49 protein-coding genes and 1 pseudogene are annotated in these 57,671 nt (G+C 35.1%); 25 read left to right on the plus strand and 25 right to left on the minus strand.

The features are described from left to right. Window positions 1-7,071, plus strand: a 7,071-nt coding sequence (locus DB895_RS12255; RefSeq protein WP_116725658.1) for a choice-of-anchor D domain-containing protein, incomplete at its 5' end; no start/stop codon positions are given. A gap of 81 nt (window positions 7,072-7,152) precedes the next feature. On the opposite strand, the gene hisS is transcribed toward DB895_RS12255, so the two are convergent. Then, the gene (gene hisS, locus DB895_RS12260; RefSeq protein ID WP_116725659.1) at window positions 7,153-8,529 is read right to left on the minus strand and encodes a histidine--tRNA ligase; all 1,377 of its coding nucleotides are present in this window, start codon (window positions 8,527-8,529) and stop codon (window positions 7,153-7,155) included. 181 nt (window positions 8,530-8,710) lie between these two features. Here hisS and DB895_RS12265 point away from each other — a divergent pair, with 181 nt between their 5' ends. Next, window positions 8,711-9,955 (plus strand): ABC transporter permease, encoded by a 1,245-nt coding sequence (locus DB895_RS12265; protein WP_166426973.1) that lies wholly within the window; start codon window positions 8,711-8,713, stop codon window positions 9,953-9,955. 133 nt (window positions 9,956-10,088) lie between these two features. Here DB895_RS12265 and prmC read toward each other — a convergent pair whose 3' ends face one another. Both prmC and DB895_RS12275 read right to left on the minus strand, forming a co-directional pair. Beyond that, a complete protein-coding gene (gene prmC / locus DB895_RS12270) occupies window positions 10,089-10,943 on the minus strand; it encodes a peptide chain release factor N(5)-glutamine methyltransferase (RefSeq protein ID WP_116725703.1) in 855 nt (284 codons plus the stop codon). Between the two features lie 11 nt (window positions 10,944-10,954). Continuing rightward, on the minus strand, window positions 10,955-11,446 hold the full coding sequence (locus DB895_RS12275) for a GNAT family N-acetyltransferase (RefSeq protein ID WP_116725704.1): 492 nt from the start codon (window positions 11,444-11,446) through the stop codon (window positions 10,955-10,957). A 28-nt stretch (window positions 11,447-11,474) separates the two neighbouring features. Between DB895_RS12275 and ribD the strand changes: the two genes are divergently transcribed. The 3 genes from ribD to DB895_RS12290 are packed head-to-tail and all read left to right on the plus strand — an operon-like array spanning window position 11,475 to window position 13,707. Then, the gene (gene ribD / locus DB895_RS12280; RefSeq protein WP_116725661.1) at window positions 11,475-12,482 is read left to right on the plus strand and encodes a bifunctional diaminohydroxyphosphoribosylaminopyrimidine deaminase/5-amino-6-(5-phosphoribosylamino)uracil reductase RibD; all 1,008 of its coding nucleotides are present in this window, start codon (window positions 11,475-11,477) and stop codon (window positions 12,480-12,482) included. After that, on the plus strand, window positions 12,475-13,077 hold the full coding sequence (locus DB895_RS12285; protein WP_116725662.1) for an HAD family hydrolase: 603 nt from the start codon (window positions 12,475-12,477) through the stop codon (window positions 13,075-13,077). The genes ribD and DB895_RS12285 overlap by 8 nt, the downstream gene beginning before the upstream one ends. 6 nt (window positions 13,078-13,083) lie before the next feature. Continuing rightward, window positions 13,084-13,707 carry an IMPACT family protein gene (locus DB895_RS12290; protein WP_116725663.1) on the plus strand — a complete coding sequence of 208 codons (624 nt, stop codon included), beginning with the start codon at window positions 13,084-13,086 and terminating at the stop codon, window positions 13,705-13,707. Here DB895_RS12290 and DB895_RS12295 read toward each other — a convergent pair. Next, window positions 13,704-14,111 (minus strand): acyl-CoA thioesterase, encoded by a 408-nt coding sequence (locus tag DB895_RS12295; protein WP_116725664.1) that lies wholly within the window; start codon window positions 14,109-14,111, stop codon window positions 13,704-13,706. The genes DB895_RS12290 and DB895_RS12295 overlap by 4 nt on opposite strands. A gap of 200 nt (window positions 14,112-14,311) precedes the next feature. On the opposite strand from DB895_RS12295, the gene dnaA reads away from it, so the two are divergent. The 9 genes and pseudogenes from dnaA to DB895_RS12335 all read left to right on the plus strand — a co-directional run bounded on the left by dnaA (window position 14,312) and on the right by DB895_RS12335 (window position 20,587). Next, on the plus strand, window positions 14,312-15,739 hold the full coding sequence (dnaA, locus tag DB895_RS12300; RefSeq protein WP_116725665.1) for a chromosomal replication initiator protein DnaA: 1,428 nt from the start codon (window positions 14,312-14,314) through the stop codon (window positions 15,737-15,739). An 18-nt stretch (window positions 15,740-15,757) separates the two neighbouring features. Next, window positions 15,758-16,159: pseudogene (locus DB895_RS14485) on the plus strand (low molecular weight protein-tyrosine-phosphatase); the annotation flags it as partial. Between the two features lie 123 nt (window positions 16,160-16,282). Next, window positions 16,283-16,939 carry an SAM-dependent methyltransferase gene (locus DB895_RS14490; RefSeq protein WP_394336336.1) on the plus strand — a complete coding sequence of 219 codons (657 nt, stop codon included), beginning with the start codon at window positions 16,283-16,285 and terminating at the stop codon, window positions 16,937-16,939. A 437-nt stretch (window positions 16,940-17,376) separates the two neighbouring features. Continuing rightward, window positions 17,377-17,697 carry a hypothetical protein gene (locus DB895_RS12310; RefSeq protein ID WP_116725667.1) on the plus strand — a complete coding sequence of 107 codons (321 nt, stop codon included), beginning with the start codon at window positions 17,377-17,379 and terminating at the stop codon, window positions 17,695-17,697. 65 nt (window positions 17,698-17,762) lie between these two features. Next, the gene (locus DB895_RS14385; protein ID WP_208012177.1) at window positions 17,763-17,924 is read left to right on the plus strand and encodes a hypothetical protein; all 162 of its coding nucleotides are present in this window, start codon (window positions 17,763-17,765) and stop codon (window positions 17,922-17,924) included. A 65-nt stretch (window positions 17,925-17,989) separates the two neighbouring features. After that, on the plus strand, window positions 17,990-18,346 hold the full coding sequence (locus DB895_RS12320) for a hypothetical protein (protein ID WP_116725668.1): 357 nt from the start codon (window positions 17,990-17,992) through the stop codon (window positions 18,344-18,346). A gap of 95 nt (window positions 18,347-18,441) precedes the next feature. Continuing rightward, entirely contained in the window at window positions 18,442-19,071 is a 630-nt protein-coding gene (locus DB895_RS12325; protein WP_133242675.1) for a hypothetical protein, read from the plus strand. After that, entirely contained in the window at window positions 19,071-19,898 is an 828-nt protein-coding gene (locus DB895_RS12330) for a hypothetical protein (protein WP_116725670.1), read from the plus strand. The genes DB895_RS12325 and DB895_RS12330 overlap by 1 nt, the downstream gene beginning before the upstream one ends. A gap of 167 nt (window positions 19,899-20,065) precedes the next feature. Next, window positions 20,066-20,587: an ATP-binding cassette domain-containing protein gene (locus DB895_RS12335; RefSeq protein ID WP_262497406.1), complete on the plus strand. Its 522-nt coding sequence runs from the start codon at window positions 20,066-20,068 to the stop codon at window positions 20,585-20,587. A gap of 96 nt (window positions 20,588-20,683) precedes the next feature. Here the strand turns inward: DB895_RS12335 and DB895_RS12340 are convergent, their stop codons facing one another. The 7 genes from DB895_RS12340 to dapF all read right to left on the minus strand — a co-directional run bounded on the left by DB895_RS12340 (window position 20,684) and on the right by dapF (window position 27,243). Beyond that, the gene (locus DB895_RS12340; protein WP_116725671.1) at window positions 20,684-21,319 is read right to left on the minus strand and encodes a peptidoglycan-binding protein LysM; all 636 of its coding nucleotides are present in this window, start codon (window positions 21,317-21,319) and stop codon (window positions 20,684-20,686) included. Window positions 21,320-21,416: 97 nt separating this feature from the next. Then, window positions 21,417-22,310, minus strand: a complete 894-nt coding sequence (locus DB895_RS12345) for a DUF2279 domain-containing protein (protein WP_116725672.1) — start codon at window positions 22,308-22,310, stop codon at window positions 21,417-21,419. Between the two features lie 1,238 nt (window positions 22,311-23,548). Next, window positions 23,549-24,472 carry a DUF2279 domain-containing protein gene (locus DB895_RS12350; RefSeq protein ID WP_116725673.1) on the minus strand — a complete coding sequence of 308 codons (924 nt, stop codon included), beginning with the start codon at window positions 24,470-24,472 and terminating at the stop codon, window positions 23,549-23,551. Further along, window positions 24,473-25,516 (minus strand): endolytic transglycosylase MltG, encoded by a 1,044-nt coding sequence (gene mltG / locus DB895_RS12355; RefSeq protein WP_116725674.1) that lies wholly within the window; start codon window positions 25,514-25,516, stop codon window positions 24,473-24,475. It abuts the gene before it with no gap. An 11-nt stretch (window positions 25,517-25,527) separates the two neighbouring features. Further along, the gene (locus tag DB895_RS12360) at window positions 25,528-26,061 is read right to left on the minus strand and encodes a GNAT family N-acetyltransferase (RefSeq protein WP_116725675.1); all 534 of its coding nucleotides are present in this window, start codon (window positions 26,059-26,061) and stop codon (window positions 25,528-25,530) included. A 24-nt stretch (window positions 26,062-26,085) separates the two neighbouring features. Further along, entirely contained in the window at window positions 26,086-26,439 is a 354-nt protein-coding gene (locus DB895_RS12365; protein WP_116725676.1) for a four helix bundle protein, read from the minus strand. A gap of 12 nt (window positions 26,440-26,451) precedes the next feature. Continuing rightward, window positions 26,452-27,243 (minus strand): diaminopimelate epimerase, encoded by a 792-nt coding sequence (dapF, locus tag DB895_RS12370; protein ID WP_116725677.1) that lies wholly within the window; start codon window positions 27,241-27,243, stop codon window positions 26,452-26,454. 203 nt (window positions 27,244-27,446) lie between these two features. Here dapF and DB895_RS12375 point away from each other — a divergent pair, with 203 nt between their 5' ends. Then, a complete protein-coding gene (locus DB895_RS12375; protein WP_116725678.1) occupies window positions 27,447-27,728 on the plus strand; it encodes a type II toxin-antitoxin system RelE/ParE family toxin in 282 nt (93 codons plus the stop codon). Between the two features lie 11 nt (window positions 27,729-27,739). Further along, on the plus strand, window positions 27,740-28,039 hold the full coding sequence (locus DB895_RS12380) for a HigA family addiction module antitoxin (protein WP_116725679.1): 300 nt from the start codon (window positions 27,740-27,742) through the stop codon (window positions 28,037-28,039). Between the two features lie 72 nt (window positions 28,040-28,111). Here DB895_RS12380 and DB895_RS12385 read toward each other — a convergent pair whose 3' ends face one another. Beyond that, window positions 28,112-29,047 carry a T9SS type A sorting domain-containing protein gene (locus tag DB895_RS12385; RefSeq protein ID WP_116725680.1) on the minus strand — a complete coding sequence of 312 codons (936 nt, stop codon included), beginning with the start codon at window positions 29,045-29,047 and terminating at the stop codon, window positions 28,112-28,114. A gap of 539 nt (window positions 29,048-29,586) precedes the next feature. On the opposite strand from DB895_RS12385, the gene DB895_RS12390 reads away from it, so the two are divergent. Next, window positions 29,587-30,978, plus strand: a complete 1,392-nt coding sequence (locus DB895_RS12390; protein ID WP_116725681.1) for a trypsin-like peptidase domain-containing protein — start codon at window positions 29,587-29,589, stop codon at window positions 30,976-30,978. 65 nt (window positions 30,979-31,043) lie between these two features. Here DB895_RS12390 and DB895_RS12395 read toward each other — a convergent pair whose 3' ends face one another. After that, entirely contained in the window at window positions 31,044-31,502 is a 459-nt protein-coding gene (locus DB895_RS12395; protein ID WP_116725682.1) for an Lrp/AsnC family transcriptional regulator, read from the minus strand. A 210-nt stretch (window positions 31,503-31,712) separates the two neighbouring features. On the opposite strand from DB895_RS12395, the gene ald reads away from it, so the two are divergent. Further along, on the plus strand, window positions 31,713-32,846 hold the full coding sequence (ald, locus tag DB895_RS12400; protein ID WP_116725683.1) for an alanine dehydrogenase: 1,134 nt from the start codon (window positions 31,713-31,715) through the stop codon (window positions 32,844-32,846). Between the two features lie 92 nt (window positions 32,847-32,938). Here the strand turns inward: ald and DB895_RS12405 are convergent, their stop codons facing one another. Continuing rightward, on the minus strand, window positions 32,939-33,568 hold the full coding sequence (locus DB895_RS12405) for a hypothetical protein (RefSeq protein ID WP_116725684.1): 630 nt from the start codon (window positions 33,566-33,568) through the stop codon (window positions 32,939-32,941). 123 nt (window positions 33,569-33,691) lie between these two features. After that, window positions 33,692-35,101 (minus strand): APC family permease, encoded by a 1,410-nt coding sequence (locus DB895_RS12410; protein WP_116725685.1) that lies wholly within the window; start codon window positions 35,099-35,101, stop codon window positions 33,692-33,694. Between the two features lie 165 nt (window positions 35,102-35,266). On the opposite strand from DB895_RS12410, the gene DB895_RS12415 reads away from it, so the two are divergent. The 3 genes from DB895_RS12415 to DB895_RS12425 all read left to right on the plus strand — a co-directional run bounded on the left by DB895_RS12415 (window position 35,267) and on the right by DB895_RS12425 (window position 38,017). Next, window positions 35,267-36,778, plus strand: coding sequence for a T9SS type A sorting domain-containing protein (locus DB895_RS12415; RefSeq protein ID WP_116725686.1), 1,512 nt, complete (start codon window positions 35,267-35,269; stop codon window positions 36,776-36,778). Window positions 36,779-36,908: 130 nt separating this feature from the next. Then, window positions 36,909-37,463 carry an REP-associated tyrosine transposase gene (locus DB895_RS12420; protein ID WP_116725705.1) on the plus strand — a complete coding sequence of 185 codons (555 nt, stop codon included), beginning with the start codon at window positions 36,909-36,911 and terminating at the stop codon, window positions 37,461-37,463. Between the two features lie 140 nt (window positions 37,464-37,603). Beyond that, entirely contained in the window at window positions 37,604-38,017 is a 414-nt protein-coding gene (locus DB895_RS12425; RefSeq protein WP_116725687.1) for a hypothetical protein, read from the plus strand. 264 nt (window positions 38,018-38,281) lie between these two features. Here the strand turns inward: DB895_RS12425 and DB895_RS12430 are convergent, their stop codons facing one another. Together DB895_RS12430 and DB895_RS12435 are read right to left on the minus strand one after the other, a co-directional pair. Then, window positions 38,282-38,905, minus strand: coding sequence for a DDE-type integrase/transposase/recombinase (locus DB895_RS12430; RefSeq protein WP_166426974.1), 624 nt, complete (start codon window positions 38,903-38,905; stop codon window positions 38,282-38,284). A 279-nt stretch (window positions 38,906-39,184) separates the two neighbouring features. Beyond that, complete coding sequence (locus DB895_RS12435) at window positions 39,185-40,378, minus strand: T9SS type A sorting domain-containing protein (protein ID WP_133242676.1); 1,194 nt, start codon at window positions 40,376-40,378, stop codon at window positions 39,185-39,187. Between the two features lie 368 nt (window positions 40,379-40,746). Here DB895_RS12435 and DB895_RS12440 point away from each other — a divergent pair, with 368 nt between their 5' ends. Beyond that, window positions 40,747-41,979 (plus strand): TMEM143 family protein, encoded by a 1,233-nt coding sequence (locus tag DB895_RS12440; protein WP_116725690.1) that lies wholly within the window; start codon window positions 40,747-40,749, stop codon window positions 41,977-41,979. A 47-nt stretch (window positions 41,980-42,026) separates the two neighbouring features. On the opposite strand, the gene DB895_RS12445 is transcribed toward DB895_RS12440, so the two are convergent. The 4 genes from DB895_RS12445 to DB895_RS12460 all read right to left on the minus strand — a co-directional run bounded on the left by DB895_RS12445 (window position 42,027) and on the right by DB895_RS12460 (window position 48,766). Then, the gene (locus DB895_RS12445) at window positions 42,027-43,520 is read right to left on the minus strand and encodes a peptidoglycan endopeptidase (RefSeq protein ID WP_116725691.1); all 1,494 of its coding nucleotides are present in this window, start codon (window positions 43,518-43,520) and stop codon (window positions 42,027-42,029) included. A gap of 485 nt (window positions 43,521-44,005) precedes the next feature. Continuing rightward, the gene (locus DB895_RS12450) at window positions 44,006-46,273 is read right to left on the minus strand and encodes an aconitate hydratase (protein WP_116725692.1); all 2,268 of its coding nucleotides are present in this window, start codon (window positions 46,271-46,273) and stop codon (window positions 44,006-44,008) included. Between the two features lie 239 nt (window positions 46,274-46,512). Further along, complete coding sequence (locus DB895_RS12455; RefSeq protein WP_116725693.1) at window positions 46,513-47,655, minus strand: acyltransferase family protein; 1,143 nt, start codon at window positions 47,653-47,655, stop codon at window positions 46,513-46,515. Next, on the minus strand, window positions 47,642-48,766 hold the full coding sequence (locus tag DB895_RS12460) for an acyltransferase family protein (protein ID WP_116725694.1): 1,125 nt from the start codon (window positions 48,764-48,766) through the stop codon (window positions 47,642-47,644). The genes DB895_RS12455 and DB895_RS12460 overlap by 14 nt, the downstream gene beginning before the upstream one ends. Window positions 48,767-48,803: 37 nt before the next feature. Between DB895_RS12460 and DB895_RS12465 the strand changes: the two genes are divergently transcribed. Next, entirely contained in the window at window positions 48,804-49,946 is a 1,143-nt protein-coding gene (locus DB895_RS12465) for a hypothetical protein (RefSeq protein WP_116725695.1), read from the plus strand. A gap of 70 nt (window positions 49,947-50,016) precedes the next feature. Here DB895_RS12465 and DB895_RS12470 read toward each other — a convergent pair whose 3' ends face one another. The 4 genes from DB895_RS12470 to DB895_RS12485 form a co-directional block, all read right to left on the minus strand. Then, window positions 50,017-50,970 (minus strand): AAA family ATPase, encoded by a 954-nt coding sequence (locus tag DB895_RS12470; RefSeq protein ID WP_116725696.1) that lies wholly within the window; start codon window positions 50,968-50,970, stop codon window positions 50,017-50,019. A gap of 67 nt (window positions 50,971-51,037) precedes the next feature. Next, window positions 51,038-52,468: a peptidylprolyl isomerase gene (locus DB895_RS12475; RefSeq protein ID WP_116725697.1), complete on the minus strand. Its 1,431-nt coding sequence runs from the start codon at window positions 52,466-52,468 to the stop codon at window positions 51,038-51,040. Beyond that, the gene (locus DB895_RS12480; RefSeq protein WP_116725698.1) at window positions 52,431-53,282 is read right to left on the minus strand and encodes a hypothetical protein; all 852 of its coding nucleotides are present in this window, start codon (window positions 53,280-53,282) and stop codon (window positions 52,431-52,433) included. The genes DB895_RS12475 and DB895_RS12480 overlap by 38 nt, the downstream gene beginning before the upstream one ends. Beyond that, window positions 53,282-55,246 (minus strand): peptidylprolyl isomerase, encoded by a 1,965-nt coding sequence (locus DB895_RS12485; protein ID WP_243694673.1) that lies wholly within the window; start codon window positions 55,244-55,246, stop codon window positions 53,282-53,284. Before DB895_RS12485 ends, DB895_RS12480 begins: the two co-directional genes overlap by 1 nt. Window positions 55,247-55,507: 261 nt before the next feature. On the opposite strand from DB895_RS12485, the gene DB895_RS12490 reads away from it, so the two are divergent. Together DB895_RS12490 and DB895_RS12495 are read left to right on the plus strand one after the other, a co-directional pair. Then, on the plus strand, window positions 55,508-57,097 hold the full coding sequence (locus DB895_RS12490) for a peptide chain release factor 3 (protein WP_116725700.1): 1,590 nt from the start codon (window positions 55,508-55,510) through the stop codon (window positions 57,095-57,097). A 122-nt stretch (window positions 57,098-57,219) separates the two neighbouring features. Then, complete coding sequence (locus DB895_RS12495; RefSeq protein ID WP_116725701.1) at window positions 57,220-57,435, plus strand: signal peptidase; 216 nt, start codon at window positions 57,220-57,222, stop codon at window positions 57,433-57,435. Window positions 57,436-57,671 lie beyond the last annotated feature (236 nt).

Below are 57,671 nucleotides of genomic sequence, written 5' to 3' on the forward strand. Positions count from 1 at the left end.
ACCTATGCCCCGAGTGCCGCAGACATTACTGCAGGAAGTAGAACACTTACCCTTACTGCTGTAGCCAATACAGGTTGTACCGATGTTATTTCTACCAAAACAATTACCATAACGACTGCACCTACGGCAGTAGCAGGAACCGCAATAACAACTTGCAACAGTTCACCTGCAGTAAACATAACTGCAGGTTCAAGTGCAACCAATAACGCCAGCATTACTTGGACTTCAAACGGTACAGGAACATTTACCAATGCAACTTCATTAACAACGTGTACCTATTTGCCTAGTGCTGCAGACAATGCCGCAGGAAGCAGAACGCTGACCTTAACTGCCATAGGAAATGGAACTTGCGGTAATATAACCTCTACAAAAACAATTACAATAGTCCCAACTCCAACCATTACGAGCACTACCCCTGGTTCTACTTCGGGTCCTGGAACTGTTACCTTGGGTGCTACGGCATCAGCGGGAACTATCTCTTGGTATGCTGCATCAATTGGCGGTGCTGCTTTAGGAACCGGAACAAGTTTTATCACTCCAGTAATTGCAGTTTCAACAACATATTATGTAGATACAGACAACGGTAGTTGTACCTCTTCTCCTAGAACAGCAGTTCTGGCAACGGTATTATTACCCGAAATAAATGTGGTAGGAAATGGCGCATCCATCCCAGACGACATTGTACCTGCTCCTGCTGTTGCTAATTTTACGGATTTCAGTACCGTGACGACCACAAGAACATTTACCATTCAAAATACTGGAACGGCAAATTTAACACTTGGTGCCATCACATTCACAGGAGCGAATAATACAGAATTCACAGTACTCACCGCACCAATATCCCCAGTAGCTCCTGGGGGTAGCACCACCTTTGTGGTACGATTCACGCCGACTGCCGCAACTGTAAATAGAACGGCTACCATCTCTATCGTGAATAATGACAGCAACGAAGGCCCATATGATTTTAGATTGTTTGGAACTGGTGTTGCACAGGAAATTAACGTTCAGGGATTTGGTGCCACAAACATTGCAGATGGTGATGTAACCCCAACAGTGGCTAAAGGAACCGACTTTGGGTCTGTAGATGTAAACAGTGGAACAGCCACAACAACATTTACCATCCAAAATACAGGTACAATGGACTTGACTGGAGGTGTTATTACATTTACTGGAGGAACTCCAGGGGATTTCAGTGTAACTACATTACCCACTTTTCCTGTTGCCGGAGTTACAAGCACCACGTTTGTAGTTACCTTTAACCCTAGCGCTTCTGGATTAATATCCACTACCTTAAATATTGCCAACAATGACGCTGGTGAAAACCCATACAACTTCACTATTCAGGGAACTGGTGTACAACCGGAAATTGCATTAAGTGGAAATGCTGTTCCTATTCCTGACAATTCGTTATCAGTACCTACGGCTGCTGATTGGACTGATTTTGGCCCAACCAATGTAGTTATTGGAAATATTACCAGAACATTTACCATTTCAAATAGTCCGGGTACATCCGCATTAACAATAGGAGCCATTACAATAAGCGGAGCTAATGCAAGTGATTTTACGGTAACCGCTTTCCCTAGTGCTTCTGTTGCAATAGGTGGTAGCACAACCTTTGTAATTACTTTCGTTCCAAGTGCAAATGGAACACGATCAGCATCCATATCAATTGCTAATAATGATGGAAATGAAAACCCTTATGATTTTAACATCCAAGGTACCGGAACAAGTCAAGAAATAGACATACAAGGAAATGCAACTTCTATCGCCGACAACCCCGCAACTGCACCATCCGTTGCGAATTGGACTGATTTTAGTACCGTGGCAACCACAAGAACTTTTACCATTTTTAATACCGGATCTTCTCAACTTACGTTGGGAGCAATAACCTTTTCGGGAGCCAATGCAAGTGATTTTGCAGTAACCACGGCACCCCCTGCTTCCGTAAATCCAGGGGCAAGCACTACTTTTACCGTTACCTTTACTCCTACTGGACTTGGGGTTAGGGCAGCGTTAATTTCTATTGCAAGTAATGACGTTGACGAAAACCCTTATGATTTTAGAATTCAAGGAAACGGGTCGGATCGGGAAATAAACGTTGTTGGAAACGGAGTTTCAATTGTTGACGGAGGTGGTTTGCTAACAACAGCAGACTGGACCGACTTTAGTACTGTGGCTACAACCAGAAATTTCACCATTCAAAACACGGGCAGCACGCCATTAAATATTGGAGCCATTACTTTCTCCGGAGCCGATGCCAGTATGTTCACGGTGATTACCGCTCCAAGCGCTACTATTGCCGGATATGGTAGCACGACTCTTGGTATTCGATTTACGCCTACTTCAGTTGGAGTAAAAAATGCGAGCGTTTCTATAGTAAATGATGACAGTAATGAAAATCCTTATGATTTTAATCTCAAAGGAACAGGGGTCGCTCAAGAAATAGCCATGCTAGGAAGTAATGCCGTAAATATCGTTGATAACGGTGCTGCAGCAGCAGGTAACTTAACTGACTTTAGTAATGTGGCTGTAACCCGAACCTTTACGATACAAAATCTAGGCACAATGGATTTAACAATTGGAGCCATCACTGCTACGGGAAATACCGCTGATTTCACAATAACAACTCCCCCTAGTACTATAATTGCAGGAATGACTAGCACTACTTTTGTGGTAACATTTGCGCCTACCGTTACCGGTAATAGAGCCGTAACCTTCACATTTGTAAACAATGACTCCAATGGTGATGAAGCCCCATTTGACCTTAAGCTTGCAGCAACGTCCGCCAGCGAAATTGACATTAGTGGTACTGCCGTATCCATTGTTGACGGAACAATGACTCCTTCCACAACAAATCAAACTAATTTCGGTACTGTTTCTATTGAAAATGGATCTGTAATTGTTATTTATACCATTAAAAATACAGGCACTGGTCCTTTAGTAATGGGTGCCATTACTATAGATGGCGCCAATGCCACTGATTTCACAGTAAGCACTGCTCCTGCCGCTTCGGTTGCCGCTGGTGGCTCAACATTATGCTATGTCACTTTTAAACCTTTCGTTTTAGGAACTAAAAATGCGGTAATCCACTTTGCAAATAATGACATTAATGAAAACCCTTATGATTTTGCCATAATGGGTACAGCAATTAGAACCTACGTGGATACCGATGGCGATGGTATTACGGATAATTTTGACCTTGATGATGATAATGACGGTATAGTGGACACTTTAGAGCAATCTACTTGTTCCGCATCACCATATGCTTCCACTTTTCAACATATCTTTCTAAATGAAACTTTTGGATATGGTACTACTAGAGGCCAGATAAATGTCAATACTCCTGATGCCACCAGTAACATGTGCTATGAAGATGGGGTTTCAACTGGTAAGGTTAATACTGGGGGATGCCCATATCGAACAGACTATAGTATAAACGATGGGGAATATGCCGTTAACTATATGATAAGTACAGGTAATGCTACCGCTGGCCCTCCTAACGTTGCATCATGGGCAAATACCAACTGGACACCTCAAATGGATCATACCCCTGGAGATACTGATGGAAGAATGGCCATTTTTAATGCCGATATTAATCCAGGTATATTTTATGAATTAACGATTAATGGTATAATTCCAAATCTACCTATCAATTTTGACTTTTGGGTATTAAACATTATGAGTAAGGCTCTTTATGCGGGCTCTAATTTACCCCAAATCAAGGTTGATTTTAAAAATTTGTCGGGGGCAGTAATCGCCACCTATAGTACTCCAACAATAAATAGATGTACAGATAACACTAATAATTGTGCAGTCTCTGAATGGAAGAATTTTCCAACAACCGTTAATTTAGGAAATATTACTGCTTTTACAGTGACCCTTTCCAATTTGGGACCAGGGGGAAGTGGGAATGACCTTGCCATAGATGACATTGTTATTTCACAAAGCTACTGTGATTGGGATAGTGATGGCATCGGAAATTTATATGATTTGGATTCTGATAATGATGGAATTCCAGATATCGAAGAAGGAGGTTTTAAACAATACAGTAACGGTTTATCTAAAATGGACATCACCAACCCAGCACTTTGGGCAGACGCTAATGGAAACGGGATGAATGACGCTATCGATCCTTTGTTTACAGGATTAAACAATTCTATTCCAGATACCGATGGAGATGGTCAAAGTAACTATTTAGATTTAGACAGTGACAATGATGCCCTATTTGATGTAGATGAAGCTATTGCCAATATGGGGGACGGTGATATTAACGGTGATGGAAAAGGAGACGGAGTAGATACTGATTTAGATGGTATTTTAGACATCTATGACACCTATGCTGGTTTTGGTACACTTACAAAACCCTACACCCAGAATACAGACGGATTAGGAAATCCTGATTATTTGCAAGTAGATTCTAATAATGACGGGATAAAAGATATTGCGGAAACTTTATACAGTGCCCTTGATGCAAACAATGACGGGGTCATTGATGGCGCAGCTGATATTGACAAAGATGGTATATCTGACGCTTTTGACACCAAAACTACTGGTCTTGGATCCCCTAGAGACTTGAACCGAAAATTACAATTGGAGTTTGACGGACGAAATGATTATGGTCAAGGAACGGGAGTATTAGGAGGTTTAGCCAATGCTTCACTGATGGCATGGGTAGATTTAAATAGTGCATTCTCTACCGATGGAATTGTTGTTGGTCAAACAAATTTTCAATTGCGAATTACTAGTGCCAAAAGACTAGAGGCTGTAGTAAACGGCACAACAGTAACCTATGCAACGGCATTAAGTGTATCACAATGGACACATGTGGGAGTAGTTTATGATGGATCCAATATCTATTTATATTTGAATGGGGCATTAGTAGCCACTCAATCTAAATCCGGAAATATAGCCGCTGACGCTTCTCTACTTACGATAGGTAAAGATCCTACTACAAATACAAAATACTTTAAAGGTAAAATAGATGAAGTTCGTGTATTTAATGTAGCCTTGACTGCTTCCCAATTACAACGAATGGTGTATCAAGAAATTCAAAATACGGCTACTCAGGTAAGAGGAGCGATTGTCCCTAAAGATGTAGGTGGCTTGCCTTTCGCAAACGTATTGAGATACTACAGAATGGATGCCTATAAAGATGACATTATTGATGATTTAACCACTGTGGCTATTGATGTTGCCGGAATGAAAATCTACAACAATAAAAACATTTATGTGCAACAAGCACCTATGCCCTTCCTTACTGAGCGTACTGGAAGTTTTGCCACTGCTGTGAACAGTCCAACAAAAGAAATTAGAGGACTTGACATTATGGATCAAGACTGGTCTATTGTTCAAGTGTCACACAACATCACTGAAAGTTCAAATAATGTTGATTTGGGTATGTTTGTTGATTCGGGAATCAATATCATAATGAATAACGACAATAAAATACAAAACGATTGGTACTTAAAATTAGATGGAAAAATAGACTTGCAAGGAAAATCACAATTAGTGCAAACTACAAATAGTGATTTAGAAGTAACAAGCGCAGGTTCTATAGAACGGGATCAACAAGGTCAATCCAATAAATTCAATTACAATTATTGGTCTTCACCAGTAGGCGCGTTAAGTATAACCAGCAATAATAATCCGTTTACGGTAGATGGAGTAATGAAAGACGGTACTGATCCTGCAAATATTCAAAACATCACATGGACAAATGGACTTAACGGTGCCGCAACAAGCCCTATTACATTAAGTACCTATTGGATTTTTAAATTCCAAAACGTAAGTGCTATATACGCTAATTGGGCGAGAATAGCACAAACTGGATCTTTACTAGCAGGGCAAGGATTCACATTAAAGGGAAGTGATGCGGCTACAGCAACGCAAAACTACACTTTTGTGGGCAAACCAAATAGTGGTACCATTTCAACCCCTATTGCGGCAAACAATTCCAATTTGAGTGGTAATCCTTATCCATCCGCTCTAGATGCTAATGCGTTTATCAATGCAAACCTAGCTTCCACCTCAGGAACCTTGTATTTTTGGGAACATTTTAGCACCAATCCATCCCATGTCTTGGCAGCTTATCAAGGAGGTTATGCCACAAGAAATCTTGTAGGTGGGGTTGCTCCAGTATCTCCCGCAGGTATTAGTGGCTTAGGATCAAGCCTTAGACAACCTGGACGATACATACCAGTAGGGCAAGGATTCTTTGTAGACGGAAGCGCAACAGGTGGAAATATTGTTTTTGACAATAGCCAAAGAGCCTTTTTTAAAGAAGATAACGCTGCATCTAATATTATGTTCCGACAAAATTTAAATGGAAGCCCTTTGGCTACAACCCCATTTAACAATAGCGATGACATTATACCTATTGAAAGTGCATTTGCCTCTGTCAGATTGGGTTTCAATTCGGCTAATAATTTTCACAGACAAATACTTCTGGGTTTCATGAATGAACGTGCGACAAGCGGTATTGATCCTGGTTATGATGCGATACAAAATGACAACCAGCCCAATGACATGTATTTCATGAACCATGGCAAACAATTAGTAATTCAAGGTGACGGCTATTTTAATCCATCTAACATTTATCCTCTTGGAGTAAAAACAGCTCTTGATGGAAATGTAAAATTTAATGTAGATGCAAGAGATAGATTTGATATCAGCCAAAAGCTTTACATTTATGATAACACCACCAGTTTGTATCATGACATAAGTAATGAAGCATTTGAAATTTATTTGCCTGTTGGAACTGTAAATGATCGTTTCTCTTTGAGATTCAAAAACGCAGCTTTGGATGTTAACAATTTTGACTTGAACGACAATGTCAAAGTAGCATTCACAAATAGTGATAACATGATTATTGTAAAAAACAATTTGTTAGATACAACAGTAAAATCGGTTACTTTATTCAACATGTTGGGACAATCCTTAAGCACCTGGAAAATTAAGGATGAAGATCAAACCAAAATTCAAATTCCAGTTTACAATCTAAGCACCGGAACATATATAGTAAAAGTGTTTACAACAAAAGGTGAAATCAGTAAAAAGATTATCATCAAATAACCCCCCCTTTCTTCCCCAAGAAAGTAAAAAAGCTTCTCGTTTGAGAAGCTTTTTTTTATGGTAATATATAAATATAAAAGACTAAGCCAATAATAACCTGTTTTTTAAACCTTCAAAATCAACCGTGATTTGTTCTCCTGAGATTAAATTTTTCAATCCAAATTTGCCTTCATTCATCTCAGTCTCCCCAACTATAATAGCAAATGGAATTTGACGCTTATCGGCATGCGTAAATTGTTTACCCACCTTTATGGCATCGGGATACAATTCTACTTTAATATTGGAAGACCTTAACTTCTGGATGGCCTGCATGGCATAAAAAGCTTCCTGCTCACCATAATTAATAAACAAAGCTTTTGTAACAGAGGCTACCGTTTCAGGAAATAAATTTAATTCTTCAATGACCAAATAAATTCTGTCTAATCCAAAGGAAATCCCAACACCGCTCATGTCCTTCAATCCGAAAATCCCGGTCAAATCATCATATCTTCCTCCTCCTCCTATAGAACCCATGGTAACTTGTTTTGGCGAACCCACTTCAAAAATGGCTCCCGTATAATAATTTAAACCGCGAGCCAGTGTCACATCCAAATCCAAAACAGCATCATTTAATCCTAAATTCATCACGTTATCACAAATGAATCGCAGTTCCTCTACCCCCTTCATTCCTTCTTCCGAGGAAGCCAGTAGAACGGAAAGTTGATTCAATTTTTCAACATTACTTCCGGTAAAATAAAAAAGTGGTTGTACTTTCTCAATGGCACTTTCAGAAATTCCTTTTTCAACCATTTCCTTTTTAACGCCATCCTCTCCTATTTTATCAAGTTTATCTAAGGCTACCGTAAAATCAATCAATTTATCTTTAGCCCCTATGACTTCTGCAATTCCAGATAATATTTTACGATTATTAATTTTTATGGTTACCCCTTTTAAGCCCAATTCTGTAAAAACGGAGTCGTATAATTTCACCAACTCCACTTCCTGCCATAATGATTTTGAACCCACCACATCGGCATCACATTGATAAAACTCTCTAAAACGTCCTTTTTGTGGACGATCGGCACGCCAAACCGGCTGGATTTGGTATCTTTTAAAAGGAAACTCAATTTCGTTTTGATGTTGTACCACATATCGAGCAAAAGGAACCGTTAAGTCGTAACGAAGGGCCTTTTCAGAAATACTGGAAGTCAATTTATTGCTCTCCTTATTTTGCAATAACACCGCATCGGCCTTTGCTAAATAATCCCCAGAATTCAAAATCTTAAAAATCAATCGATCCCCTTCTTCGCCATATTTCCCCATTAAGGTTTCTGAATTTTCGAACGAAGGGGTTTCTATGGGTTGGAAACAAAATTTCTCAAAATTGCTTTTTATAATTGATATGATATAGTGCCGTTTTGCCACCTCAGCCGGTGAAAAATCTCTGGTTCCTTTAGGAATACTTGGTTTTGATGCCATTGCTAATTTGCGCTATTTAATTTATATTTTACGAAAAATAGAATACTCCTGATTTTGGTAAAAATCCCAAATCACATGTGTCTAAACGTAAATTCTCTGTGCAAATATCTTATTTTTAAAATAAATAAACGGCTTCTAAAACAAACTTGTAACAAAAATTGTAATTTCGTGTCAAATTGATATGATGCTAAATTTATTTAAGGAAAATGTCCATATTGCCGTTGGCTCCATAAAAACGCAACTGATGCGCACCATTCTTACAGTATTGATTATTGCAATTGGAATTACGGCATTAGTCTGTATTTTGACTGTTGTTGCTGCTCTGGAAAACACATTGTCAAGTAACTTTGCTTCTATGGGCGCCAACACTTTTAATATTGAGCAATATGATATTTCGGAAAGAATGGGCCGTAATAATGAGCATAAAGTAGATAATCCTATTATCACGTATCCCGAAGCGAAAGCTTTTAAACAAAAATATGACTATCCGTTAACACATACTTCCCTTTCATTTACTGCAACTTCTAATGCCGAAGTAAGGTTTGAATCAAAAAAGACCGATCCTGAAATTTCAGTTTTGGGAGTAGACGAGTATTTTTTAATAAATTCCGGTTTAGAAACGACCAAGGGAAGAAATTTTACTGGTTTTGACATTGATAACAACACGTATTCCTGTATTTTGGGTTCCGATTTTGAAAAAGAATTATTTAAAGACGTGAATCCAATTGACAAGATACTTTCCATTCGTGGGGCAAAATTTAAAGTCATCGGCGTATTAAAAGAGAAAGGTTCAACATTTGGCAACAGCCAGGATTTGAGAGTATTGATTCCGATTCAGGTGGCACGTTCCTTATTTACGGCACCCGATATTAACTATACGGTAAGTGTCATGGTGGATAAAAAGGAATTATTAAATCAAGCCACTGATGAAGCCAATAACATGATGAGAAGAGTCCGGAAATTAAGCCCCATAAAAGACAACAATTTCGGGATTTCACGGAGCGACGATTTGATAAACAAAATTTTAAGCATTACACAGTATCTTGGCATTTCTGCTTGGGTCATTGGCATCATAACTATTTTTGGTTCCTCGATTGCCTTAATGAATATCATGTTGGTTTCCGTAACCGAAAGAACACGTGAAATTGGAGTCCGAAAAGCACTGGGAGCCAAAAGAAGCACCATTGCATTTCAGTTTTTTATTGAAACCTTAATTATTGGACAATTGGGTGGATTACTAGGCATATTCATAGGAATATCTGGTGGTTATGGAATTGCAGCTGCCATGAGTTTTATTTTTGTGATTCCGTGGGGAGCGATCACTGCCGCATTTATCACCACCTTTATTGTGGCTATCGTTTCTGGCTCATATCCCGCTTTAAAAGCTTCAAAATTAGATCCGATTGAGGCCTTGCGATATGAATAGAAGCCCCCTAACCCACGAAGGGGAATTTATAAAATCGAACTGTCTTATGTTAACTAAAATCTGCTTTCTAAAATTTGAAATCAAAAATCGTTAATCAAAACCCGAGCCTAAAAGGCGAACTAACGAAGCAATCTTAAACCCTACAACTAACCATACGGTCATTCCCATAAATATCTTTTCGAAGTTCAATGTTTTTGAAATTCATTCTTTCTAACAAATCAACGGTTTCTATTCCTAAATACTGGTTAATTTCAAAATACAACTGACCATTTTCCACAAGACTTTTATGAGCTAATTCAGCTATTTTTCTATAAAAAATCAAAGCATCATGATCTTCTACAAACAATGCCAAATGCGGTTCGTTTTCTAAAACATTTTTCTTAATTTCTGCCTTTTCTAAATTTCGAACATACGGTGGGTTAGATACAATAATGTCATATTGCCTTCTTAAATCAGCTATTTCGAGGATATTTTGTTGAAGAAAAATAATATTTACATTATTTGCTTCCGCATTTTTTTGAGCAATGGCCAATGCTTTTTCAGAAACATCAATGGCGAAAATTTGGGCATTTGAAATGTTTTTGGCTAATGAAATTGCAATGCAACCGCTTCCGGTTCCAACATCTAAAATCTTTACATCTTCAGAACCATGAATCTTTGAATTTTCTTTAATGATCCAATCGACCAATTCCTCTGTTTCAGGTCGCGGAATAAGAACCGATGCATTGACTTGAAAATCCAGACCAAAAAAACTAGTGCTCCCTAATAGGTACTGAATCGGTATTTCTTTTTTTAATTGTTCTAATATTGAATTCCAATTTTGAATCTCTGTATCAGAAAATTCTAAATCAGCATTTAATGCTAAATCAATTCTTCTAATTTTATGTTTATTTTCTAAAATTAAGTAGAAAAAACTTTCTGATTCTTCAGAACCGTATAAGGCAGAAAGCTCTTCAATAAAATGGCTTCTGTATTCTTTGATTCGCATTTGTTTTAATTTTATAGTCCCAATTCCTTGATCATCCAAACGGGACAAGAAGTATGGCCAGTGTTACCTAATGGAGCACAAAGATACTCAAAACCTACTTTTTTATACAACTTTTGGGCATCAACCATATAAGGCATCGTTTCGAGATAACATTTGCTAAAGCCAAAATCCAAAGCGTTTTGCAAACATTTTTCTATCATTTTTGCTCCAACTCCATGTCCACGCGCTTCGGGAAGAAAATACATTTTTTGCAATTCACAAATCGTTTCGGCTTCATTTTCAAGTTGACTTATTCCTGCTCCGCCAATAATTTTCCCGTTAGTTTCAACAACAAAATAAACAGATTTGGGTGCTACATACGTTTCATACATGAAATCCAATTGCGGATCTGCATAAGCAGTACCTACTTTTGGGGCTCCCATTTCCATTAAAACTGTTCTTACAATTGCTGCAATTTCAGGATTGTCGCGTTTTTGGATTTCTCTGATAATTATTCCGTTCATTCTAAAAGTAAAATCATATTTTTGTGATGTGAAGATACATGAAAAATATATTAAACGATGCATCGAATTGGCCAAAAATGGCCTAGGAACAACCTACCCAAATCCATTGGTAGGCAGTGTAATTGTTTATGAAAATAAAATTATCGGGGAAGGTTGGCACAAAAAATCTGGCGAACCACATGCCGAAGTTAATGCCGTAAATTCAGTAAAAGACAAATCGTTATTAAAAAAGGCTACCATTTATGTGAGTTTAGAACCCTGCAGTCATTTTGGAAAAACACCACCTTGCTGCGATTTAATCATCGAAAACCAAATTCCAAATGTGGTGATTGGTACTGTTGACCCAAATATTGAAGTTGCAGGAAAGGGCATAAAAAAATTGATTGAAGCTGGTAAAAATGTTACTGTAGGTATTCTCGAAGAGGAATGTAACGAATTGAACAAGCGTTTTTTTACCTTTCATAAAACGAAAAGACCCTATATAATTTTAAAATGGGCAGAAAGCCAAGATGGTTATATTTCTCCAATATCCAAAAAAGAGAAAAAACCCATTTGGATTACTAATGAATTTTCCCGTCAATTGGTGCATAAATGGCGGACCGAGGAACAATCTATTTTCGTTGGTACCCAAACCGTTATTGACGACAATCCAAAACTAAATGTTCGGGACTGGACGGGAGAAAATCCCATCAGAATAGTTTTGGATCAAAACAATCGAATTCCAAAAGAATGTCATATCTTTGATAATCAATCAAAAACTATAGTTCTTTCTTCTCCCGAAATTGATTTCAGCAAAAATATAGCCGCTCAGATTGCGCATATCTTATTTAAAAAAAACATTCAATCTGTGATTATAGAAGGTGGGAGACAAACGATACAAACCTTTATCGATGCCAGTCTTTGGGATGAAGCCAGAATTTTTAGAGGACAATTATTTTTAGAAAAAGGAACAGATGCACCTGCTTTAAAATCAGGATGGGAAGAAAAAAAATTCATTTTAGATGATGAACTCTTAATTTTTAGAAACTATGATTAACGCTATTATTTTCGATTTTGGAGATATTTTTATCAATTTAGATAAAGAAGGCACTATAAATGAATTCAAAAAATTAGGTTTGAAAGAACTTAATGAAGAATTATCGGAAGCGAATAATTTATTCGAAAAAGGAAAAATTTCAGAATTACAATTTATTGAAACTTTTCAAAAACACCTTCCCGATGCAAGTATTGACGATGTTAGAAAAGCATGGAATAAAGTTATTGGAGAATTCCCATTGTATCGATTGGAGTTTTTGCAAATGCTGGTTGGTAAATACCGGTTATTTCTGTTAACAAATACTGATGCTATCCATATTTCTCATTTTGAACATAAAGTGGGACAAACTTTTTCTAGAGATTTTTACCAATGTTTCGAGAAAGTATATTTTTCCTTTGAAATTGGAATGAGAAAACCCGAAGAAGCGATATTTAATCATCTAATACAATCCCACGATTTATCCCCTAAGCGCACCTTGTTTATTGATGATAAAAAGGAAAACACCGATGCAGCAGCAAATCTTGGCATACAAGTTTGGAACTTGCAAGTAGGTCAAGAAGACGTGGTTGATTTATTTGAAAAAGAAATATTTTAAATACTTTTGGATTTAGTAGATACCTTCAAGACCATAGCATGTGCTTCTCCAGAGACTCTTTTCAAAGAAAAAAATAGCAAGTTTTTTGGCTATGCTTTTCCAATACTATCTGAAAATGAAGTCAAACCATTAATTGAACCCTTACGGAAAAAACATTTTAACGCTGTTCATTTCTGTTATGGTTTCCAAACAGGAATTGACCCTATCTCTTTTCGAACCAATGATGACGGAGAACCAAGCAATAGTGCAGGAATGCCCATTTATGGACAAATACAATCTTTCGACGTGACCAATGTTCTGATTGTTGTGGTTCGTTATTTTGGAGGAACAAAATTGGGTATTGGCGGATTAATTTCCGCCTACAAAACTACTGCACAGTTAACTCTAGAGGCTTCTACAATAATTGAAAAAACGATAGACGTTCACTACTGTATTGCCTTTGATTATAAAAACATGAACAAAGTGATGCGGGTAATCAAAGAAAAAAACATAACCATCATTGCACAAAAAATGGAAATGAATTGTGAAATGGAAATCGCTACACGAAAAAAAAATGCCGAAATGATATTCGACATTTTTAATTCCATGTTTGAAATTGAAATTAAGAAAAAAATAATGCCAATAAATTAGCCTTGCATTTCCTCTAATAGCACTTTAATATGGTCAGGTGGAGTAATTGGCCTTCCTGTTTTTAGGTCAACAAATACCAAAATAAACGCTGCCGTTGTTAATAACTCCTTTTCTTTACTCCATATTTCACAGTCAAATTCGATCTTAACAGAACTGTGTTTTTTAAATTTGGTTTTTACTGTCAAAAGGTCGTCATATCGCGCCGGTTTCTTGTAGTTTATGGTCATTGAAACAATTGGTAAAGCAATCCCACTTTCCTCAAGACTTTTATATGAAATCCCTTTGTTTCTAAGCCACTCTACCCTGCCGATCTCAAAATACGGTATGTAACTTCCATGGTAAACTACACCCATTTGGTCTGTTTCTGAATAACGGACCCGTACCTCAATTTGATGATTTTTCATATTGTTTTAAATAATTTTATAGTATCTTTACGGCTCTGAAAAAGAGTTGACTTACAATATTTTTTTTTAAAAAACACCCTGCATTTTGTTTTTTTTTAACGATTTTTGTTCACATATTTGCTAACCAAAAATGGGGGTAAATATCAGTCATTAATCATTGTAAGATAACCTTTAATAAAAATACAAATTTAATAAAAATTATGAGCAAAACTGCGCAATCAGTATGGGAAAATTGTCTGTCTTTCATAAAAGACAATATCCAAGACCAAGCTTACAAAACTTGGTTTGAACCGATTAAGTCTGTTGAGCTAACTGATAACGCTTTATACATTCAAGTTCCAAGTAAATTTTTCTACGAATGGCTTGAAGAGCACTATGTGAAATTATTAAAAGTAGCATTAACTAAAGAGCTAGGTAAAAACGCAAAATTGCTTTACAAAATTAAGATGGAAAACACCTATGGCAACAAACAACCTTACATGGAACAATTGCCAAGTGCCCATCGAAGTCCTATGAAACCGCAGGAAGTAGATGCTCCGTTTAAAAATTTGAATCCTGAATTAAAAAATCCTTTTGTTATTCCAGGAATTAGAAATTTAAAAATAGAGTCCCAACTGAATGCAAATTATAGTTTTGATAATTTCCTTGAAGGCGATTCAAATAGATTGGCACGTTCTGCAGGAATGGCCGTTGCCAATAAACCAGGAGGCACTTCATTTAATCCACTGTTGATTTTTGGAGGTGTTGGTTTGGGAAAAACACATTTAGCGCATGCTATTGGAGTTGAAATTAAAGATAAATATCCTGAAAAAACGGTTTTATATATTTCCGCAGAAATTTTCACCCAACAATATATTGATTCTGTTAAGAAAAACAATAGAAATGATTTCATCCATTTCTACCAATTAATTGATGTATTAATTATAGATGATGTCCAGTTTTTATCAGGAAAATCAGGAACCCAAGATGTCTTTTTCCATATTTTTAACTATTTGCACCAAAATGGCAAACAGGTGATCTTAACTTCGGATAAGGCTCCTGTGGATATGCAAGATATTGAGCAACGTTTGCTTTCTCGTTTCAAATGGGGACTTTCAGCAGAATTGCATCAACCCGATTATGAAACCCGAATTTCAATATTAAAAAACATTCTATATCGCGACGGGGTAGAAATGCCCGAAGAAATCATTGAATATGTTGCCCGAAATATAAAATCGAATGTTAGAGAATTAGAGGGCGCCATTATTTCTTTGATTGCACAATCGTCTTTCAACAAAAAAGAAGTTACGCTAGAATTAGCAAAACATGTCGTTGAGAAGTTTGTAAAAAATGTAAAACGTGAAATTTCAATCGATTATATCCAAAAAATTGTTTCTGAATATTTTCAATTGGATTTAGAAACTTTACAATCTAAAACCAGAAAACGTCATGTGGTGCAAGCGAGACAATTAGCTATGTTTTTTGCTAAAAAATTCACTAAATCCTCTTTAGCAAATATTGGATCTCAAATTGGGGATCGCGATCATGCAACGGTTTTGCATGCTTGCAAGACAGTTGACAATTTAGTTTCTACAGACAAACAATTTAAAAAATTTGTAGATGACATCCACAAAAAATTAACCTTATAAATGTCTGTTAAAATTTTAATGGTTTGTCTTGGCAATATTTGTCGTTCTCCTTTGGCAGAAGGAATATTGGCTTCCAAACTCCCCAAAGAAACGTTTATTGTTGATTCCGCCGGGACTGGTAACTGGCATATAGGAAAACAGCCCGACGACCGATCTATTGCCGTGGCCAAAAAAAACAATCTCGACATTTCCTTCAAAAAAGGGAAGCATTTTAAAGCAAGTGATTTAGATACTTTTGATTATATCTATGTAATGGATAATTCCAATTACAATGACGTGATTGCTTTGGCTCAAAATGACGATCAAAAAAATAAAGTACAACTCATTCTAAACGAGCTTTTCCCAGGCGAAAACGTAGACGTTCCCGATCCTTATTATGGTTTGCAAAATGGCTTTGATGCCGTATACAGCATGCTCGATGAATCATGCGATATTATTGCCGAGAAATTAATTGCTAAATATGTGAAGAGCGATCCAATAAAACCTATTTCTACACGGGGAAAACTGTATTTAATCCCAACAACATTGGGAGAATGCGACCCAATGGATGTCTTGCCACAAACGGTAAAAAGAGCCATCGACTTATTGGACGATTATATAGTGGAAAACGAAAAAACAGCACGGAAATTCATTAAAACCATCCATCCTGAAAAAGTACAAGCTACATTGCGATTGAGCGCTTTGAACAAACACACCGAAGTTTCCGAACACAATAAAATGATTCAACCGTGTCTGGAAGGAAAAAACATTGGATTAATGAGTGAAGCAGGATGTCCTGGCGTGGCCGATCCCGGTGCTGTCATAGTTAAATTAGCGCACGAGAAAAACATTCAGGTTATTCCATTGGTAGGCCCCTCCTCTATTCTTTTGGCTTTGATGGGCTCTGGAATGAACGGACAAAGTTTTGCCTTTAATGGCTACCTCCCTATTGACAAAACGGAGAAAAAAGCAGCATTGAAAAATTTAGAGAAATTGTCGCAAGACAAAAACCAATCGCAAATATTTATAGAGACGCCCTATAGAAACAACAAAATGTTGGAGGATATTTTGCAAGCATTGCAACCCAACACCCACCTTTGCGTTGCCACCGATATTACTTTACCTACGGAATACATAAAAACCATGAGGGCTTCTGATTGGAAAAAAGCAAGTGTCGATTTGCATAATAGACCTACTATTTTTATTATTCATAAGATGTAGCTTTAGTGCTACATCTTATGAATACAAGTAGACACCGTTCTATAAATTTTTCTCTTCTCAAATAACACCTTGTTTGTCAGTATCCTTATACTTTACATTCAAACTATTTAATTAAGAATCAATAATACCTTATTATTTGATAACTTATCAACACGCAAACGTTGTCAGGCTGATTATGAATATCTTGACATCAAGAAACCCATTAATTTAGATTACATTTAACAAAAAGTGGCATTGTATAATATGATGTCAATCAAAACTGGAATGAAAATACAGTAGCCAATGTTTTAAAATTAAGCTAAAGTACTGAAGTAAAATACTCAAGAACACTGTCAAAAAAAATAATAATCCTGTCAAACTGAAATATAAAATACTGTAAATCTATATAAACGAGAGCTGTAAAGGGGAATAGCACAAAAAAAACTCTTAGCATAAATATGAATTTTATCAAAAAAGTAGAGCGAATCAACAAGACACATCATTTAGTTTGTCAAGAAAAAACAGGGAGCCCATTTGAATTAGCTTGCATATTAGGCATTAGCAGGAGCCAATTGTATAATATTATTGATATGCTCAAAGAAAACGATGCCCCAATAAAATACTCCAAAAAAAGGACTACTTTTTATTACGAGCAACCCTTTGACCTGGAACTGAAATACTCCCTAAAAATAATTACTGATGAAGAAACTAAAGAAATTTTTGGCGGTTTAGACTTCCGTCCAATTATATTAGACGGAAGTCTGTTTCCTTTGCAGTAACAAAAGAAGTTCTCGAGAAAACAAATTTGTACAACACAAAAATGTTTAATTTTAAAATCAAAAAAATGAATTTAGAAAATTTAGGGTTAGTTGAGCTTGATGCTCAGGAAATACAAGTAGTTGAAGGGGGATTTACTTTTTTTAAACTTACAATTACTGGAGTTTTAGATGGTATTGCAAAGAATACACAATCAGACTTTGTCCTTTTAGGGTTTAAATTGTGGTAATTTAATTAAAATTTAAAACAGCAAGATGGTAAATAAATTTCTTGCTGTTTTTTTTATGAGATATTATGAAAAAATATTTTACAATTTTTCTTATTTTACAATTTAAAATTTTTGTTTATTCTCAACATGCCTTTAACGATTCTTCTACTGATAAAAATTCAGCATATATAGAAATATATTCTGACAAAGGAGAATTATTTGGTTTATCAGATTGCAATGGGATTGTCTCTAGAGAACTTGACAATAAAATACTTTCATCAAATGCGAAAAAAATAACTTTTGTTAATCCATCTTTTGAAAATCAAGAAATGAGTCTTACTGATTTTAAAATCACACCAATTATTACTTTAAACCGAAAAACTATTGAATTAGATGAAGTAATTATTTCAAAAAAACACAAAATTTTAAATATATTAAGTTGAAAGGTTATTTTAGAAGTATTCAGATAAACGAGGATAAACCACAGTATTTTATTGATGGAATAGTAGAATATTATGTTTCGTTAAAAAAAAACAAAATGGAAATATTATCTAACCGATCATTTGAGAATAAATCTATTAAACAATTAAGTTCTTCTTATAAGTTTCTAGTGGCAGGAGTTCCTGATTTTAATCATTATTTTATTTATAAAAATTTATCTAAAGGTTATAGGTTCGATGATTCAAAACCAGAAAGCATTTTAATAATTAATAAACAAAATGATACTAATAAAGGAATTATAACCAAAACGAATGATGGTTTTGAAATACAATTGTCAATTTATTCAAATGACAATCCAAAAATAATGAGATTTTTCGGGATGGAATCTATTTTAAAAAATTATAATATAAATGCTATTTATAGTGCAAATAAAGTTTCAAGTTGCAATCTAAACAATCTTATTTACTTTAAAGAAATAAGAACCTACACTATTAAAAAGAAGAAAAATGACGACTACACAAAAATTGATGCTATTCATGAATTTTTCCTGCTTGAAAAAGAATATGTTAATGAAATCTCAACTAAAAATTTAAGTAATTTCTATACCTTCATTACTCCAAGTAATTATAACGATAATTATTGGCAGGAGGTAGAAAATAAAATATTTCAACCTCTGCCTAAATCATTAGAATTATATATAAAAGAAAAATTGACTGAAATTAAATAATGTCTAATATTTATATTTTCATAACTTTCCTAAAGAACAAGGGACTTTGGGATATTAAATACGATAAAATTATTACTTATAAAAAATCACAACTCAAAATGTTTAAAAATATTTTATTTTATTTTTTCTATTTTGTTATCATTCAAAATTCATTTTCGCAAACTGATAAATTAATTTCAGGAACTATTTTAGCTAATAATATTGCCCTTAAAGGAATTAATATAATAAATATTGTTAACAAAAGTGAAACTAAATCTGATGAAAACGGCAAAATTAAAATACTATGTAAACCTAATGATTTACTTGTTACTACTTCTTCAAATTTCGAATTGATTCGAAAAACTATTGACGTTAGTGAATATAATTCAGGAGAAATCATCATCGAAATGACCCCTAAGGCAAATGAACTTGACGAAGTGACAATCCTTAAATACAGCAAAATTAATGCTGCAGACCTTGGCATTTTGGTGAAATCTGCAAAAAAATATACTCCCGCAGAGAGAAGGCTTTATGCAGCTTCTGGAGGTATTTCAGGAATAATTAATTCTTTAAATGGTAATATAAAAATATTAAAAAAAGACATTGAAATAGAGAAACAACATAATATCAAAGACAATTTGACAACTTTTTTTTCAGATGACTTTTATATCAACCAATTAAAGATTCCAAAGGATTATATTCGTGGATTTCAATATTTTTCTATTGAGGATGATGACTTTAAACAGATGATGCTTTCTAAAGAAAAAAATTTAATTGCTTTTAAATTGGAGCAATTAGCAGAAATTTATAAAATTTTACAAAAAGATACAGGATATAAAAATAATTGATTATTAAAAAACTGTCGTAGTTTTTTCAAGTACACAAAAATGATCATTCCCAAAAAATTATTATTGAAGATAAACATGAGAAGTATTTGGTGGTTTTGACTTCCATCCAATTTTATTAGACGGAACTCTATTTCCTTTGCAGTAACAAAAGAAGTTCTCGAGATTACATTCATTACCAAAGTTTGCGAAATTGTATAGGGGTTATTCCGCAACAATTAAATTTATTTTCGGGAACTATAATAGAAAATATTGCTCTAGGTGATTCATTTCCAAATATTCAGCATGTTTTAGACCTATCCAAACAATTAGGAATCACGGAATTTGCAGAAAAATTACCCAATGCTTTTAATACTCAGATTGGAGAAAATGGAGCTATGCTTTCCGGTGGACAAAAGCAACGCATTGCCATTGCAAGAGCTTTGTATAAAAATCCCGAAATATTATTAATGGATGAAGCGACATCCTCTTTAGATACTAATTCTGAAAAAATAGTAAAAGAAGTGATTGATAATTTTAAATCACAAGGAAAAACCGTGATTGTAATTGCTCATCGTTTGAGTACTATTGCGAATGCAGATACAATTTTGGTGATGGAAGACGGAACGATAGCTGAATCTGGAAATCATCCGGATTTATTGCGTTTAAAAGGAAAATATTCTGAATTATGGAACAAACAAAGTTTTGTCTAGAAATTTAATACTTTTCATAATGAAACTGTTTTTCGTTTAATGGACATAAAAAAACCTGCCAAAAGCAGGTTTTTACTATATTATATCTTGAAATACTTATTTCACTTTTGCATTAATATCAGCGATAATCCCTGATGTTTCATACCCTCCAAAATCTCTCATGTACGTTTTTACAGATGCGCCATATTGATCTTTACACTTCATTGTTCCATTGCTGTTTAGAAATCTTTTTACGGAACCTGCACCTCCTAAATGCGCGGCAGCAAGTATGCCCGATTCTGTGACTTTAACTCCCCCAATAATTCTTCCTGAAAATTTTTCGATTTCGTCTTTTAATTCTGATTTGTTTTTAGACAAAAGAGCCACAAATGCTCTTTCTTGTAATTTTGGACTATTTAAAAAAGATATAGTTTCATAAATACCGATGGTTTTTAAAGTTTCCAAACCAAACTGGTATTTCCCCATATAGCCCAAAGAGTTGATCTTTTTATATTTCCCTTCCGATTCTCTAAAAGCTACCGCCTCTTTAAAACCAACAAAAAACTTTCCGGTGAAAGGGATATTCAAATTAGCATAATCTTTTTGTTCTTTGGAAGGAAATGAATAGGACAATCCATCTTCAACATTTACATGAAACCAATCGTGATTTTGTAATTCGAAAGGCTTGAAACCGGAACTTAAATAAACAATTATTAAAGCTAGACTTGAGTAAAAACACCATTTTTTTATCATAATATATTTTTCTTCTTAAACTGTCACTCTAAGAAATTTCTACATCACAAATGTACGATAAAAAATACAAATCTGAAAATCAACAAGTTAAAGTTTTCTAAAAATAAAAAAAGTAAATTTTCGAATCTCCTTTCTCATTGATTTCAAACGTTGGAGCTGGGATTTTTACAACATTTACAACTGAGAAAACAGTTTTCAAAAAATGGGATTTCGTATCGATTTTAGTCAAATCGGCATCGAAACTGAAGTAGTACTGATGAAATTTAACTTGCTTAGTACCCAAAATTCGAGGCCTATAATCAACTCCTTCCGTACCATATCCTATGGCTAAATTCATCCATTTAGGAATTTTAGAGGCTTTAAAAAAGGAATGCAAATTGACCGACAACCAAATGGTTTCTTTATCTAATGTTCCCATTAGTTGTGATTTCGTTTTTTCAGGATTTGCACAGACAAAACCCGAAGTTCCACACGACCATTTGGGTATAATTCTTTGTTCTTTCCAAAGTAATTCCTGTGAAACAAATAATGATGTCCCAATGCTATTTGCAATTACATCGCCATAGGAAGCTCCCTTCTTAGAAAACCCATCTGCTAACTCTATACTGTTCAAAAAAACAAATCCCATTCCTGCTCCATAAATCAATTGATTTTTTTTACTGACACCACTCCATTGCAAAGCATTAGAAAAAAGGTTGCCAATTTGATAGGATACAAAAATGTGGTTCGCTTTGTCCATTTGTAAACAACTTACATTATCACTAACAAAATGGAATTTAGCATTGAAATGGTCACTAGTTAAAGGCTTATTCATTTGTATCATTCCTGCAACATAAAAGGCACTTTCCGCAACAACAACAGCATTGCGTCTCGCAATATTCAAACTATCAGAAGGTCTGAGCAATAAATTAATTTCGGATTGACCCCAAGAAATATTAAAAGAAAAAATTGTGAGTGCAAACAAAAATAATATTTTATTAAAAGTATTCATATCCTTGTTATTAATAATTAATAATTAGTGAATTCAAATCTTATTAATACGGTTAAACTTGACAGATTAAGGATGCTCAATTGACGTGAATAAATTATTTAGCAAAAGCTTACAAACTATCATTGCTATTCAATTGAATATCATCTGCAACGCCCTTAAAAAAAGGCATGCTTCGCCCGATCTAGTATAAGAATATCTACTTCTCACACTTAGAAAAAATCAAGACAAAACGCTAAATGTTTAATTGGAAATTAAGAAAAAGTCAAACAAATAATTGTATCACTTTAATTTAACACTTAAATATTAAGTGCCATAGAAAAAATAATGTCCAATATATTTGTAAAAAATAAATTAATTGGTATGGCGTTTAAAGCGCGATTAATCTATTTGAATTGGTAAATAACAACACTTAAAATAAAGGGTTAAACAATTTGCAAATGATCCAAACTAAATTCTTTATCAAACAACAAAACTGACTTTAACATATACCGAAAGATAATTTTGTGATCTAAACAGTTATGTTAATATCTCAAATCTATATTCCACAAAGAATTTCAAATAATTCATGTTCTTATTAACTAAGATTATATCCATTGTAAAACCCGTATTCTCAAATTATTAATATACTTTGTTTCTAAAAAAATCCTTTCTAATCGTTGACTAGATCGATATTAAGATAATATTGACTCCAAAACGAATAACTAATCCGATAAATGACATTCTATTTTATAAGTCATTAACAAGACTGAATCACACCACTATTACGTATTAAATTATTAATTGTCAGGTATTTATAAAAAATAACCACTTACAAATTCACTATAAAAAAGCCTTTATTTAGAAACTTCATAATAAATTTATAGATATAAAATTTCAAATCAATAGAGATTTGTTTAAATTAGATAAAGTGTCTTTTTATATGGTTGAACAGCGGAAAAAGAAAATATTGGAGTTAACATTTACGTATTTAATTAAAGAAAAACATATATGAATCATTAGTTTCAAACAAATAATTTATTGCCATCTTTCTTTTAAAATATAAAAAACAGGAAAGTTCAGACAACAGAGGAAGAAGTGGAACAGTACTCGTAGACTATTTTACTTATAGAAAAAGCTCACATAATAGTAAAGTACTCTATCAATCAGGAAGTATTAAAAACAAAAAAACACATCGTCCAATAATTTTGGAACCGCGTGTTTTTTTACAACTTTAACCGTATAATTTTAATTCTATATAGCTAAAAATAAAAAAAATGAAATTTAGAATCTCCTCTCTCATTGATTTCAAACGTTGGAGCCGGGATTTTGATAGTATTAAAAACTGAAAAAATAGTTTTCAAAAAATGGGATTTCGTATCAATTTTAGTCAAATCGGCATCAAAACTGAAGTAAAACTGTCGATACCGTTTTGATTCTGGAAGAAAAACAGTATTAATAAAAGCATCCTCTCCTGTAATCATCCCTTCCGCTCCATAACCAAAAGCCAGATTGAACCATTTGGGAATTTTTGAATCTTTGATAAAAGAATGCAAATTAACTGATAACCAATAGGTTTGCCCATTATAATCCTTTATAATTTGCTCCTGTAAAGAATTTCCCAAAACATTAGGTCTAACCGGAGCGTAAGGTGTGGTATGAAAAGAAAATTTCGGAACGATTCGTTGCTCTTTCCACACCAATTCTTGAGAAACATACAAGACTGTTCCTGAAGCGTTAGCGGCAATATCACCAACAGACGCGCCCCAATTAGAAGAATACCCATCCAAAACCTCAACAGCTGACAAGAATACAAATCCTAAAGTGGCACCATATATCAACTGGTTTTTCCTGCTGACACCACTCCATTGAAGTGCTTCTCTACTTAAACGACCCAATTGATAAGAGGAATACACATGTCCCACTTTATCCATTTGAAGCCATTCTCCATTGTCATTTATGAAATGAAAATCGGATTTTGGATAATCAGCATACCAGAGTTGATTGAGTCCAATCAAAACGCCTGCTGAAACCACAGTTTCTGTTAAGACTACAGCATTCCTTCTTTGAATGTTCAAAGAATCTGCTGGTTTAAGAAATTGAGAAAACTCATTTTGGGCGGAAACAGAAGTCGAAAAGACAAAACAAAATAGAACGAAAAAGAAGGGTATATTGAATTTTAACATCTATCGTTTTATTCCTTGCTTACTTATCCAAGCCACATATTTCTGGCGATTAACTTCATGTTGTGCTGGAGTAACTGCAAATTCATGGTAGCCAAAATTCGTTACGCTGGCGCAGAAATAAATGTAGTTGTGCTTTTCGGGATTCAAAACTGCGTCTAGCGCCGTAATGTCGGGCATGGCTATTGGTCCTGGAGGCAAACCTTCGTATTTGTAGGTGTTATAAGGCGAATCGGTTTCTAAATCTTTATTTAGAACTCTTTTTATGACTTGATTGAAATCTCCCGATTTTAGTTTAACGGCATAAATCACAGTTGGATCGGCTTCTAGTTTCATTCCCGTTGACAAACGGTTCAGGTAAACGCCAGCCACTTTTGGTCTTTCGTCTCTTTTTACGGTTTCTTTATGTACGATGGAAGCCAAAATCGAAACTTGGATTGGTGTCAGTTTCAATTTTTTTGCTTTCGCCAAACGGGCTTCTGTCCAAAATTTACGGTATTCCTTTGCCATCTTGTCTCTAAATTTTATGGCACTAGTATTCCAAAAGAACTCATAAGAATTGGGAACAAACATACTCAAGACATTTTCTTCTGTAAAACCGTTTTCTTCCAAAAACTTTTTGTCTTTAAAAGCGGTCAACAAACTCAGGCTATCGGCTTCGATTTGAGAACCAATTCTTCCCGCAAAATTTTCCAATCTTTCCTGATTGTTAAAAGCCAAATTCACCGGATTATTTAAACGCAAAGAATTTACTATTTCATTGCTGTTCATCCCTTTTTTTAATAAAAATCGACCTGCTTTTTCGGTCTTTTCGGGATAGGATTTTTTATTGGCCACCATTTCAAAACGTGACATGTCTTGAATGTATGGCGCAATTATTTTTTTTACCTCTTCATAATTAGCATCAGTTGGGATGTAAACATAGACTTCACTTTCAGCAAATTTAGTATTTACCCCAAAAATGTCCCGGTATAAAATATATCCATAAACGATTAAACCCGTGATTAAAACGACTGAAAATATGCTCGCGATTTTTTTGAATTTCAAAATGTAAAAATTTAAAGTTGGTTGTTGATTAATTGAAATAGCGCCTCGTCTTTATATTGGCCATTGACCAAATTCCATTGTTTTTTGACGCCTATTTTTTGAAAACCAAAATTAGTAAAAAGAGAGATACTTACCACATTTTCTACGTCAATATTAGCATATAATTGATTTAAATTTAACTGAGTAAACACATATTGAATCAACAAGTCTAACGCTTCGGTACCAATTCCTGCATTTCTTTTGTCTGGGTTTTTTATAACGATACCAACTCCCGCCCTATTGTTTTTAGGATCAAAATCGAATAGGTCGATTAATCCGACAGCCGGAAAATCCTGGTCTTTGCAAATCGCCAAACGCAATTGCTTTGCTTCATAAATATCCTGATGGGCATTTTCTAAATATTGACGAATCAAAAACCGACTGTAAGGCGTTTGCGTGTTGCTTACTGACCAAATCGTTTCGTCGTTTTCCAGCTCATACACAAACTCCAAATCATTAGGTTCGAGTGCGCGTAAGTAGATATTTGAACCTTTTAAAGTTACCATTTTATAATAATTACGAATTTGAAATTACGAATTACGAATTGACATCTGAATGGAACCAATTATTTTCAAAATTTTCTCAACATCTTTCAATAAATCCCCTGATTGTTCAACTGTTAAATAATCAGAATCTCTTAATAGTCTTATCCAATATTTTGATTCTCTTGTTTCTTTATAAGCAATGGTTATTTTTGCGAAAAAATCTGCTTTTGATTGTCCTCCAATAGATTCTTCAATATTCGCACCAATAGACGTTCCGCTTCTTAACAATTGTTTTGACAAAACGAATTCCTTTTTTTCTTGAGTTAGATATTTATACACTTTTACAATCCTTAAAGCAAAATCATAGCTTTTAGTTTCAATTACATTGTCCGACTTCATAATTCGTAATTGTTAATTCGTAATTATATCAATCTCTCCTTTAAACACAAACTCTGCCGGTCCTTTCAGGAAAACATTCGTAAATTTCCCCTCGGTTTTATCAAAAGAAACTTCTAGTTTTCCGCCTTGAACCTGAAGCTCAATAGCATTCGAAGTTGTTTTTCCTAATGTATTCATGGCAATGGCGGCGGCAGTGGCACCAGTTCCGCAAGACAACGTTTCATCTTCAACACCTCTTTCGTAGGTTCTTAACGCAAAACTATGGTCTGCAATTTGTTCTACAAAATTCACGTTGCTTCCTGCTGTTCCGTACAAATCGCTATACCTTATTTTCGCCCCCATTGTTTTAATATCATACCGTTCTAGATCTTCAACCAACTGCACATGATGCGGTGAACCCGTATTAAGAAACACATAATCTGAGGCAATTTTCACAGTAGAAACATCAATCATTTGAAGGGAAACAATTCCATCCTCTGAAATTGTAGCGTGATGCAAACCATCAGTAGCAATAAAAGTAGTTTGATTTTGAATGACATGTAACTTTTTGGCGAAAGCCACTAAACAGCGTCCGCCGTTACCGCACATGGAACTTTGGTTTCCGTCGGAATTGTAATAGACCATTCTAAAATCAGTGTCAACATCATTTTCCAATAAGATTAATCCGTCTGCACCAATGCCAAAACGTCGGTCGCACAAATGTTCAATCAGTTTGATGTTGTCTTTTGGAAAGAAATTCGAGCGATTGTCAATCATCACGAAATCATTCCCCGTGCCTTGGTATTTGTAAAATTGTATTTGCATTTTTAAAATTGTATAGTGACAAAAGTACAACTATTAGTTATTTGGTTTTAAGCGATTGTTATTAAAAACAAATAATTTTTCTAACTAAAGGTTTTTTTATGACAAAGTGTTTTTGGAAATTATTAATTCTTCGTTATGTTATTTGGCATTGCACAAAAGAAAACAATTACTTATCTTTGGCGTTAGTATTTAATAGTTAGGCTGTGATAAAAAGTTTTGGGGATAAAGAAACAGAAAAAATTTGGGACGGAATTCAGTCGAGAAAATTACCTAGTGAAATTCAGCATGTTGCAAGGCGCAAATTGAGGATGATTAATAACGCTCAAAATGTTGCTGACTTTAGAATTCCGCCAGCAAACCATTTAGAAAAATTAAGTGGAAATTTATCAGGATTTCACAGCATCAGAATTAACAATCAATGGAGAATTATTTTTAAATGGGAAAACGATACTGCTTTTGAAGTGCAAATTGTAGATTATCATTAAAACTAAAAGTTATGGGAAATTTAAAAAACATACATCCTGGAGAAATTCTAAAAGAAGAGTTTCTGGAACCATTAGGAATTACTGCTTATCGCTTGTGTAAAGAAACGTTTATTCCGCAAACCAGAATTAGTGAAATTCTAAAAGGAAACCGCAGGATTACGGCCGACACCGCTTTGAGGCTTTCTAAATATTTGGGAACCAGTGCTAAGTTTTGGCTTGGGCTTCAAGACGACTATGACTTGGAAGAAGAAAACAATTCTAAAAAGCATAATTTTGAAAACATAAAACCCATCGAGAACAACGCTGCGTGACAGTCGTTAATTCTACTTTGCATTTTATTTTAACCCTATCAGGGTTTTAAACCCTGATAGGGTTATTTATTTTTACTCCTTCACAAACTTACTCGTAAATTTTTCTTTTCCGGAATAGGCTTGCAGGATATACATTCCTTTTGCCAAGCTTTGCACGTTAACTTGGTTTGAGGTTTGAGCTTGTTGCAAAACTGTTTTTCCTGTTAGGTCTGTTATTATAATTTTATCTAGGGTTGTTGCGGCTGAAAATTGCAGGTTAAGGATAGCCTTGGTTGGGTTAGGAAACACAGTAACCTCATTATTTAGCTCATTAGTACTTGTGGCAAGACCACAGTTTAATGAATAACTTGCCGAAGTATCTTTATGCCAATTGCCATTTGCGACTGCTGCGTCTATATTATCTACTTGAATACACGATAACGATGGGTTAGTAATACAATTCAAAATTCTAAAAGCTGGCAACCCACTCACGTTTAAACTCATTAATTTGTTAGAATGACAATACAACTCTGTTAAAGCTGGCAACGCCTTCACATCTAAACTCATTAATTGATTATCACTACAATCAAATCTAAATAAAGCCGGTAATCCACTCACGTTTAAACTCGTTAATTTATTAAAAGGACAAACCAAAAATGTCAAAGCAGGCGCCCCACTCACGTCTAAACTCGTTAATTGATTAAAACTGCAATTCAAAATTCTTAAAGCCGATAACCCATTCACGTTTAAACTTGTTAATTGATTACCGTCACAACTAAAATCTATCAAAGCCGATAATCCATTCACATTTAAACTTGTTAATTGATTACCAAAACAATTCAAAGTTGTTAAAGCCGTTAACCCTCTCAAGTCTAAACTCGTTAATTTATTGGATTTACAATTCAAACTTGTTAAAGCTGTTAATCCACTCAAATTTAAACTCGTTAATTCATTCTGAGAACAAACCAAACTTTTCAAAGCAACAAAGTCCTGAATTCCTGTTAAATCGGCAATAGATTTATAGCTCACATCTAACGAGGTTACCTTGTTAATATTGGCGGTTAAAACCTTATGGTCTATCGCACCCTGTCATAGCTTAAGTTAATTAGCTTTTGCTCAAAATTAACATCAGGTATTGCGGTATATTGTGCAAAACCGTTTAATTGGAACAATAATGCAGCTAAAATAAGTAGTGTTTTTTTCATGGTGTTTGGGTTGTTCCTCCCCCAGCCCCCTCCGAAGGAAGGGGAGCCGAGGTGTGAAAATTGTTGTTATTATTAACCATGTAAAGCAAAAATAAAAAAACGACTTGTGCTATTTTTAAAGAAGGTATTTTTAGATTTTTTTAACAGTTTCCTCACCCCGACCCTCTCCGAAGGAGAGGGAGACGAGACTTGAGAGTTGTTGTTTGAGATTACTTTGCTTTATACTCTTGAAATGACTAGGATATAAAGAAAAACCACAACTATTAATTAAAAGTTAATCATTGTTAAACGTGCGTTAAACCCGATTTGGCAAAAAAAATATTTTTTTATTTTTACTGTCTTATAACTTAAATACTATTAAAAATGAAAAGATTTGGAAATTTATTTTTGGTCTCTTTATTGAGTGGCGCCACAACTCTTGGTGCTTATAAACTACTATTTGATGGTGATTTGACACATTCAAAATCAGTCGTGACAGTGGCTCCCGAAAACTATTCCCGAAATGTAGGCTTGGGAGCGGAAGCAATTGATTTTACCGAAGCCGCGGACAAAACCGTACATACAGTAGTTCACGTAAAAAACGTTTCCTACAGAACCACATCCGACCCCATGCTGGAGTTTTTTTATGGTTTTAAAGGCGGTCAACAACAAGAACAAGTCGGAACGGGTTCTGGCGTAATTATTTCGGAAGACGGCTATATTGTAACGAACAATCATGTCGTGAAAGATGCTTCAGAAATAGAAATTACCCTAAACAACAAAAAAACGTATAAGGCAAAACTGATTGGTACCGATGCCAAAATGGATATTGCCGTTCTGAAAATTGATGCTGATGAAAAATTACCATATACCGTTTTTGCAGATTCCGACAACGTAAAAGTAGGCGAATGGGTGCTGGCCGTCGGGAATCCTTATAATTTAACCTCAACAGTTACCGCAGGAATCGTTTCGGCCAAAGCCAGAAATCTGGACACGAACGGAATTCAGTCTTTTATACAAACTGACGCCGCCGTGAATCCTGGAAACAGTGGCGGTGCATTAGTAAATACTCATGGCGAACTCATCGGGATTAACACCATGATTTCGTCTCAAACGGGTTCGTATGTGGGCTATTCATTTGCGGTTCCTTCTAACATTACCCGAAAAATCATTCAGGATATTATGGAATTTGGCAACGTGCAAAGGGGAATTTTGGGTATTGAAGGCACGGAATTGAATGGTTCCTTTTCAAAAGAATTGGGAATTAAAGAGTCACAAGGTTTTTACGTCAAAAAAACAAGTAAAGGTTCCGGTGCCGAAAAATCGGGCTTGACCAAAGGGGATATAATCATAAAATTAGACAACCAAAATATCGCTACGTTTGCGGAATTATCAGGTTACATCAACACCAAAAGACCTAATGACAAGGTGCAGGTTACCTTTATCCGAAACCAAAAAACCATGACCGTTCCAGTGACCTTGTCAAAAATTGATATAGCCATTGCGGAATATAAAGGATTAGATCTGGAGGACATCAATGCCACCGACAAGAAAAAATTCAAGATTGATTACGGCGTGAAAATAAAAGACATCAACAATGAAAAACTGAATGGTTATGCCAATGATTTAAAAGGCGCCATTATTTTAAGTATCGGCAACACCAAGGCCGTTGACGTAGAATCGGTTTCTAAAATCCTTTCTAACATTGATGAAAACCAAAGCGTGCAAATAGAACTTATTACCACTAACGGACAAGTCATCCGACTGATTTTATAATATTTCTTACTTACTTTATTTTTTATAAAGGCCGGTTTTTAGGAATCGGCCTTTTTTATTTATTATTAAATCGCTAAAACCGTAGTGCTCTTTACTTCCGAAATGATAAAAAAACTATTTATCAAGGAAACTTCCGGTAAAATAGATAATTTTTTCTGATGAAAATGGTGGTAACTTTCCATATCAGCCAGTACTACTTTTAGCATATAATCAAAACTTCCGGACACAAAATTGCATTCTACCACTTCGGGCATGTTCAAAATGGATTGATTGAATCCTTCCGAAATGTCATAGGTTTGTTTCACAAGAGTAACTTGACAATACACCGTAAGGTTTTTTCCCAGTTTCTTTTTGTTCAAAATGGAAACATATTTCTCGATAATGTTTTCTTTTTCCAAGCGTTTCACACGATCATGAACCGGCGTGAGGGAAAGATTTATTTTATTGGCAATATCCTTCAACGTCAGGTGGGCATCTTCCTGAAGAAGGCGTAAGATTTTTTTGTCGGTTTCGTCTAAAATCATAGGATAAAATGATGAAAGGATTGCAAATGCGTTTTTACTTTTCAGATATATTTTCGCTTTAGAACTATAAAGCATAGCTATAAAAAAAATATTTTATACCAAATTAGTAAATAAAATGAATATTTTCTTATTTACCGCCAATAAAGCATCATATTTTCTTTATCCACTACCTTTGTTTGTATCTATTTACCAATATTAAAACCTATAAAAATGATCATTGGAATCCCAAAAGAAATAAAAAACAACGAAAATCGTGTTGCCCTTACGCCGGCTGGTGTAGCTGAATTTAAAAAAAACGGTCATAGCATATATGTGCAAGCAAGCGCAGGAGAAAATAGCGGTTTTAGTGATAAAGCGTATGCAGATGCCGGAGCGGAAATATTGCCAACCATAGCCGATGTTTACAGTATTGCTGAAATGATTATTAAGGTAAAGGAACCTATCGCTTCAGAATATCCGCTAATCAAAAAAGATCAATTGCTGTTTACCTATTTCCACTTTGCTTCTTCTGAGTCCTTAACGCATGCCATGATAGAACGCCAAGCGGTATGTTTGGCTTATGAAACCGTTGAAAAAACAGACCGGAGTTTGCCCCTTTTGGTACCAATGTCAGAAGTGGCAGGCCGTATGTCTATTCAGGAAGGTGCGAAATATTTAGAGAAACCGTTGAAAGGAAAAGGCATTCTTCTTGGAGGTGTTCCTGGAGTTGCCCCTGCAAAAGTATTGGTTTTAGGTGGTGGAATTGTAGGTACCCAAGCTGCAAAAATGGCGGCCGGTTTTGGCGCTCAAGTCACAATTATGGACGTGAGTTTGGCCCGTTTGCGTTATTTGTCTGATGTTATGCCGGCAAATGTAACCACGGTGATGTCCAACCATTATAACATTTGTGAGGCAATTGCCCAAACCGATTTGGTTATTGGTGCCGTTTTAATTCCCGGTGCCAAAGCACCACACCTAATTACCCGTGACATGCTAAAATTGATGAGTCCGGGAACTGTCGTGGTGGATGTGGCCGTTGACCAAGGCGGTTGCATCGAAACCTGCACGCCCACAACACACGAAAACCCAACCTTCATTATTGATGATATTGTACATTATTGCGTGGCCAATATGCCGGGCGCCGTGCCTTATACGTCTACGTTGGCCTTAACAAACGCCACTTTACCTTATGCGCTACAACTGGCAAATAAAGGATGGAAAAAAGCCTGTGTAGAAAATGAAGAATTGAAAAAAGGACTAAACGTTGCCAACGGAAAAATTGTTTATAAAGGTGTGGCCGATGCTTGGGGATTGCCCTTTAACGATGTGGAAACCGTTTTACAAAACGAACTGCAACTGAACTAAAAACAAAAAAATCGATTTCCAACAAACAGAAAATCCGTCACGTTATCCTAACGAGACGGATTTTTTAATGTTTTATACACAAGTCGAAAATATTAAAACGGACTTTTCTCCGTCTTGATTCCTTCCGGAAGTTCAAATGTGTTTGCGTCCAGCTTCATCGGTTTTACTTCTGTCGCAACACTTTCCACGGTAAATACAGCAATCTCAATAATCGACTTTAAGGGCAAAGCATGTGACTCCGAAAGAAAGCCATACCAATTCCCGAACTTATGATTCACAAATAATTTTGCATCAACTGCCAGTTTTGAATTGAAATAATATTTCTGTAACCCACTTTCGCAAGTCAAAATCACTTCGTCACATTTGTAGCCTAAAACTTCTGTGGCATTTTTATTGACTTCAACTTTCAAAATTGCATCGCCTTGCACGCTTGCATCATTCCAAAATGCGGCTTCCGAATTCGCCATTTTAACATAAAGCCTATTTTCTTTGTTATTATAGAGTTGCCATTGCACCAAAGTCCCATTTGTAACCGATTTATAGTCGCCCCCTTTTATGAAATACTCTTGGGTCGAACCCAATAACGCAGCCCATTTTTGATCCGACATTTCCGGTTTTTTACTTTTATACGAATTGGTATAAACTATTTTACCCTCAAAATTTTGCCCAAACACAGCTATCGTGGTTAATACGCTAAAAACAATTACGATTCCTTTTTTCATTATTTATGATTTATATATTTTGTCTTGAACGATTTTTTTATTTGAAGCTAATCCTGCTGTTCGTTATATCCACGCTAAAAAGCGTGGGATGCCACTTCCATCAGGGCTAAAAACTACTAACAATTACCCCTTCGGCTTTGTCAAATAAAAGACCGGAATCCCTATCAGCATAATCAAAACACCCCAACCGCAAGTGCTCGTTTTCGTAAACAACAAGGCGATTGAAACAGCGCTTGCCACAACAATATAAAACAAAGGCAAAAATGGATACCCAAAAGCCTTGTACGGTCTTTCGGCATCGGGCATTTTTTTGCGAAGAATGAAAATCCCATATATAGTCAGGATGTAAAATATCAAAACGATGATGATGACAAAATCCAGCAAATCGCCATATTTTCCCGTCAAACACAATACTGAAGCCCACAAACATTGCACCCACAAAGCCCAAGCCGGAACGCTCGCCGAATTCAAGACCGCCGCTTTCTTAAAAAATAGTCCGTCATTTGCCATGGTATAATAGACTCTGGCTCCCGCCATAATGAGTCCGTTGTTACAAGCAAAGGTCGAAATCATAATCATGATGGCGATGATGTACGTCCCGATATCCCCAAAAATATATTGCGAGGCCACTACCGCTACCCTATCCGATTTTGCCGTGGCAATTTCGTCAAAAGGAATTACGGCGAGATACATCAAATTCGTCAAGACATAAATAATAGTTACGATAAAAGTCCCCAGAAATAAACTCAAGCCCACATTGCGTTTCGGGTTCTTGATTTCGCCCGCTATAAAAGTAACGCCCACCCATGCATCGCTAGAAAACAAGGAGCCCACCATGGCGGCCGAAATCCCTGAAATTAATGCCACACCACTAATGGGCAACCACGAACCCGTTTCTTTTACGTATGATTTTGTAGCCCAAACATCGGCCCAATTCGCATGCCAAATCTCGACTTTGGCAGCCAATAGAAATCCGAAAACAATCAACCCGAAAAGCGACAGGATTTTGATTATCGTCAAAACGGTTTGCATCATTTTGCTGTTTTTCACCCCACGACTGTTCAGATACGTCAGAAAAACTATGGTGATGATAGAAACGATTTGAGCCGCATTGAGCTTGAAATTACTGATTTCGAAGAGAATATTTTCATCGCTCACGGGCGGAAATAAATAAGCGGCAAACTTGGAAAAACCCACTCCAACCGCAGCAATGGTTCCCGTTTGAATCACCGCAAAGAAACTCCAGCCGTACAAAAAGGCAATCAATTTTCCGTAGGCTTCCCTTAAATACACATATTGCCCGCCCGCTTTGGGGAACATGGCACTCAACTCGCCATAACTCACCGCCGCAATCATGGTAATTAAACCCGAAATTACCCAAATGAGCGTGAGCCAACCTGCCGAACCCAATTGTCTGGCAATGTCTGAACTCACTATAAATATTCCAGAACCTATCATCGAGCCCACCACAAGCATGGTACCGTCCAGTAATCCGAGTTCTCTTTTAAAATGGTCTTGGTTGTTATCTTGCATGTTCTTTAGGTGTTGGGTATTGGGTTTTAGTTTGGCTAAAGATATACTTTTTTTGGAAATAGAAGAATTGATGATTTATAAATTGGAGGATAGTTAAGTAAAAGGTCTTTTGAAGATTTGTAGTAAAGTTTTTATATATTTGAAAGAAATAAAAATAGGTGTTTTATGAACAAATATAAAAAAACGACAAAAAAATTACTACTCTGTTTTATTTTATTAATTAGCCTTATGACATTTGCTCAAACAGATGTTAGCGGACCGTCCTTTACTAATACTGTCTGGAGCTTATCTGGGAGTCCATACAATTTGACAGGCGATGTTCAAATCCCTAATGGTATATCATTAACTATTGAATCTGGTGTTCAAATTAATTTTAATTCAGATTATGAGATTTTAATTAAAGGTACTCTCATTGCTAATGGCACCTCTAATCTTCCAATAACGTTTAATGGGGGTATTTCGGGGAAAGCTATGCTTATGTTTAAAAACACCGACTTAAACAACAGTAAATTATCTTTTATAGATTTTAAAGGCCCTAAAAACGCATTACAACTTGCACAAGAATCTGAACATCAACAGGACAATACTAAAAACTCTGGAATCTTAAATATTTCTGATATTTCGCTGAATAATACTCGAGTTCAAACTAACGGCTACGGTACAACAGCCAAATTATTTATTGAAAATGCTACAATATCTTCAACAACAATTATAGGGGTTTATCCAAGAAGCGAATCCATAGAATTAAAGAATTGCACAATAACTGATTGTTTGGTTAATTCGGATTCATATAATTATGGTATAATAATAAATGAGTGTGTCGCTAAAAATACTCAATTCAGCATAGGATGTTGTGGAGCAAACCTTAAATTCTTAAAATCTATTTTATCCGATTCTAGTATTCTTGATGGCGGTGGCCAACCAATAAATGGACCTGTAAAAATAATTGAGAGCATGTTAACTAATACTCCACTAAACATTCCTGCTTCAGAAGTTGAAATTACTGGAAGCACCTTTAATTATAATTCTTCTAATGGTTTAGTTTTTGGTAATGGGATATTTGAATGTTCTCAAATTACGGGTAATAATTTAGGAACAGCAATAAAATTAACAGGTTATAATGGATATGATATTGGGAAAAGCATTATAATATCCAATTCAACAATTAAAGACAATTCTGTGGGAATAGATATTATAAATGGAAATCTTATTACAATAAGTAATTCTAATATTTATAATAATGAGACATTTAATATTAAAAATTCATCCGTTAAAAACATAATTGCTACTAATAATTGGTGGGGAACAGCTGATACATCCATTATTAATAGTACTATTTATGATTATTACAACAACATTAATTTTGGAGTAGTAAATTATAACAATTCCTTTAATTCATTAATAAATAATTGTTCAACACTTTCAATTGATACTTTTTTAAAAAACAAAAAAGCTATTATATACCCAAATCCAAATAATGGAATTGTTAATATTGATTTAGGTTCAAAAGAAGAAGTTTCTATTAATGTGTTTACCCTGGAGGGGCAACTTATTTATAAAATCGAAAATATTTATACTCAATTTCACCAATTTGAATTAAATCAAACTTCAGGATTATATATAATTGAGATAAACACTCCAAAGAATAAACAATATTATAAGCTTATTATAAAATAACCCCTGCTAGCGTGAGCATGAATAACGCGAATGTCTTGTCCTAGAATAGGTTAACCCTACTTGCTTAGAAGGATAAAATAGAGCGTTTGCAATGCGGGTAATTTTAAATCAATTATATTTATCAGAAAAAATGTCAGAGAAATATAAGGTTATAGACAGCACAGTGCCTACCTTTGTTACCCTAACAGTTGTAGATTGGGTAGATTTATTAATAAGACCAATTTATAATAATATCCTGGACGAATCCCTGAACTATTGCATAAAAGAAAAAAGATTAAGTGTGCATGCCTATGTTTATATGACTAGCCATATCCATTTAATAGCAACAGCACCAGATGGAGAGCTTCAAAATATAATGAGAGATTTTAAGAAATTCACCAACAAAAAACTTATTGCTGCAATCAAAGAGCATCCCGAAAGCAGAAGAGAATGGTTGTTGCGAAAATTTAGTTATGAAGCCGAAACAACAGGAAGAGCAAAAAAATATAAACTGTGGCAAGACGGCTTTCATCCAGTGATATTAGATACATTGGAAAAAATGGAACAACGGGTGAACTATATTCATTATAATCCGGTCGAAGCACAAATAGTATTTCACGAAAGGGACTATGTAAATAGCAGTTACAGAAATTATGAAGAAGAAAATAAAGTTTTCTGCAATGTGAATGTAGAGCCTTTATGGTAGAGTAAGAATTTTATACCCGCGTTGCAAACGCTACTTTTATCCTTCGATTGTAAGTAGGTACTCGATACAATCGAGCACCAGAGGGGTGTAGTTGAGACAGGATCTAATGCGGCACCAAACCTAGTTAAATAATAATCGATATGTTAAAAAGAAATAAATCAATAGAAAATAGAATTCTCTTTTTTATAGTTTCAATTATTTTAATAACTTTAATAGCAAGAGATTTTTATATAAAAAGTGAAGTAAAAAAATCGAATAAGTTTACTATTGCAAAATTTACTTTAAAAAAGGATTTACCTAAAACAACAAATTTTTATTTTACTTATATTTTAAACGGAGAGAAAATTGTTACCGCAAATTCTGGAATAAATTACGATATCCTTAACTCTGAAACAGAGACTAAAATTATAGACAACTTAAAAATCAATTGTTTTTATTTAGCTAAATATGATCCAAAACATCCTAATATAATCATTGTCGATCCTTTAAAAAAAGTTACAGATACTACAGAAATTTTAAAAACAGGATTTTCGAGAGAGGATATTGAAAATTAAAAAAAACGAGCAATTGCTCGTTTTTTTTATGTTATAACATTGCTGCGTTTTTAGCAAAGAAGTCCTTAAATCTTTTGGTTGTTAGCACTGCTCCTCACACGATTCTTTTATAAAAAAGCGTTCCATATAAGGAATGAAATTGAAAATAAGGTAGTTGAGCATTATTGAATATTGGAGACGAGTCTGAGGTTTTGGAATAGAAAAAAGGGAAAGCCCAATACTGGAATACGTTCTGGAATAGGGTTTTTCTATTTTGCTTTAGCATTACAACTTACAATCTTTGCACTTATTTTGTTGGTTTTGCGCAACTCTCAAGATTTTATGTTCTTCAAAATGGCTTTTATAGCTTTTTAGGCCTATTGTTTTTCCTGAAAAGGTTTCTGTGGGCGTGTTTCCTTGCAAGGAGAGTTGAGGGCGTAAGGTGTTGTAGGTTATTACATCATTAGCTAAAGCCAAATCAAGCTGTTCCCTATTCTCTAAATATTGGGGCAGCAAAAATTGGTGTTTCATAATTTTATTGAACGCTTCGATTTTAGAGTTGGAAAACGGAATATCCTTTTGGGCAATCAGATGTTTTATATCTTCATCGGTTGTTTTTAAAAAATCCTGAACGGTGGTGTTTACATTCTCCACGCCACCATCGGTCATAAAAGTGATGGGTTCTTTGTTTTTGTACTTTAGATAGGCTGCTTGTAATAAGTATTTAATGGCTTTTGGACTGGAATTGTTTTCAACACTATATTCTAAAATCATTTTAGAATAATGATCCATCAGGAAATGAATATAGTGCTTCTTGTCATCCAGTGTTTTTAAAATCGTTACATCGGCGCACCAAATTTCGTTGGGTCTAAAGCTTGTCAAAGAGGCGTATTTTTTCTGAGGGCACAAGTGCCTGTTTTTGCTATATCCTAATAATTTGCTGTATTTATACCAGGTGGTCAGGCCAATTGAAACATCTTTATTTCGTAATGCCCTGTACCTCCCACGATTCTTTTATAAAAAAGAGTTCCAATTAAGGAATGAAATTGAAAATGAAGCAGTTCTATATCATTGAATACTAGAGACAGATCCGAGATTTAAAACATAAAAAAGGGATCCTGAGCAATGCCAAAAGAGGCTATCGAAAGATTTCTACAGCCTCTTTTACCTAATGCTCATTTTCTCTTATTATCTAATAATCATTTTTTTAACACCGCCATTAGTACTATCTTTCAATAGGTATATTCCAGAGCTCAAAGTTTCTTTTATAGTAGCGGAATTTTCAACTCGGTATGAATTTATTATTTTCCCCGTTAAATCTATCAATTGAACTTGAATTGGATTTTCTGAGGTAATTTTAAATTCACCATTACTTGGGTTTGGAAAAACACTGAATTTGGCAACTTTTGATTGGTTAAAATCATTAACTCCTAAATTAACCAATGCCTTTCTAAAAACGCCACCATTTTCAGTACAAACAAAGATATAATCACCCACTAATGTTGTACTAGTAATAGCTCCTCCAGTTATGCCATCTAAAGAAAGGTCGTCAATTTGAAAATTTGATAAATTCATTTTTGTCCCAACTCCATTCCCAAAAAAGTAAGAATTAAGAGCAACCATATCAGTAAATGAAGTTCGGTAATCACCCCCTGGTTTAAGAGGCATAAAAGTTTGAGTATCTTTATTGAAATAAAACAGCCCATTTTCGGTTAATGTAAACAGCCCTATTTGATATACTCTAATTGGTGCAGTAAAACCAGGATTAAATGGCACATACGTTTTTCCAAAATCATCTGTACGATAAACGCCATTGTCAGTTGCAACAACATCAATTTCGGTTTTATTTGGCCCATCTAAAAATGAAATATAATTAATATTATTTCCGCCGCCAGTCAAACCAGTTGATTGAGAATAACCCGCATTATTTGGATTGTAAAAAACCCCGCCACCATTTGTACCTAAATAAAGAACCCCAGGATTTTCTCTTTTAATCCAACATTTGATATTTTGATTTGATAGAGCAGCTACCGGCACATTGCTTAATGGTATTCCGTGTTCATAATAACTAAACATTGACTGTCCTGTAAATGATAAAAAAGGTCCCCCACCAGTAGCCGCCATTTTTACACCCGCGCCATATACATTGTTAAAAGAGTAGTTAGGTAATTTAGCATTGAATTTCCAACTACTCCATGTGTCTCCATTGTTTACAGAGTAAAAAATTCCTTTGTCTTTAACCGCGGTAACTAAAGTATCTTTTAAATTCGCCACCCCACGGGTTGTAAGAGCTGGAAGACCATTATTTACAGCGGTCCACTGTGCAAATATCGTGTTAGTAAAAAGCAACACTAATGCTGTTAATGTAATTGTTTTTTTCATTTTTTTATTTTTAAAATTAGGTGCCAATGTAGTAAATAAATGTTAAAAACGCCATAATCAATACATTAAAATGTTAAAATTTTTAAACTAAATTATTATCCCTTTCTTACGAGTGCTTCATACTAAAAAAACCAGACTGCTCGGATATACCACGTACGCTAGCAGAAATGTATTCAGTACCCACAGTAAAGACACAAAACAAAAAAAACCAGCCTATCGAAATGTTCCTTAACACTCTGTATTCTGTCCCAAAAAAGTTTAACATGAAATAAGGAATCCACATAAAATATAAAAATTTCATTTTTGTACTTTACCTTTGCCGGACATATACAAAATACCCCATTAAAGTTAAAGAACCCGAACTCAATATGAAACGAGAACACTATATTCCATTTGACAAGGAATTCTTACTCGAACAACAACTGGCAGCATATAACGGTGATGCAACGAAAGTGGAAGATTTCAAAAAGCTTTTTGACATCATCGAACATTATTTTCACTACGAAGCATTTAACCTTATCCGGAATCTAAAACAAAATTATGCGTTATTCAATCCCGATTTAAACCCCAAAGAACGGGAGGTATTTGTTGGTAAAAGTGACTTTTCCATTTTTAGAAAAAAACTGCTTCAAGTTCTGGATCGCGGTAATTTTAGTCGCGTTAATCAGGAAACTTTAGACAAAGCTTTCAAAGATTCCGATTTAATCGGTTTAAAACTAGCCATCGATTTTAATCTTATTAAAGAATATGAATTGTATGTTCGAGGAGAGCATAAAACCAAAGAAAAGGTTCGTAAATTCTTTTTTTGGAAGAAGGAAATAGAGATTGAATACTATGACCGGGTCATGATTTACCTAAAGTACCACGATGCAAATTACTATACCGACAAAAAAATCCGTTTAGACAAACTGCCGCTTGATCCCGGAACCATCGTATTAAAAATCTTCAAACGCGTCCCTAAAAACGATCTGGAAACCGTATTCCCGAATGCAGTCCCCAGAATGTCTACAACCGATAAAATATTGTTTTGGGTACCGGGTCTTGTGGGAGGCATTTCGTTATTGAGCACTAAAGTCATTCCTGCGTTGATTACCATGTATGGGGCTTATAAATCGGGCGAATCTATTGACTTGCTAAATAGCAAAACGTCATTAAATCAAGGTTTAATTGCCCTTGGGATATTAGGCGGTTACTTATTCCGACAATACAGCAGTTTTATAAACAAGAAGATAAAGTATTCAAAAATGCTTTCGGATAGTCTTTACTTTAAAAATCTCGGAAATAACGGTGGCGCATTTTATACGTTGTTAAACGCTTCGGAAGAGGAAGTACTTAAGGAAACCATTTTAGCTTATGCCTTTTTGAACAGAAGTAAAACCCCTTTAACTGCTGAAGCACTCGATGATCAAATTGAAACTTGGTTTAAAACGAAGCTAAATGCAGACTTTGATTTTGATGTGAAAGAAGCGTTGCTGAAATTAAAAAACATGGGGCTCGGCATGGAAGTGAATGGTAAATGGGAAGTCATTCCTTTAGATCAGGCTCTTGTTAAGATTGACGAATTATGGGATGGAATTTTTGAGTACAACACGGCTGACTGAGTTGCAGCTACTGTTTTTCCTTTCTGTATTTGCTAAAAAACTCGATTCTACAAAACCCGATTCACCTGAACCAAGTTTTTCTCATAATACGATTCTTTGGTAGAAGAAACGATAACGCCACCATGATTTGCGGAGTGAATGAATTTAATTTCCCCGTCAAGAACTTCAACCACCATACCCACGTGGTTAATTTGCCCTCTTCCGTTGGTTTTGAAGAAAATCAAATCCCCTTTTTGGGCCTCGTTCGTATTGATTTTGGCACCATAAAAAGATTGCTCAAAGGAAGACCGAGGCAACTTAATAGCGAAAGTCCCAAACGTGTTAAACATCAACCCTGAACAATCAAAACCCTCCGTTGTTGTTCCTCCCGAACGGTACCTCGTTCCGAGTTTCTCCGATGCCGTTCGTATTAATTTCAAGGCCAAATCACTAGGGTCGTATGATTTCACAATACCTAAGGAATCTTTAATTATGATTGTCCCTTTTTCATTTTTCACAACCGTTACTTTTTCGATAGCTGCAACAGCCTCTTTTTCATTTTCCGAATTTGATGGCTGAATATTCAATTTAACGCCCACCGGAAGACCATTTGCAATGTCCGGATTTTGCTTTTCTAAGTTCGCCACCGAAATGCCATATCGTTTGGCAATGCCATATTTCGTCTCTTTCGGCATAACCTCATGCACAATTATGGTACCTCCCCCATTTATTTCGGTTGATTTTGGTAACAGTACTGGTTCAGCCTTTGGCAACTCTGCATTAGGAATACTGTTTTTGGAAACTGTTTTCGCTTCCTGCTTTTCCACTATCGAATTGTTTTTTTTTACCTCCTTTACAGGAATAATAATCTTTTGACCCATTTCCAATACTTTTGTTTCCAGTACCGGATTGGCTTTCGTTAAAGCTTTGATGGTAATTTGATAGTGTTTCGCAATCGTATATTTTGTTTCTTTTTGCAAAACTTCGTGAATAACCTCACCCTCTCCGAGAACTAGATCAGTGGCACCCACAATCGATTGTGGCAAATTCGTTTTTTCTTCTTTCGACACATCAGCTTTAACAACATTGTTTTTGGGGTCTATATTGGGTAATTCTTGGTTTGTTGCGGACTTCTTTTTATTGGATTCTGCAACTGGAATCATAATAATTTGGTCGATTTTCAGTCTTTCTATATCAAGTGTTGGATTGGCTTCCTTCAAAGCTTCGGTAGTAATGCCGTACTGTCTAACAATACCATAAACAGTCTCCTTAGCAAGTACATGATGAACAATACCTTCGACAGTGGCTTTTTCCTGAACACCTTTTTTAATCTTGGTCTCTTTTAGGTTAGGAATTAACAAAACTTGTTTGAGGTGTAAGGTTTTGCGAGCCTCCGGATTGATTTCATAAATGGCACTGGCTTTCACATCATATTGTTCAGCAATACCGCTTATGGTTTCCCCTTCAGTTACGATGTGTTTGGTATGTTTAGTATGTTTTCCTTGCGAAAAAACAGGGCTGCTAAAAAACCCCAGTGCTAAAATCAATATAAAGTACTTCATTCTATTTTCTGAATTATTTATCCCGTTTTATTCTTATTAGCAGTTTTTGGGATATAAAAATACATAATCGTCATTTATCCGCTATTAAATGCCGTTATTTTCGAGAATTACAAATATAGCGTTTTTCAAATATTGAAGCGTTTTTCAAATCAATTCTTAACATTTATTAACACAAAACCGATCGTAAGAGAAAGGCATTCTAACTTTATTGATAATCAAATAGGATATAACAACCCCATAATTTTGAGTAAAAAAGGATAATTAGGTCTTAGTTATCCAATATGAATTTGCTTGTACAATCGTCAAATTTGACACCGGATCCCTAGCCCTGATGGAAGTAGCATCCCCACGCTTTTTCGAGTGGATATAATGGACAGCGGGACACGAGCGAAGCGAACTGACGAAGTAAATAAGCTCAAAAAAAAACGCTCCATTTTCACGGAGCGCTTTCTATATATGCCGAAATGTATCGGAAATAAAATCTATTAGGCATTTCCAGCGGCAGCAATCAAGTTTAATGCTGAACCAGCCACGAACCAACCAATTTGTCCTTCGTTGTAGGTATGATTAGCCAAGATGATGTCTTTGCTTCCATCCGCATGAACGAATTCTAAAGTTAACGGTTTGCCCGGAGCAAAATCTACTAAATCAGTGAAGTTGATGGTATCATCTTCTTGGATTTTATCGTAATCGGCTTCGTTAGCAAAAGTCAATCCCAACATCCCTTGTTTTTTCAAATTCGTCTCATGGATACGAGCGAATGATTTTACCAATACTGCTTGAACTCCTAAAAAACGAGGTTCCATTGCTGCATGCTCACGAGAAGAACCTTCTCCATAATTGTGATCTCCCACAACAATAGATGGAACTCCAGCCGCTTTGTATGCACGTGCAACTGCAGGAACTGCATCATAGGCACCCGTCAATTGGTTTTTAACCGAATTGGTTTTATCATTGAAAGCATTAACTGCTCCAATCAACATATTGTTAGAAATGTTATCTAAGTGACCACGGAAACGCAACCATGGACCTGCCATAGAGATGTGATCTGTAGTACATTTTCCGAAAGCTTTAATCAATAATTTAGCTCCTGAAATATTTTTACCGTCCCAAGGCTGGAATGGTGCCAATAATTGTAAACGATCTGAAGTTTCGCTAACTGCAATTTGAACTCCTGATCCATCAGCAGCTGGTGCTTGGAATCCTGCATCTTCTACAGCAAAACCTTTCTTAGGCAATTCATCACCATAAGGAGCGCTCAATTTTACTTCTTCTCCGTTATCGTTAATTAAAGTATCCGTAATAGGATTAAAATCCAAACGACCTGAAATTGCTAATGCAGCAACCATTTCTGGCGAAGTTACAAAAGCGTGTGTATTTGGGTTACCATCCGCACGTTTAGAGAAGTTACGATTGAAAGAGTGAACGATTGTATTTTTCTCTCCTTTTTCAGCTCCTGCTCTATCCCATTGCCCAATACATGGTCCACAAGCATTTGTAAATACTTTGGTTCCCATTTTTTCAAAAGTAGCGATGATTCCATCTCTTTCGATAGTATATCTAATTTGTTCAGAACCCGGATTGATTCCAAATTCTGCTTTTGGGCTAATTCCTAATTCAACGGCTTGATTCACGATAGACGCTGCACGTGCCATATCTTCGTAAGAAGAGTTGGTACAAGAACCGATTAATCCCCATTCTACTTTTATTGGCCATCCATTAGCAGCAGCTTCTTCTTTCATTTTAGAAACTGGCGTTCCTCTGTCCGGAGTAAAAGGACCATTGATGTGTGGCTCTAATTCAGAAAGGTTAATTTCGATTACTTGATCAAAATAAGTTTCGGGATTGGCATATACCTCTGGGTCTGCAGTTAAGTAAGAAGCCACCTTATCAGCGGCATCTACTACATCTTGACGACCTGTTGCAGAAAGGTATCTTCTCATGGACTCGTCATAACCAAATGTAGAAGTGGTAGCGCCAATTTCGGCACCCATATTACAAATAGTTCCTTTTCCAGTACATGACATTGAAGTAGCTCCTTCTCCAAAATATTCAACAATAGCTCCAGTTCCCCCTTTTACAGTAAGAATATCGGCTACTTTAAGGATAACATCTTTTGGTGCAGTCCAACCAGAAAGTTTTCCGGTTAATTTCACACCAATTAATTTTGGAAATTTTAATTCCCATGACATTCCTGACATTACATCTACTGCATCGGCTCCACCAACACCAATTGCCAGCATACCTAATCCACCTGCATTTACAGTATGTGAATCGGTACCAATCATCAAACCTCCAGGGAATGCGTAGTTCTCTAAAACGATTTGGTGAATAATTCCTGAACCCGGTTTCCAAAAACCAATTCCGTATTTATTTGATACTGAAGAAAGAAAATCAAAAACTTCTTTTGATTGTGTATTGGCAACAGCTAAATCGCTAGAAGCTCCAACTTTTGCCTGAATCAAGTGATCACAATGTACCGTTGTAGGTACAGCAACTGTTTTCTTTCCAGCATGCATGAATTGCAATAATGCCATTTGAGCGGTTGCATCTTGACAGGCCACTCTATCTGGAGCAAAATCAACATAATCCACACCTCTTGAATAAGCGTGATCAGCGGTACCTTCCCAAAGGTGGTTGTATAAAATTTTCTCTGTTAATGTAAGCGGACGACCAACAATTTCCCGTGCTTTATCTACACGAGTTGTCATATTGCTGTACACTTTTTTAATCATATCAATATCAAAAGCCATACTGTGAATGAGTTATATTACTATTAGTTATTTTTTTAGTCGCACAAATTTATACAATCTAAATGAGAATTAAAAGGTTTTAATGATTAGGTGTTTTAAAAGAATTATTATTTATAAAGATTCTGTTTTAATGAACATTTTTCAACGAAACAGGCATTTTGACCACTATTTTTAAATATTCGCAATTATTACCTATCCTATTGCCAATTCTTAAAAAAAGCATACCCTAAATTGACAATTCAATCGATTTTACACCCACCTCTTAAATCCATAATTGGCTTTTCAAAGAATTTATACAGGCAAAAACTCAACAAAAAAGTGGTTACTAAATAAAAAAAAGTGAAAAAATGCAATTGCAAAACAGAAAACGATGCCGTATCAAAACAAAATTTCATCAATTGCAGCACAATACTATAATGCAATAGGTAAACAGAATATGAAATTAAACTCACAAAAATAATTGGCTTTGACAACCAACTAGGCGCTGATTTCCATTGAGAGAAAACAGGAAGAAAGAGGGCGAATGTTACAGATGTTATCGGCAAATACAAAACATCCCAAAAAAATGGATGTGTGTTGATGAAAATTCCGAAAAAACCCACCCCAACAAACATGACAATTAGTAAACCACAACCTAAAAAAAACAGAGTTGCTTTTTGTTTCATCCAGAATTTCCCAAAGTTCAAACTAATCCAACTGGCTGCGATTCCGATTAAAATGGAATCGATTCGATAAATTACGACCGCCTTCAAGGATACATTCCATTGCTCTATTGTTGTATTTGATGTTGTGAAATAATATATTATTTTATTGAACAGAAAAATCAGTATTAGAAATAAAACAACTGAAATGAACCATTTCGATTTGTTTTTGGACTTAACTAAAAGGGTTGGTATCAAAAGTGCAAACGGGGTAAACAAATAGGCGAATTCTTCTACCGACAAGCTCCAAGATTCCGAAAAGAATGGCCTCATCGAATGGGAGAAATTTTGGAAGAAAAAAAAATAATAACCAACGTCTTGCATAAAAAAATTAAAGGCAAAGGCTAAAACTATGTTCAGCAGTAAAATTAGAAAATAATTGGGTAATGTTCGAAGCCAGCGTCTCTTCAAAAAGCTGAATACAGAATGAATCGTAAAATCATCTTTAATGTATAATTTGTACAAAATGTTCCCAATCAAAAATCCACTTAAAACAAAAAAAATTTCCACACCCCAATAACCAAATAATATGAATACCTGAGTCAATTTATTAGTCACATTCGGATATATACTAAGAATATGCGAACATAAAACCATTAGAATTGCTGTGGCACGTATTAGATCTAAACCAAAAATTCTCTTAGCACTTTGTTCTGTTATCATACCGTTAAAACTTAACATCTCTTAATTTCATCATTGGTTTTTCATAATAAATGTACAGCAAGTAACTTAATGAAATAGTAATAGTCAAGTAAAGCACCGTAAAAAGATGCAATTCCATTAAATTAAAATGCGAGGTATCAATAAAATGTTTTAATAAAAAAAGTACAATACTGTAATGCAATAAATAAATAGCATACGATATTTCGCTAATTAGCTCCACGGGCTTTTGCCAACCTGAAGGCCCTAATTTCCATTCTGAAAAGAAAGGCAAAAAACAAACTAAAGCTAAAGTGTTTAGAGGTAAGCAAAGCACATTCCAAAACATTGGAAAACCTTCAATCTTAAGTTTCAAATACCCCAAACAGAAGAGCAACACAAAAATCAAGAAAAATCCCATTGCCGTAAATTTGGATTTGTATTTTTTCCAAAATTTAGGATATTCGCACGAGATATAACCAAATAAAACCCCCATCAACACCGTGTCAATTCTATAGATCACGACCGACCGCAAAGACAAATCCCATTGTGCCATCGTGGTATTTTGAGTATGAAAATTATAATAGATTTTTGCCGTAAAACAAAAAATAACCATCCCGATTATGACCGCCAAAAAGATGACTTTTCGAGATGTCTTGACAAAAATCCTAGAGAAAACATACAACAACAGTACGGCAATTAAATAGCCGTATTCTTTGATGGGCATACTCCAAGATTCCGGAAAAAAAGGAAGTAAAGGAGTAGCAAAATTTTGAAAGAAAAAAAAATATTTCCATGCTTCGGAAACGGAATATCCGATGAGAAACCCGATGAGAATATTAATTAGGAGAATTAAATAATAATTAGGCAATATCCGCATCAACCGTCGGTAGAGAAAAGTCAGCATGGTTTTAAAACCGTAATCTTCCCTGAGAAATTGTTTAAAAATAATGCTCCCTATCAAAAAACCGCTCATGACAAAAAATAATTCTACCCCAAAAAAACCGCACATATCGACGGCTTTAGCAAACAAACTTGAGCTTGGAGGATATATCCATGAAGTATGCGACGTTAATACCAAAACTATCGAAAGCACACGCAAAAAGTCCAAACCAAAAATTCGTTTTGTAGGTTTTCGTTCTGTTTCAATCATTTAAAATTGTATTTTTGTCATTCATTTTGGAGAATATATGAAAAAATCAAAGATATATAAATTTTCAGGAGTTTTCATTCTGATATCCATAATTGGTGGTGGAATTTGGTATTGGCAATTACCCAACCGACACAAGGCTATTATAAAAACAACCTTTCTTCTCGAAACAGGCTTGGTTGACAATCAATGGGTCATTGACAATTCCCATCACGAATACAAAATGATTTCTCCAGCCTTTTACATTGACGGAATTTATAAATCGATGGAAGGGCCAAAGTCTGCCAATTTTATTCAGCTCTCCCAAGATCCATCCCTGCTTTGGCTTACAGGATTTCATGTTAAAGCATTGGATTCAAAAACAAAAAAACAAATCTCCAACGATTTTATTTGCCATACCAATATCGATTTTAACGACGTGAAATATTTCAGCAATTTCCATCTTGAAAAAAGAATTGGCATTTATTATCCGAGGCTGACTTCACTTTCCCACGGACTAGAGAATTTTACGTTCCCAAAAGGGTATGGAATTCCGATGAAGGGAAATGATTTTCTATATATCATTACCGAATCATTGAACCACAATATTCCCGATGCAAATTTTTTAATCAAACATGAGGTCACTATTGATTATTCTAAAAACAATACCGCAACAAAACCCTTATTGAGTCGAACGGTATTCATTATGTTGCCCTACAACAAATCTGACCCGTATAAAAGCCCGTTAGATCCTGGAAAAGATTATTGCATTCCCGTTGAAACCAAAAATCATAGTTATGATTATGGAAACGGAAATGTTTTATCAGGCCATTGGGTTATCCCTGTCGGAAAAAATACGTATCGAGGGGGCATTGATGGGGAATTGCAAATTAAAGATAGCCTGCGATTGCATGCAGCGGCCATTCACGTACATCCATTTGCCACATCGTTAACCTTATGGGACAAAACCACCAAGACACCCATTTTCATTAGTAAGATGACCAATCATACCAACAAAATCGGGCTTTCAAACATCAATCAATTCAGTTCGGAAGCCGGAGTTTGGATGTACAAAAGTCACGAATATGAGCTGGTATTGGAAGTCAATAATACGACTCAAGTAACTCAAGACATGATGGGAAGCATGTTTTTGTTTTTCTATGACAAAGAATTGGATGGAATTTTAAATAAAAAATCCCTATAAATTTTTATATCTTAACTACTGCCAAAAAGTTAGACACTATTTGGGGGTATTTTTTTATTGCAGAAAGTGTTTAATACAACGAAGCAATAATCTTTTCAATCGTAATTCCTTCAGCATCGGCTTTGTAATTTTTCACCACACGATGTCTCAAAATTCCGGTTGCCACTGCCTTTACATCTTCAATATCCGGAGAAAATTTACCATTGAAAGCGGCATGGGCTTTGGCTGCCAATATTAAATTTTGCGAGGCTCTTGGCCCGGCTCCCCAATCGATATAATTCTTTATAAAATCATTAGACAAAGTATTTTCCGGACGTGTTTTACTCACTAAGGTAACGGCATATTCTATGACATTATCTGCCACAGGAACCCGTCGAATCAATTGCTGGAAATCGATAATTTCTTGCGCGGTGAACAACGAATTTATGGTGACTTTCGCATCCGAGGTCGTGCTTTTAACCACTTGAACTTCTTCAGCAAAGGAAGGGTAATCTAATTTTACGGAAAACATGAAACGATCTAATTGCGCTTCGGGCAAAGGGTATGTTCCCTCCTGCTCAATTGGGTTTTGCGTGGCCAATACAAAATATGGTAGAGACAACTTATAATTATGACCTGCAATGGTAACCGAGCGCTCCTGCATGGCTTCAAGCAAAGCTGCCTGCGTTTTTGGAGGCGTTCTATTAATTTCATCCGCCAAAATAATATTCGAAAATATGGGCCCTTTAATAAATTTAAAATGACGGTTTTCATCTAAAATTTCGCTTCCTAAAATATCCGAAGGCATCAAATCGGGCGTAAACTGAATCCGTTTAAAATCCAATCCCAAGGCTTGGGCAATGGTATTTACCATCAATGTTTTGGCTAACCCCGGAACACCTACTAAAAGAGCGTGACCGCCAGAAAATATACTCAATAAAATTTGATCAACCACTTCGTCTTGACCCACAATGATTTTAGAGATTTCCTTTTTTAATTCGGTTCTTTTTTGAACTAGATTTTGAATTGCTGCTACGTCGGACATATTTTGAGTTATGAGTTATGAATTATGAATTAAAAAAAATCATAACTCATAATTTTATAATTTATAATTATTTTTTCAGCCAATTATTCGTAAAAGTACAATCCCTGTATTCCCCATTGATTTTGATATACGTTTCCTTGATTTTCTCTTCAGACCATTTTGCAATAGCATTAAGTTGTTTTTCTTTAAGTGCTAATTCTTTAATTTTAATATAATCTTTGGCGTAATCCGCAGTATGCTCGTTAATCCTATTGGTAACGGTAATCAATTTGTATTTTTTCTTTCCGTTTTGGTCTGTATCAATTAAAGGCATGGAAACTTCCCCTTCTTTTAAATTTGAAACCTGACTGTTTAGCGAAGGATCCAATTTTGTTAATTCGAAATGGGTGTCTTGTGTTTTTGGGTTTACTAGAAGTCCGCCATTAGCCTTGGTTTCTTTTTCATCAGATTCCGTTCTTGCTGCTTCAGCAAAAGTCACTGCTTTATCAATAATTTTCTTTCTGATTTGAGTAATTTTTTCTTTAGCCTCTTTAAGCGAAGCTTCTGAAATTGCCGGAACCAAAAGTATATGTCTCAACTCAACTTCCTGTCCTTTAATTTTTTCGACATAAATAATGTGGTAACCAAAATCGGTTTCAAAAGGTTCCGATATTTCCCCTTCGGCTAAACTAAAAGCAACATCTTTAAATTCTTTTACGAAAGGCGTTTTTCGATTCATTTTATAATACCCGCCATTAGAACTTGATCCTGGATCTTGAGAATACAATACCGCTTTTGTAGCAAAACTGGCACCGTCTTGCACATCTTTCTTAAGGCCTTTTAACTTATCGATTACTTTTTGCTTTTCCTCTTCTGTAACTTTAGGTTTTACAATAATTTGAGCCACTTCCATTTCTGCTCCAAAAACAGGCAATTCATCCGTTGGTATTTTCTTGAAAAAGTTACGAACTTCTTCCGGTGTTATCTCTACCTTATCTATGATTTTCTTCTGCATTTCAGAGGTAAGCTTGTTCATTTTGATGATTTCAAAAAGATCAGCTCTAAAATCGGCTTCGCTTGATTTCTTAAAATATTTCACCGCTTTATCCATGGAACCCAGTTGCTCTACCATGTAATTCAACTGCTCATCCAATTTTGATTTTATCTCTTCGTCTGTAACCTTGATACTATCTTGAATCGCTTGATGGGCATACAACTTGTCTTCTAACAATCTACCTAACATTTGACATCTTGTAATGTCTTTCACTGAATTTCCCTGACTTGAAATCTCCAGAAAAGATTTATCTATATCCGAATCTAAAATGAGGTAATCTCCAACGGTAGCTATTACCCCGTCAATTTTTTGTCTTTGGTTCGAAATATTTACCGTAACTGCTTTTTTAACCGTATCCTTAATAACTTCCTGTGCGTGTATGGCACTACTTGCAATAACAATAAAGCAAAGGGCAAGCAGTAATTTTTTATTTATAAATCTCATATTTTTGGTCTTTAATGGCATCATCAGTGATATCCTTTTCAAATTTTTTGATTAATTCTAACTTTCTTTTATTTAATATAACTTCTTTTAAAGTGGGCTTTAAATACTCAAATGGCCCTATTTGATTCTTGTCAATGACGTTTGTTATTTTCACCAAATACATATCGAGCGAATCCGGGTATTGAATGGTTTTACCCGACGAAATATACTGATTCCGATTGTCTGGATTGATAAATGGCAATTTACCGTAAATTTGGCTCATGTCCACCCAAATCGAATCATTAAGTGCAAAACTTTTGAATTGTAAAGCATAGGTGTCCCAAAATTTTTTGTCTGTCTTTCTGTAATCAAAAAATTTACTTTTTATGGTTTCGTACTTTGGATTGTCCTTTTGCAAATTGATATATCGCAGTCGAACTAAGGTTCCGTTGGTTCTGAAATTTTCTTTGTTTTCATCATAATATGCTTTCAATTCTGCATTGGAAATAACTGTATCCACGGTTCTTTTTACCACTTCCTCAAGATAAGCCTTCGTGTACAAATCGATCTTGTATTGTTTAATCAATTGATCAAAAGCCACTTTGGTATCTTCATTCAAATTAATTTCGGCGGCATTGATTAATAATTTTTGAGAAGCCCAACGATCAATATAATTTCTAACAATAGTAATACTATCTGCCTTTGAGGTTCCAACCGGAACTAAATCTTTCAGCTCCTCTTTATACAGATACACATCATTGACTCTTGCTATGGCGCTCGGTTTTGATTCTGTCTGAAAGAATTTGCAAGAAGAAAGTGTGAGTATGGTTACCAGTATAAGAAGCCATTTACTCATTATTTTTGAAGTTGTTTTTTCACGTTTTCAAAAACATCTTGATTTATTTTTACCGTAAATTCCTTTTTCAAATCGTCTACCCACTTTTGCTCTAAAAATTGTTGGTAATCATTAATCGCCTTTCCTTTACATTCTTCCAACGTTTTTTCACCCGCTGGCAAAACCTTGTTTACTTTACCAACAAAATAATATTCGCCCTCTTTTATGATCTCTGAAACTCCAAGTTCAAATTTTAAATTTTTAGGCAAAGCCTCGTTCCCTTCTTCAAAAACACCGGTATTCGTCATGACTAGAACTTTCTCCTTTGTGTTTAGCTTTTCCTTGATTTGCTCAGGAGTATTGTTTTGTTTTAGCATTTTTTGTGCTTTTTTAATCGCATCCATATTGGTAGAAGAGGCAATGGTAACGTCTACTCTTTTTTTCCAACTGTAATTGATTTTGTTAGCATTATAAAATGATTTTAGACCTAATGTATCCGTTTTAGATTTCTCCCAAATTTCTTTTTCCATTAAATCAAAAAGCAATAACCCGTCGCGATATTCTTCCATAACGGCAGCAAAATCTGGAAACTCCGACTCTAGATTCTCATTATAATAGGAGTTCAATTTATCGTCAACAAAATTTTGATAGCTATTATCTACCAATTTATTTATTGGTTTTAATTTATTACCTGTCTTTTGTTGCGCTTTGATATAATTTAAAAAATCGGTCCCAGTGATGATTTTCGCATTGATTGCAAATAATTTTCCATCAAATGGTTTTGTAATTGCCGGAACTTCCCATTTGTCTTCATAAAAATCATTGGTAACTGTTTTTACAAGTGCCTTGTATAACTTGTCATCTCTTTTGATTGTATATTTTTTTCTTAATTTTTCATTTAATGAATTGACAATCAATCGAGAACGATCATCTTTGCTGATTTTATTTTCCAATTCCGACTTTACTTCCTCCAAAGGTTTTACAGAAAACTTGTCGATTAGTTTAACAATATGCCATCCGAATTTACTTTGAAAAGGCGCTGAAATAGGATTTGCTTTGGTTAAAGAAAAAGCAACGTTTTCAAACTCTTCAGAACTCAGTTGTCCCGAACCAAAACGATTTAAAAGACCTCCTTTGGTAGAAGACGATTTATCATCCGAAAATTGTTTGGCTAAATCCTCAAAACTTTCCCCTTGCTGTATTTTTTTATAAATATCCTGAATCGTGTTTTTTACTTTTTCGTTTTCTTCAGGTTTGTCCTCTTTAGGGTTCAAAAGCATGATGTGCTCAACAGTAACTTCACCTCTATTTTCTCTTATGTCCTCCACTTTAAGAATATGGTATCCAAAACGGGTTCTAAAAGGATTCGAAATTTTCCCTTTGGGCGTTTTATAGGCTGCTGATTCAAATGGATAGACCATCCTAAAAGCAGAAAAATAACCCAAATCACCTTTATTCTCTTTAGCCGATGGATCTTGAGAATTTTCCGCAGCTAATTTCCCGAAATCTTCTCCGTTAATCGCTTTTTGACGAATAGCAGCAATTTTATTGTATGCAATTAAAGTATCTGCTGGAGCGGCATTTTCATCCACCGTAATTAAAATATGAGCGGCTTTAATTTCCTTTAATGAACGATTATAAGCTTCCTCCACTAATTCCTTAGTGACTTTAGAATCCGTTAAATAATTTTTTGAAAGTTGGGTTCGGTAGGAATTGAGTTCGTTTTTGTATGCTTCCCCATTTTGTAGCCCTAATTTATTGGCTTTGTTTATTTTGAGTTTGTAGCCTACATACAATTGAAGGTACTGATTTAAGTCTTTTTGGGATTCGTCTTTTACTAAATCTAAATTCTTATTATAAACTCTAGAAAATTCGTCGGTGTAATAGGGTTTATCATCAATTGTAAATAAAACTTCCTTTTTGATGTTTTGTGAATAAGTCAGTAATGGCAAAGAAAGTAATAATCCAAAAAATAATTGTTTCATTTTCATTATTTTAAAATTTTCTATTAAGTACTAAATTTAAGATGGAATCCGTATGCTTTGATTTGATTTAGGTGCATTTCAATCAACAAAAATAACAATTCGATTGCATTATACAAGTATAGGTAATACTATTAACAAAAAATTATAAACGGGATTTATTTCTACTTATTTGAATTGAAAAGAATGAAAAAGAGTTGTTTAGAACAAAGGGCGAATTATTTGTTGAATAAATACTATTTTTGCAATCCATTTACAATACTTATGAGCTTTTTAAAAGAAATACAACGACGAAGAACCTTTGGGATTATTTCTCATCCCGATGCCGGAAAAACCACACTAACGGAAAAATTACTGCTTTTTGGAGGAGCAATACAGGAAGCGGGAGCGGTAAAAAACAATAAGATCAAAAAAGGAGCCACTTCCGATTTTATGGAAATTGAGCGCCAAAGAGGGATTTCGGTTTCCACTTCAGTATTGGCTTTCAACTATAAAGAAAAAAAAATAAACATTCTCGATACGCCCGGTCACAAGGATTTTGCCGAAGATACCTTTAGAACATTAACTGCGGTAGACAGTGTCATTGTGGTGATTGATGTTGCTAAAGGGGTCGAGGAACAAACGGAAAAATTAGTGGCCGTTTGCCGTATGCGAAAAATCCCCATCATTGTCTTCATCAACAAATTAGATCGTGAGGGAAAAGATGCTTTCGATTTGATGGACGAAGTGGAACAAAAGCTAGGTTTGGCCGTTACCCCTTTGAGTTTCCCTATCGGAATGGGATATGATTTTCAGGGAATTTACAATCTTTGGGAACAAAACATCAATTTATTCAGCGGAGACAGCAGAAAAAATATTGAAGAAACCATTGCTTTTTCGGATGTAAAAAGTCCCGAATTGGACAAAATTATTGGAGCAAAACCCGCCGAAAGATTACGGGAAGAATTGGAATTGATTGATGAAGTTTATCCGAAATTTGACCGACAGGACTATTTAGACGGAAAAATGCAGCCCGTGTTTTTTGGCTCGGCATTGAATAACTTTGGTGTAAGGGAATTGTTGGATTGCTTTGTTGAAATTGCACCGTCACCAAGACCGAAAGAATCGGAAACCAGATTGGTACATCCTGAAGAAGAAAAAATGTCGGGCTTTGTCTTTAAAATCCACGCAAACATGGATCCAAAACACCGGGACCGATTGGCATTTATAAAAATCGTATCGGGAACTTTTGAACGAAACAAACCGTATTTGCACGTTCGTTTGAACAAAAATTTAAAATTCTCCAGTCCGAATGCTTTTTTTGCCGAGAAAAAAGAAATCGTAGACATTTCCTATCCCGGAGATATTGTCGGTTTGCACGATACTGGAAATTTTAAAATTGGAGATACTTTGACTGAAGGAGAGATTATGAGCTTTAAAGGGATTCCGAGTTTTTCTCCAGAACATTTCCGATATATTAATAATGCCGATCCAATGAAAGCCAAACAGCTTGACAAAGGAATTGATCAATTGATGGATGAAGGTGTTGCACAATTATTCACCTTAGAAATGAACAACCGAAAAATTATCGGAACCGTTGGGGCGCTCCAATATGAAGTAATCCAATACCGATTGGAACATGAATATGGCGCAAAATGTACCTACGAAAATTTTCCGGTTCACAAAGCCTGTTGGGTAAAACCCAATGATATTAAAAGTGAAGAGTTTAAAGAATTTAGACGAATCAAGCAAAAATTTTTAGCAACCGACAAATACAAACAATTGGTATTCCTGGCAGATTCCGACTTTACCATTCAAATGACACAAAATAAGTTCCCGAATGTGAAGTTATTTTTCACTTCTGAATTTGAGTAATAAAATCATCAACAAAGTGTTAATTTTTAATTAAAATATACATTTTTAAATCTTTTTTATTAATTCTGATTCGTTTTTAAAAATTTGATTTGTACATTTGCTCTTTAATCCAAAATTAAGAAATGAAAATTAACTTATTTAAACTATATATACTAGGCTTTTTTTTATTGTCTAATTTCACGCTATTCGCCCAATTTCCAGGGGATGATCAAGGTGGCGGTGGATTGGAAGGAGCTGATCCCGTTTCAGCACCCATTGATGGGAAATTAGTATGGCTTGGAATTGCTGCAATCCTCTTTGCATTATACCGCTTCAAAAGTAAAAATAAAGAAGCTTAATTTTAATTAGTTTCGTTAAATATGTTTAATAAAAGAGCCAGTTTCAGATTGAAACTGGCTCTTTTATTTTGATTTATTTTGAAGGATAAAACAAGAAAGATCTGTTACTATTTTTTTTATGGCTAAAGTAATATCTCCCTTTTTGACTTATATTAAGAAGAATCAATGTTGATAAACGGCCAGGTATAATATAGATAAACACCATCTATTCAAAAAAATTGCCAAAAAAACCTCGG

It is taken from the genome of Flavobacterium psychrotolerans (assembly GCF_003097635.1).
Lineage (GTDB): Bacteria > Bacteroidota > Bacteroidia > Flavobacteriales > Flavobacteriaceae > Flavobacterium > Flavobacterium psychrotolerans.

Coding starts and splice junctions, on each gene's coding strand:
- dnaA (WP_116725665.1), top strand. CDS start 14,312: ATGAGCAAAACTGCGCAATCAGTATGGGAAAATTGTCTGTCTTTCATA.
- DB895_RS14385 (WP_208012177.1), top strand. CDS start 17,763: ATGAATTTAGAAAATTTAGGGTTAGTTGAGCTTGATGCTCAGGAAATA.
- DB895_RS12485 (WP_243694673.1), bottom strand. CDS start 55,246: ATGAAACAATTATTTTTTGGATTATTACTTTCTTTGCCATTACTGACT.
- DB895_RS12345 (WP_116725672.1), bottom strand. CDS start 22,310: ATGAATACTTTTAATAAAATATTATTTTTGTTTGCACTCACAATTTTT.
- DB895_RS12425 (WP_116725687.1), top strand. CDS start 37,604: ATGTTAAAAAGAAATAAATCAATAGAAAATAGAATTCTCTTTTTTATA.
- ald (WP_116725683.1), top strand. CDS start 31,713: ATGATCATTGGAATCCCAAAAGAAATAAAAAACAACGAAAATCGTGTT.
- DB895_RS12460 (WP_116725694.1), bottom strand. CDS start 48,766: ATGATTGAAACAGAACGAAAACCTACAAAACGAATTTTTGGTTTGGAC.
- DB895_RS12295 (WP_116725664.1), bottom strand. CDS start 14,111: ATGAAAAATCATCAAATTGAGGTACGGGTCCGTTATTCAGAAACAGAC.
- DB895_RS12405 (WP_116725684.1), bottom strand. CDS start 33,568: ATGAAAAAAGGAATCGTAATTGTTTTTAGCGTATTAACCACGATAGCT.
- DB895_RS12475 (WP_116725697.1), bottom strand. CDS start 52,468: ATGCCATTAAAGACCAAAAATATGAGATTTATAAATAAAAAATTACTG.
- DB895_RS12275 (WP_116725704.1), bottom strand. CDS start 11,446: ATGAACGGAATAATTATCAGAGAAATCCAAAAACGCGACAATCCTGAA.
- prmC (WP_116725703.1), bottom strand. CDS start 10,943: ATGCGAATCAAAGAATACAGAAGCCATTTTATTGAAGAGCTTTCTGCC.
- DB895_RS12365 (WP_116725676.1), bottom strand. CDS start 26,439: ATGAAGTCGGACAATGTAATTGAAACTAAAAGCTATGATTTTGCTTTA.
- DB895_RS12455 (WP_116725693.1), bottom strand. CDS start 47,655: ATGTTAAGTTTTAACGGTATGATAACAGAACAAAGTGCTAAGAGAATT.
- DB895_RS12440 (WP_116725690.1), top strand. CDS start 40,747: ATGAAACGAGAACACTATATTCCATTTGACAAGGAATTCTTACTCGAA.
- DB895_RS12325 (WP_133242675.1), top strand. CDS start 18,442: ATGGAAATATTATCTAACCGATCATTTGAGAATAAATCTATTAAACAA.
- DB895_RS12415 (WP_116725686.1), top strand. CDS start 35,267: ATGAACAAATATAAAAAAACGACAAAAAAATTACTACTCTGTTTTATT.
- dapF (WP_116725677.1), bottom strand. CDS start 27,243: ATGCAAATACAATTTTACAAATACCAAGGCACGGGGAATGATTTCGTG.
- DB895_RS12360 (WP_116725675.1), bottom strand. CDS start 26,061: ATGGTAACTTTAAAAGGTTCAAATATCTACTTACGCGCACTCGAACCT.
- DB895_RS12350 (WP_116725673.1), bottom strand. CDS start 24,472: ATGTTAAAATTCAATATACCCTTCTTTTTCGTTCTATTTTGTTTTGTC.
- DB895_RS12450 (WP_116725692.1), bottom strand. CDS start 46,273: ATGGCTTTTGATATTGATATGATTAAAAAAGTGTACAGCAATATGACA.
- DB895_RS12320 (WP_116725668.1), top strand. CDS start 17,990: ATGAAAAAATATTTTACAATTTTTCTTATTTTACAATTTAAAATTTTT.
- DB895_RS12330 (WP_116725670.1), top strand. CDS start 19,071: ATGTCTAATATTTATATTTTCATAACTTTCCTAAAGAACAAGGGACTT.
- DB895_RS12435 (WP_133242676.1), bottom strand. CDS start 40,378: ATGAAAAAAACAATTACATTAACAGCATTAGTGTTGCTTTTTACTAAC.
- DB895_RS12285 (WP_116725662.1), top strand. CDS start 12,475: ATGATTAACGCTATTATTTTCGATTTTGGAGATATTTTTATCAATTTA.
- DB895_RS12465 (WP_116725695.1), top strand. CDS start 48,804: ATGAAAAAATCAAAGATATATAAATTTTCAGGAGTTTTCATTCTGATA.
- DB895_RS12480 (WP_116725698.1), bottom strand. CDS start 53,282: ATGAGTAAATGGCTTCTTATACTGGTAACCATACTCACACTTTCTTCT.
- DB895_RS12340 (WP_116725671.1), bottom strand. CDS start 21,319: ATGATAAAAAAATGGTGTTTTTACTCAAGTCTAGCTTTAATAATTGTT.
- DB895_RS12395 (WP_116725682.1), bottom strand. CDS start 31,502: ATGATTTTAGACGAAACCGACAAAAAAATCTTACGCCTTCTTCAGGAA.
- DB895_RS12495 (WP_116725701.1), top strand. CDS start 57,220: ATGAAAATTAACTTATTTAAACTATATATACTAGGCTTTTTTTTATTG.
- DB895_RS12310 (WP_116725667.1), top strand. CDS start 17,377: ATGAATTTTATCAAAAAAGTAGAGCGAATCAACAAGACACATCATTTA.
- DB895_RS12420 (WP_116725705.1), top strand. CDS start 36,909: ATGTCAGAGAAATATAAGGTTATAGACAGCACAGTGCCTACCTTTGTT.
- hisS (WP_116725659.1), bottom strand. CDS start 8,529: ATGGCATCAAAACCAAGTATTCCTAAAGGAACCAGAGATTTTTCACCG.
- DB895_RS12490 (WP_116725700.1), top strand. CDS start 55,508: ATGAGCTTTTTAAAAGAAATACAACGACGAAGAACCTTTGGGATTATT.
- DB895_RS12410 (WP_116725685.1), bottom strand. CDS start 35,101: ATGCAAGATAACAACCAAGACCATTTTAAAAGAGAACTCGGATTACTG.
- DB895_RS14490 (WP_394336336.1), top strand. CDS start 16,283: ATGGATGTCTTGCCACAAACGGTAAAAAGAGCCATCGACTTATTGGAC.
- DB895_RS12470 (WP_116725696.1), bottom strand. CDS start 50,970: ATGTCCGACGTAGCAGCAATTCAAAATCTAGTTCAAAAAAGAACCGAA.
- DB895_RS12380 (WP_116725679.1), top strand. CDS start 27,740: ATGGGAAATTTAAAAAACATACATCCTGGAGAAATTCTAAAAGAAGAG.
- DB895_RS12390 (WP_116725681.1), top strand. CDS start 29,587: ATGAAAAGATTTGGAAATTTATTTTTGGTCTCTTTATTGAGTGGCGCC.
- DB895_RS12445 (WP_116725691.1), bottom strand. CDS start 43,520: ATGAAGTACTTTATATTGATTTTAGCACTGGGGTTTTTTAGCAGCCCT.
- DB895_RS12265 (WP_166426973.1), top strand. CDS start 8,711: ATGATGCTAAATTTATTTAAGGAAAATGTCCATATTGCCGTTGGCTCC.